Here is a 56767-nt window from a genome sequence, read left to right as displayed (position 1 = left end):
GCGACAGCATGGTCTTGCCGCAGCCGGATTCGCCGACGATGCCGAGCGTGCGCCCCGCATCGAGCGACAGATCGACATGGTCGACGGCACGCAAATTGCCGCGCGGCGTCGGCAGATCGACCGCGACGCCTTCGATGGTCAGCAGCGGAGTGCTCACAGCGCCCCCTGACGCGGGTCGGTCAGTGCCCGCAGGGTATCGCCGACCAGATTGAAGGCCAGCACGGTCAGGAACAGCGCCGCCGCGGGCAGAAAGGCCAGCCGCGGCGCGATGTCGAGGCTCTCGCGCCCCTCCCCGATCATGCTGCCCCAGCTCGCCATCGGCGGCGGCACGCCGAGACCGAGGAAGGACAGCGCGCCCTCGACCACGATGGTGACGGCAACTCCGAGCAGGAAGAAGGCCAGCAGCGGCAGGATCACGTTCGGCAACAGCTCGCGCAACAGGATGCGCGCATGGCTGGCACCGAGCGCCTCGGCTGCGATCACGAATTCCCGCCGCGCCAACGTCAGCGTCGCCGCCCGCGCCACCCGCATGAAGGCGGGAATGCCGAGCACGCCGAGGATCAAGGTGAGGTTGGCAATGGACTGGCCGAGATAGGCAACGACGGCGAGCGCGAAGATCAGCGGCGGAAAGGCGAGCAGCACGTCCATGCTGCCGACCACCAGCGTCTCGAACCGGCCGCGGAAATAGCCGGCGAGCAGGCCGAGCGCGCCGCCGAGCGTGAGGCCGATCATCGGCGCGATCAGCCCGACCGTCAGCGACACCCGCGCACCAAATATCAGCCGGGCGAACTCGTCGCGGCCGAGCCCGTCGGTGCCGAGCCAATGCTCGGTGGAGAACGCCGCGCGGCGCTCCAGCATGTCCATGTCTACAGGGTTCTGCAGCGGCAGCACTGGCGCGAGCATCGCGAGCAAAAGGATGATCGCGACCCAGGCGCTGGCGAGCCAGAACAGCAGGCCGAGCCTACGCTTGCGGCCGGCGGGCACAGGCGCCGCCTCCTCCTGCATCGAGAGCTCAAGCGTGGCCATGGCGGATCCTGGGGTCGAGCACGGCGTAGAGCATGTCGACGATGAAATTCACGATGACGAAGCCGCAGGCAACCAGCAGCACAACGCCCTGGAGGATGACGAGGTCGCGGGTGTAGATCGCCCCGACCAGGAGCCGGCCGATGCCGGGCAGCGCGAAGATCGACTCCACGATCAGCGTGCCGCCGAGCAGACGGCCGATATTGATGCCTGTGACCGTCACCAGCGTCAGCGACGACGGCTTGAGCGCATGCACGAACAGGATGCGCGCGGGCTTGAGACCCTTGGCCTTGGCGAGCGCGATATAGTCCTCCTGCAAGGTCGCGATCATGTCGGAGCGCAGCACCCGCATGATCCCGGGCCATTCCGCCAGCGCCAGCGTCAGCGCCGGCAGCACGAAGAAGCGCAGATTGTTGAGCGGCTCCTCGGTGAACGGCACATAGCCGGTCGCCGGCAGCCAGTGCAGTTCGACCGCAAACAGGTAGATCAAGAGGATCGCCACCAGAAAGGACGGCATCGACAGCATGGCAAAAGCACTGCCGGTCATGACGCGGTCGAACGCACCGCCGGCACGCGCCGCGCAGGCGATCGCAACCGGGACGCCGATCATCAGCCCGATGAACTCGGCCATCAGCATCAATTCGAGCGAGACCGGAATGCGCTCGGCGACCGCCTGCAACACCGTCTGCCCGGTGCGAAACGAGCGGCCAAGATCGCCTTGCAGGACGTGGCCGAGCCAGCTCAGATAACGCCACCACAGCGGCTGATCGAGCCCCATGTCACGGCGCAGCGCCGCGACATTCTCCGGCGTCGCCTGATCGCCGAGGATCACGAGGGCGAGATCGCCCGGCAGCAGCGAGGCGATCAGGAATGTCAGCAGCGAGACGGCAAGCAGAACCGGGAGGATGGCAAGCAGCCGCCGAACGACGAAGTTCAGCATCGCGGCGTCATTCCAGCCAGGTCCTCGAGACGTCGATCACGCCGTTGTAGATCTTCGGAAAGCCCTTCAGCCTGGCGCTCGACAGCGCGTAATAGGTGTTCTGAAAGGTCCAGAACCAGATGGCTTCCTTGTTGATCAGGCGGCTTATGGCGCAGTAATCCTCGATGCGCTGGCTGAGATCGGCCGTGACGCGCGCGTGGTCCAGCAGCTTGTCGAGCTCGGGATTCGAGAAGCCGGCGAGCGCCAGCGGGCTGCCGGTGCGGAAATTCGCGTACATCTGCGGGTCGGGATCGGCGAGATCGACGATGCGCCACGGCGTCATCTGGAACTGGCGGGTGAAGGCGCGCGACGGAATGGTGGCCTGGTCGACCTGCTCGATCTCCATGTTGGCCCCGACACGCTTCCAGAATTGCTGGAGCACCTGGCCGACCACGCGGCCGCGCGGCGTCGCGGTCACCAGCATCTTGAATTCGACCGGCTTGCCGTAGTCCTTGATCAGCGCCTTCGCCTTCTCGACGTCGAACGGCAGCGCGCCGTCGTCCTTGCATTTGACCCAGGAGCCGTCGCCATAGGGATTGCTGGCGGGCCGGCTCAGGCCGTTGCTGATCGCCTGTGACATTTTCGGCCGATCGATCGCCATCACCAGCGCCTGTCGCACGCGGACGTCGTCGAACGGTGCGACCTTGGTGTTGAAGGCGTAGACCGCAGCGCCCGACCCCTTATAGGTGTGAACGGTGAGCTTGGGGTCCTTCTGCGCCTTCAGGATGTTGTCGGCGTCGGCCTCGTCATCCCAGATGATGTCGGCCTCGCCCGACTGCAGCGAGGCGAAGCGCGACTGGGCGTCGGGCAGCGGCTTCAGGATGATGCGGTCGAGATAAGGCTTGCCCTTGTCCCAGTAATTGGGATTCTTCTCCAGAACCATGCGGTCGCCGGCGGTCCAGGATTTCAGGATGTAGGGCCCGGTGCCGACGGGGTTGCGGTTGTAGTCGTCGCCCCTGGTCTTCCAGGCCGTCGGCGAGTGTATCGCGTTGTTCTGGCTCTGGATGGTGATCACCGCGGGCAGGTTCACCGAGGGATCGGTGAGCTTGTACACGATCGTGGTGTCGTCCGGCGCGAGCACTTCCTTGACGTTGGTGATGTAGAAGGCGCAGCGACACTTGTTGGCCGGATCCTTCTGGCGGTCGAAATTCTCCTTGAAGGCCTGCGCATTGAACGGCGTGCCGTCGTGGAATTTCACGCCCTCGCGCAGCTTGAAAGTCCAAGTCATGTAGTCGTCGGAGTGAGACCAGGACACCGCCAGCTTGGGCGCGGCTTCGCCCTTGTCGTCGAGCGTGGTCAGCGTGTCGAAGATGGCGGCGGCCGCGGTGAAGGTCGATGTGTCGTAGACCCCGACCTTGAGCGGATCGAAGCCCGGAATGTCCAGCTCCTGACCGACGGTGATGCTGCCGCCAGACTTCTGCGCCTGTGCGGGCCCGGCCAGCGGAAGAAGGGCAAATGCCGCAACAAGGAAAATCGGCGCGTGTTTACGCGCCGCAGCAGCTGTCTTCGTCATGGTTCCTCCCGGGATCCCTCGTCCGATGTTTCGGATCGCTGAATGACTGGGAGCGAGATTGGCGACAAAAGCGCGCCACGGCAAGAGGAACGCGCGACAGATCACACGCCGCACGTGCGGCACAATGGTGTTCAGCCTGTCGCGGCAGTTTTGCCTGTCGGAATTGACGCATCCTCGGCGAGGCCGATCTCGTCGCGCAGCGCGTCCGTATGCTCGCCGAGCACGGCCATCGTCTTGGCCGGCGTGATATCGGCGCCCGACATCCGGAACGGCAGGTTGAGCACCTGAAAGGAGCCGCCCTCGTCCTGCACGGATGAGAGCGCCTGCCGATGCGCGAGCTGCGGATCGGCCAGCGCCTCGGACACTGTGCGATAGGCAGAGGCTGGCACGCCGGCCGCGCCGAGCGCGACAAGACAGGCATCGGTCGTGAGCTGCCGCGACCAGGTTTCGACGCCGTCCATGACCTCCGCCCAATTGTCGCGGCGCGCGGCATAGGCGGCAAAGCGCGGATCGGAGATCCATTCGGGGCGGCCGATCACCTGCATCAGGGCCTGGAACGTCTTCTCGCTGGCGACCGTGATCATGACGTAGCCGCTTGCCGTCTCGGTCGGCCCGAACATCGGGCGCGGCGGCGGCTTCACGGCGAATTGCGCGCCCTGCAATTCGGTCAGCGTCAGTGACAGCATCGATTCCAGCATGGAGACGTCGATGTGCTGGCCAAGACCGGTCACGCTGCGCTGATAGAGCGCGGACGCGATCGCGCCGAAGCCATAGGTGCCGGTGAGGACGTCGGCGTGATAGATGCCGCAATAATCGGGGCGGCTACGGCCAGGCTGGTAGGCCAGATGCGCCATGTCGTAGCCGGAGGCGGCATGGATCACCGGGGCATAGGCCGGCAGCTCGGCCGAGGGGCCGGTCTGGCCGTAACCCGAGATCGAGCAATAGATCAGTCTCGGGTTGAGCTGACGCATGCTGTCGTAGTCGAGGCGCAACCGGCGCATCACGCCGGGGCGGAAATTCTCCACCAGGATGTCGGCGGTCGCGGCCAGCCGACGCACCGCCTCCTTGCCGTCTTCGGACTTGAGGTCGAGCACCACGCTCTTCTTGCCGACATTGAGCTGCCCAAACGCGGTGCTGCACCCCTTGCGCAACGGTGGCCGGGTCCGCATCGTCTCGCCGCCGTCGCTCTCGATCTTGATGACCTCGGCGCCCATGTCGGCAAGCATCCGCGCGCAGTGAGGACCGGCGATGGTTGTCGAAAAATCCAGGACCCGCAGCCCAGCGAAGGCTTTTGTCGTCGTCCCCTCATGCTTATCTGCTAGCTGCATGCCTGCTCAGGTCCTTGGGGCTCTTAGGAACTCTCGAAGTTCTCTGTCGTTGATGCGGCGACCCTAAAGGGCGGCGGCCGAGTAGGAAAGTGTTTACCGAACCGACGCACCGCGTGGGTGAGCTTTAAGAAATTCCAGGACAACTGGACCCGTTCTTGCATAGCCACAAACGGGATCGACAGAGGGCAGCTGTTCTTGAGGGTCTTGTTCGTTACCACTGAGATGGACGACTTCGTCCGCGTCGGCGGACTCGGCGCGGTTTCCGCGGCCCTGCCCCGCGCCCTACGTCCCTTTGCCGATATCCGGATCATGCTGCCCGGCTATCGCGACATCATCGAGCAACTCACGCATATTCAGATCGTCGGCCGCTGCCCGGCCTTCGCGGAGATGCCGGCCTGCTCGCTCGGACGGGCCGCGACCAAGGACGGCCTACCGGTCTACGTGCTGTTGTGCTCACAACTCTACGACCGGCCCGGCAATCCCTATGGCGACGAGGCCGGGCGCGACTGGCCTGACAATGACATCCGCTTCGCGCGCTTTGCCTCGGCGGCCGCTGAGCTCGCCATGGGCAAGCTGGACAAGAATTGGGCAGCGGACCTGGTTCATGCCAACGACTGGCAGGCTTCGCTCGTGCCGGCCTACCTCGCCTGGCGCGGCGCTAAAGTCCCGTCGATCCTGACCATCCATAACCTCGCCTATCAGGGCCTCTTCCCGAAGGACTCGCTGCGGCGAATTGGCATACCCGAGAGCTCATTTCACATCGACGGCGTCGAGTTCTACGACAAGCTCTCCTTCCTCAAGGCCGGCCTCGTCTACGCCTCGCACCTCACCACCGTCAGCGGCACCTATGCGCGCGAGATCACCACGGCCGAATTCGGCTGCGGCCTGGAGGGCCTGCTCCGCCTGCGCTCGGACGCGTCGGAGCTCACCGGCATCCTCAACGGCATCGACGAGAGCTGGGATCCCCGCTCCTGCGCCCAGCTTGCCCAGCAGTTCGGCGCCGGCGATTGGGTCGGCAAGAGGGCCAATGCGGATTACGTGCGTAAGCAGTTCGGCTTGGCGGTGTCGCGAGGCCCGATGTTCGGCATCGTCGCGCGCCTCGTGCACCAGAAGGGCATCGACCTCGTGCTGTCGGCGGCCGACGAGATCGTCGATGCCGGCGGGCAGATCGTGGTCACCGGCTCCGGCGAGCCGGCGCTGGAGCAGGCCTTGATCGACGCGCATCGCCGCCGCCCCGACGCCATCGGCGTGGTGATCGGCTTCAACGACGCCCAGGCGCGCCGCATCTTCGCCGGCAGCGACTTCACCCTGATGCCCTCGCGCTTCGAGCCGTGCGGCCTGAGCCAGATGTATGCCCAGCGTTTCGGCTCGCTGCCGATCGGCCACCAGACCGGCGGCCTTGCCGAAACCATCACCGACGGCGAGACCGGCTTCCTGTTCTCGAGGCCCTCGCGCGAGTCATTCCTCGGCGGCGTCCGCCGGGCTTTCTCGGCTTTCATGGCCCACGATCAGCTCGACACCATGCGCCGCAGCGCCATGGGACGCTCGTTTTCCTGGAACATCTCAGCGGGCAGCTACAACGCGCTGTACCGCAAGCTTGCAGCGGTGTGAGCCGCGACGGCAGGGCAACCTCATTCCGCAGCCTCCGGCATTTCGTCCATGTGCTCGTGCAGCACGACACCCGATAGCGGGTCGAAATCGCCGATCCAGGGCTTTCGCGCGATCACGGACTTCGTGTGAGCATAACCGGCGTGCCAGCGCCGCGTGATCCCCGACGGGCTGAAGTCGATATCCTTGGTATGAGTCTCGCGATCGAGCTGCGGCGCCAGCAGCCGCACCACGTGCATGCGGGTCGGACAGCCATAGCTGGTCAGCTCCCTCACCGCGGCATCGCCGCGCTCGCTCTCGGGCAATCGTGCAGCGAGCTGGTTGATGACATGGCGCAACCGATGGGTCTGCTGCTGGCGCGCGATCTGGCTCGCGATCCGGCTGGAATACATCACGTCCTTGTGCCTGTTGAGCACCTCCGCCATCGTGGTCGGCTCGGCGCCGACGGGATTCCACAGGTGGACGGAGAAGATCAGCGAATCCCTGCGCGGATTGTCGTCGAACACCGCTTCTGTCGGCGTGTTCGAGAGGATGCCGCCGTCCCAATAGAGCTCGCCGTCAATACGCACCGCCGGAAAAGCCGGCGGCAATGCGCCGGAGGCCATGACATGTTTCACCGTCAGCACGCCGTCGCGGCTGTCGAAATAGCGCATTTGGCTGGTCCCGACATGAGCCGCACCGACAGTCAGCCGCGGCGCGCAGCGATTGGCCAGATCGAAATCGACCAGCTCGCTCAGCGTCTTCTCCAGAGGAGCAGTCGAATAGAAGCCGGCGTGGTCGGCGCCCAGCGGATAGGAATCCCCGGCGTGCGCCAGCGGATTGGGACGGAAAAAACCGGGAATGCCGTGCGTCACGGCCGACCAATAGGCCAGCTTCTCGTTGAAGCCGGGAAAAGCGGCGCGCCAGTCCCAGACCGGCTTCTGCTCCATCCGCTGCCAGAACTCTCTCAAGCGCGCGAGGCGATTCTCCGGCGCGTTGCCCGCAATGAGGCTTGCATTGATCGCGCCGATCGAGGTGCCAATGATCCAGTCCGGCTCGATGCCGGCTTCGTGCAGCGCCTGGTAAACGCCGGCCTGGTACGAGCCGAGCGCGCCGCCCCCCTGGAGCACGAGGACGACCTGACCCGGCAGGTCCGAGGCCTTGCTTCGCGTGTTGTCCTGCGTACCGCTCATGGTTTGCTCCTGATCAGCCTGCAATACCCGGATGTTCGCAGTGGGCGACGACTTGTTGTTGCGCCGTCCCATGTTAATGCGCGGTCCAGCCGCCGTCGACCGGCAGCGCAACCCCGGTGATCGAAGCGGCAGCATCCGTCGACAGGAACACCGTCAGCGCGCCCAGCTCCTCGACCGTGGCAAAGCGCTTGTTCGGCTGCTGCGCGAGCAGCACGTCGCGGATCACCTGATCGCGGGAAATGCCGTGCGCCTTGGCCTGCCCGTCGATCTGCGCTTCGACCAGCGGCGTGGAGACGTAGCCGGGACAGACCGCATTGCAGGTGATGCCTTCCTCCGCGGTCTCCAGCGCCGTGACTTTCGTCAGGCCGACGATGCCGTGCTTGGCGGCGACATAGGCCGCCTTGAACGGCGAGCCGACCAGGCCGTGCGCGGAGGCGATGTTGATGATCCGGCCAAAACGGTTCTGGCGCATCGCGGGTAGCGCGAGCCGCGTCGTGTGGAATGCCGAAGTCAAATTGATGGCGAGAATCTGCTCCCATTTCTCGACCGGAAACTGCTCGAGCGGCGCGACATGCTGGATGCCGGCATTGTTGATGAGGATGTCGAGCCGGCCGGCCTGGGCGATGGTCGCCGCGATCATCTCGGCAATCGACTTTGGCCTCGTCATGTCGGCCGGAGAGTAGCTCGCCTTGACGCTGAACTCGGCGGCGATCTGCTCCCGCGTCCGGCCGATCTCGGCGGCGACGCCAAGACCGTTCAACACAACGTCGGCGCCGGCCGCCGCCAGCGCACGTGCAATGCCGAGGCCGATACCGCTGGTCGAGCCCGTGACCAGCGCCACCTTGCCGGCCAACGCGCGTGCGGGCTGAGATGTCTGCAGCTTCAGCGGCATGTTCATGACCTGGTCCTCGTTGGCGATGGCTGGACTTCCAACTTTCGCAGACGCTGGAGGATCGGCGGCCCAAACGGAAATACCGGCTGGCTTCCGAATCCATAGGCGCGCGCTATTGCGGGTGGGATGTCATTCGCCGGTTCGATCCGATAGGATCGCCCTATCTTGCCGGGAGCCGATCCATGGAAATGCACCAGGTCCGCTATTTCCTCGCGGTGGCGCAGCTGCTCAATTTCACGCGCGCGGCCGAGGAGTGCAACGTCACACAGCCCTCGCTGACGCGCGCGATCAAGCAGCTCGAGGCCGAGCTTGGCGGCGACCTGTTTCGCCGCGAGCGGCCGGCGGCGCAACTCACCGAGCTCGGCCAGCGCATGCATCCGCTCCTGAAGCAGTGTTTCGACGCCGCCGCCGGCGCGCGCTCGCTCGCCTCCTCGTTCAAAAGCGGTGAGGTCGGCGCGCTCCGCATCGCGCTGACGCATTCGATCGATCTCGCACTGCTCATTCCCCATCTCAACGAGATCAGGCGGCAGTTCAACCGGCTCGAATTGCGCTTCCTGCGCGGGACCAGCCGCGAGGTCGGCGATTTCCTCAAGAAGGGCGAAGCCGAGCTCGGCATCGCCGCCGAGATCGACGAGGCCTGGGACCGGCTCGACGCCTGGCCACTGTTCACCGAGAGCTTCGATCTTGTCGTTGGCGACGGACACCGGCTGGCCGGCCGCAGCACGATCGAACTGGAGGATTTGCGCTCGGAGCAATTGCTGAACCGGACTTATTGCGAGCACGGGCGCCGCATCTCCGTAAGCCTGCGCGAGCACGGCATCGAGCATGGCCACGAGATCTCGAGCGAGCGCGACCTGATCGAGTTGGTCGAAGCCGACATCGGCGTTGCCATGGTGCCGCATACCTCGCCCCTGCCGCAGACATTGACGCGCGCCGCCGTCGCCGGGCTGGACGCCCGCCGCACCGTCAGCCTTTATGGGGTGGCCGGCCGCCAGCGCACTGCGGTGGCCAACGCCGTGATGCGCATGCTGCGCGGCGCCGACTGGCGCGAGATTGCGGGGTAGCGGGGATGCCGATCGGCTCTTCCCCTCTCCTCTTGCGGGAGACGGCAGAAAGCGCGAGCGCTCAGTTCTCTCTGCCCGCACTCTCCAGCGCCGCGAGCAGATCATCGATCTCCATGCGCTTGCGGAAATCGGGATCGACGAAGCGAGCTGTCACGATGCCGTCGCGACCGACCACGAATACGGCCGGGATCGGCAGCACCCAGCCGTCATTGCCGTGGAATCTCGCCATGTCCTGATAGGACAACAGGCTCTGGATCTCGGCGCCGAGCCAGATCGCAAGATTGAGCGAAAGCGCATAGCCGTTGTCGAGGTCAGTCAAGATCGGAAACGGCGCGCCGGACTCGGCCTTGAGTAGCCCGGTATATTCCTGCGTCTCCGGCATCACCGCGACGACCTGTGCCCCCATGGCCTTGATGCGATCGAGCGCCTGGACCACGGCGCGGACGTTCAGCCGGCAATAGGGACACCAATGGCCGCGGAAGAACATCACGGCGAGCGGACCACGCTCCAGCAGCGACGGCAGCGTGACGAGACGTCCGGCCTCGTCCGGTAGCATGAATGGCGGCATCGCATCGCCCGGGCGCGGCGCGGACTCGCCACCGCCGTTGCCGCCCAATCTCGCCACAAGGCGATCGACGGCCTCACCGTAGGCCGGAAAGACCGCACGGCTGGCGTCGGCATAGGCGCGGAGCTGTTCGTTCAGCGTGCCGTCCATGTCACGGCAGCGCTGGAAGGCAAGCCTGAGCTGTTCGGCGTCGGCGGGCGAGAGGGCTGTCATCTTCTGCTCCGGCATTTCCTGGGGAATATTAGTTTCCGGGTTCGGCCGCCCGCAAGGGGCGGCCGCGATGCCAGGACCCGTTCAGTTCACGTAGAAATTGCCGGTCGGATCGAGCCGTCCCGAGGTGTAGTACAGCGATCCGTTGTCCATGAAGAAGACGGTGTTGTCGGGCACCTTCTTGGCGCTCTTCATCATGGCTTCGTGATTCTTCTCGGCAGGGGCCATGGCCATCGCTGACATCTTGCCGGGGCCGCCATAGACATAGGCCATGCCGGCCTTGAAGTCCCAGGCGGCCTCCGAGAAGGCCGAGGTGGTGATGACCGCAAACGCGGCGGTGGCGATCAGGGTCTTGGATAATTTCGGCATGAGGGGCTCCTCCCGATTGACGCGAACGCCCGCCAATGGGGCGCCCCGCCATCGGACGCCGAATGCCGCGAAAGCGGAAATGCCGTTGCCCAATCGGATTGATAGCCGCCGCGCATCAACATAGCGCGATGCTATCGCATCGAGAGCAAGCCGGCATTTCAGGATGGCTGCGATCTCGATGAAGCTCCCGTCATCGCCGGCGACCAGTGGGGTTGCGGCCAACACAGGAGACTTTCCATGTCCAGGAGCCATGCCCTGTCGCGTCTGATCTGGCCGGGCCTTGCCCTCGCCGGTGCGCTCACGCTCTCGGCACAGCCGGTCGCCGCCGGCGAATGCCCGGCCGGCAAGATCAAGCCCAACGCCCAGCAGATGGTCGACTATAAGCCGGTCGGCGTTACCGACGTCACGCTCGGTGCGATCGACCTCGGCAAGCAGCCCGCACATATCGAGGGGCGCGAGCTACGCTTCCGCAAGCTGACCATCGAGCCCGGCGGTATCGTGCCCTGGCACAGCCACGACGACCGTCCCGCCTTGATCTTCGTGCAGCAGGGCGAGATCGTCGAATACGCCTCCAACTGCGTCGATCCGATCGTGCACAAGGCGGGCGACATCCGCTCCGAGGTCCATGGCACCTCGCATTGGTGGAAGAACCTCGGCAATGACACCGTCATTCTCTATGTCGGCGACGTCCGCAAGGATCCCAACGACCACCACATGTAACGAGCGCGACTAGCCCAAGCGCACGTTACTGGATGTGGCGCCCGGGACCCCATGCCGGGCGCCACATCCTCACAGGACAATTCCGCCATGAGCGATCTTTCTGCGCCGACAACAGGGGCCGCGACGACGATGGGGGCGCATTCCCAAGGCCTGGCGCTGCGCTCACTCGTGATCGGGCTCACCGCATTCCTGACCGTCGTCGATCTCTTCGCGACGCAGGCGATCCTGCCCGCGCTGACGCGGCACTACGGCGTCACGCCGGCGGCGATGGGCTTTGCCGTCAACGCCAGCACCTTCGGGATGGCCGCAGCCAGCCTCGTCGTCGGCTTTTTCAGCCCGCACATCAACCGGCGCTTCGGCATCCTGCTCAGCCTGGCGCTACTGGCGATTCCGACCAGCCTGCTCGCCTCGGCGCCAAATCTCACCGTCTTCACGGCCTTGCGGGTCGCGCAGGGCCTGTGCATGGCGTCCGCCTTCGCGCTCACCCTCGCCTATCTCGGCGAGCAGTGCAGCGCCATGGATGCAGGCGGCGCCTTTGCCGCCTACATCACCGGCAATGTCGCAAGCAACCTCGTGGGACGGCTGATCTCCGCTGCCGTGGCCGACGGACTCGGCCTCGCCTGGAATTTCTATCTGTTCGCGGCGCTCAATCTGACCGGTGCGGTGCTGGTCTATTTCACGATCCGACGCGCGCAGCCGATGCAGGCGATGATGCCGGCCGCATCGCCGCTTGCCGTCGCGATCGCGCATTGGCGCAATCCGCGGCTGCGCGCCGCCTTCGGCATCGGCTTTTGCATCCTGTTCGCCTTCATCGGCACCTTCACCTTCGTCAATTTCGTTCTGGTCCGGCCGCCGCTGTCGCTCGGCATGATGGATGTGGGCCTCGTCTATTTCGTCTTTCTGCCGTCGGTCATCACGACGCTTCTGGCCGGCCGGGTGGCATCGCGGCTTGGAACGCGTCCGACGATTTGGGGCGCGCTCGCAATTGCGGGGCTTGGCCTGCCCTTGATGCTGATGCCGCATCTGAGCGAAGTCCTCTCCGGCATGGTTCTCGTCGGCGTCGGCACATTCTTCGCGCAGGCCGCTGCGACGGGCTTCGTCGGACAGGCGGCTGCCGACAACCGCGGCATCGCCAGCGGGACCTATCTTGCGTGCTATTTCTGCGGAGGGCTGGTCGGCACGGCCGTGCTCGGGCGCCTGTTCGACGCATTCGGATGGCACGCGTGCGTACTCGGCGTGGGCGTGGCCCTTGCGGCTGCAGCCATGCTCACCTTCGCCCTGAGGCGCTAGCGCTTCGCCGGCGCCTCCTGCGGCGGCTCGTCGTCGGCGATCGCGCGCCAGGCAGCACCATCGAGATCGTCGTACTGGCCACTTTTGAGCGACCAGAGAAAGGCGACCAGACCGGCGCCTCCGAGCATCAGCGCCAGCGGGACCAGGATGACCAGGATCTCCATCACGCGATCTCCCGCGACTTGCTGCGCGCCCGCAGCGAATTCAGCATGACCAGGATCGAGGATCCGCTCATGGCCGCAGCCGCGATCAGGGGCGTCACGACGCCGCTGATCGCAACCGGCACCGCCAGCACATTGTAGCCGATCGCAAGCCAGAGGTTCTGCCGCATCAGATGCAGCGCCTTGCGCGAGGTGTCGATGGCGGCGACCACCGGAGCCAGTGGCCGGCCGAGGAAGACCAGGTCGGCGGTGGCCTGGCTCAGATGCGCGGCCGAGATCGGCGACATCGAGACATGGGCTGCCGCGAGCGACGGCGCATCGTTCATGCCGTCGCCGACCATAAGCACCTTGGCGCCGCGCTGCTTCAATTCCTCGATCCGTGCGATCTTGTCGGCCGGCGTGACGCCGGCACGCCATTCGGAGATTTCAAGCACATGGGCCGCCGCCTTCACGGCCGGCTCGCGATCGCCGGAGAGAATCTCGATGCCGATGTTACGCGCCTTCAGCGCCGCGATCACGGCCTTCGCATCCGGCCGCAGGCCCTGGCGGACCGAGAGGACGAACTTTTCGCTGCCCTTGCTGAAAGCAACGATGGAGGCTTCGGGATCGACCATGGTGCTGCCGATCAGCGCCTCTGCACCGCAGAAGGAGGGGCGGCCAAGGCGAAGCTCGACGCCGTCCACGCTCGCACGGACGCCTTGCCCGGCTTCTTCGGTCGCGCCGACAACAGGCGATCTGGCGCCGGCCGCCTGCGCGACGGCGGCCGCGACCGGATGATGGCTCGACAGCGCAAGCCGGCCGGCGAGTTCGAAGACATCGGCGGGAATGTCGGCGGCATTCATCACTTCGAGATCCGGCAGCGTCAGCGTGCCGGTCTTGTCGAAGATGACATGGTCCGCCTCGGCCAGCCGCTCGATTGCGTCGCCGGAATTCAGCAGCACCCCGGACTTGAACATCGTGCCGGAGGCGATGGTCTGCACGGTCGGAATGGCAAGCCCCAGCGCACAGGGACATGTGATGATCAGCACGGCTACGCCCGTCACGATCGCATCATGCCAGGACGCGCCGGCGACGACCCAGCCGAGGATGGTGATGAGCGCGGTCGCATGCACCACCGGCGCGTAGAGCCGCGAGGCGCGGTCGGCGAGCCGCATGTAGCGCGAGCGCGCCTGCAGCGCGTTGTCGAGCAGCCGCGTGATCTCGGCGAGCAGCGTCGCCTCGGACGCGGCCGAGACCCGCACCCGCAGCGTGCCCGAGATGTTCATCGAGCCCGCATAGACCGGCGTGCCCTGCTCGGCCGTGACATAGAGCGTCTCGCCCGTGATCAGGCTCTGGTCGATCTCGGAACGTCCCTCGATCACCGTGCCGTCGACCGCGCAGCGCTCGCCGGGCCGCAGCAGCACGATGTCGCCTGGATTGATCGCGGCCACCGGCACCTGCGAGATTTCATCAGGGCCGACGAACTTCGCGGCCGTCTCCGCCTTCAGCGCCGCGAGATTGCCGGCAACCGCCCGGGTCCGCCGCCGCATGTTCTGGTCGAGGACGCGGCCGACCAGCAGGAAAGTCAGCAGCATGATCGCCGCGTCGAAATAGGCGTGCTCGGCATGGTGGATGGTCTCGACCACGGACATGCCGAGCGCCAGGATCACGCCGATCGAGATCGGAACGTCCATGTTGGTCGTCTTTGCCGACAACGCGCGCCAGGCCGAGCGGAAGAACGGCTGACCGGCATAGGCTGCCGCCGGCAACGCGATCAACGCCGAGAGCCAGTGGAAGAAGTCGCGCTGCTCGGGCAGCATGTCCGAGACGTTGCCCGACCACACCGGGATCGACAGCATCATCACGTTCATGGTGGCGAACGCGGCGACGCCGAGGCAGCGCAGCAGGAAACGCGATTCGGCGACTTCCGCCACTTCCGCGCTCTCGGTCTCGAACGGATAGGCCTTGTAGCCAAGCTCTTCGAGGCGATCGATGAACTTTCCGGGGTCGAGCGTTCCCGCCTTCCATTCCAGCGCGACGCGACGGTCGGTGAGATTGACGCGGGCCAGGGTGACGTCGGGGATGGCCGAGAGGCCACGCTCGATCTTGGCCATGCAGCCGGCGCAGTGAACGCCTTCGACCGCAAGATCGATGTGCTGGACGCCCTCGCCCGCGGTGCGGACATAGTGCGAGAAATCCCGCGTGACTTGCATGACGAAGTCCTTCAGTTCAGGATCACGCGGTTACGCGACAGGAACACGCGCTCGCCACGCGCCTCGCCCTCGATCACGAGATTCCATTGGCCGGGCGCGACCGCTGCGGCGTCGCCACGATAGATCCCAATTCCGGTTTCGGTGAACGCGACCGCGAGATCGGCTCGCTTGTCGGTCGGCCGCTCCAGGCGTCCGTCGAACTTCAGCCCCGAGATCGGCTGCCCGTTGGCGTCGCGCGCTTCGACCTGGACCATGGCGCCCCCGTCGTTGCGGCGTTCGATGTGGGCGTTGACCTTCCATTTGCGCGCGGCCTGGTCGTGTGCCGCCGAGATCTCGTGTTCGTAGGTCAGGCCCGCAGCATAGGGACTGTCGACGTCAGTCCCGGGCAGCGTCGCGATTGCAAGCTTCATCATCGTGACGTTGACGCCGATCACGAGGCCGAAGAAGGCGACCAGCATCACGAACACCTTGGTTCCGGTCAGTGGCTTTGACGACATGACGGTCTCCTGAACTTACGGCGCGACGAAATTGTCGGTGGCGGTCGCGGCGACACCCAGTCCGATGTCCATGACGTGGAAGCGGACGGGAATTGATTTGTCCGGATTGTTCTCGGCGGGCGCGGTGACGAGCAGCCGGAGTTCGCTGGTGGAGTCGCGCGGGATCACGATCATCGGCCGGTCTGGCGTCACCGAATCGGCCCCGACGACGTGCATCGTGAGATTGACCGGCCCCTCCGCGTCGATGGCGATGACGCGGTCGTAGCCGCTCTTGTTTAGCAGCCGCACCGTGTAGGCGTTGCGGATCGAACCGTCGCTGAGCTTGACCGCGACCGGATTGCGGTCGTGCAGCACGTTGACGTCGAGCAGGCTCCGGGTCGCGAGCGTGTAGATCATGAAACCGCCGACGGCTGCGATGATCGCGCTGTAGACAACGGTTCGAGCGCGCACGATCTTGTAGACTGGCGCCTTGCCGTCCTGGCGGCGCTGGATGTTGATGTCGTTGTCGTAGCCGATCAGCCGCTTCGGCCGACCGATCTTGGTCATGACGTTGTCGCAGGCGTCGATGCAGAGCCCGCACTGGATGCATTCGAGTTGTGGCCCGTTGCGGATGTCGATGCCGGTCGGGCAGACCGCGACGCATTGATAGCAGTCGACGCAGTCGCCGACCTGCTGACCGAGCGCTCGCAACTCGGCCGCCTTCTTGACCGAGGTGCGCTTCTCGCCGCGGTCGTAGCGATAGGTGACGTTCAGCGCCCATTCGTCGGTCAGGGCCGCCTGGATGCGCGGCCACGGGCACATATAGGTGCAGACCTGCTCGCGCATGAAGCCGGCGAGCACGTAGGTCGTCGCGGTGAGGATGCCGATCCAGATATAGGCGATCATGGGCGCCTGGAAGGTGACGAGCTCCTTCACCAGCGTCGGCGCATCGTTGAAATAGAGCACCCAGGCGCCGCCGGTCCACCACGCGATCAGCAGCCAGATCGAATGCTTGAGCACGATCTCGGAGATGCGCTCGAGCTTCATCGGGTCGGACGACTTGTCCTTCTTCATCCGCTCGCGCCGGTCACCCTCGATCAGACGCTCGACGGCGTAGAACACGTCGGTCCACACCGTCTGCGGACAGAGATAACCACACCAGATGCGGCCGCCGACCGAGTTCATCAGGAACAGCGCCACAGCCGCCACGATCAACAGGCCGGTAAAGTAGTAGACCTCCTGTGGCCACAGCTCGATGAAGAAGAAATAGAAGCGGCTGTTGGGTAGATCGATCAGCACCGCCTGGCTGGGGGCGCCAAGGCCGCGGTTCCAGCGCACGAAGGGGAGGAAGTAGTAAACCCCGAGGCAGATCGCCATCAGGCCCCATTTGATCCGTCGGAATGTGCCGGAGACGCTCTGGGGATAGACTTTCTTGTGGGCAGCGTAGAGCGGTCCGTCGCCATCCGACGTGAGGTCTTTGGGGTTCACGGTCTTGTTCATCGCTTCAGTCGCCTTGGAAGGTGCGATTAAACCTAGACCCGATGCCGCTGGGTCAGTTGATCCAGCGCAAACGGGGGCGAATTTGTTCGCCCCCGTTCGGCCGCCGATCGGCACGTCTTCGACTATTTTCCGCCGCCCAGCGAGTGGACGTAGACGGCCATCGCCTTGATGGTGGCGGGATCGAGCCGCCCTTCCCAGGCCGGCATCACGCCGGCGCGGCCCTGGCTGATGGTCTCGACCAGGCTCGCCTCGTCGGAGCCGTAGAGCCAGATCTTGTCGGTCAGGTTCGGCGCGCCCATCTCCTGGTTGCCCTTGCCGCCGTCGCCGTGGCAGGCGACGCAATTCTCCGCAAAGATCTTCTCGCCCTTGGCGGCATCGAAGCCGTTGCGGGTCGACAGGCCCGACAGCGACCGCACGTAATTGGCGACCGTGACGATCTCGTCGCCCTTCAGCACGCCGTCCTTGCCGAAGGCGAGCATCTGGCCCTCATGCGTCTTGGCATGACCGGAGCGCGCGCCGAACTGGATGGTCTGCATGATCTGGTCGAGCGTGCCGCCCCACAGCCAGTCGTCGTCGTTCAGGTTCGGATAACCCTTGGCGCCGGCACCGCCGGAGCCGTGGCACGGCGCGCAATTGTCGCCGAACACGGTCTTGCCCTTGGCGCGGGCGAGCGCCAGCAAGGCCGGGTCCTTCTCGATATCGGCGAGCGAGGCCGCGCCCAGCGCCACCATCTTGCCACCTCGGATCTTCTCGAGGTTGGCGAGTTCGACGGCAACGTCGGCGCGCGAGGAGTAGCCGAACATGCCCGTGGTGTTGCTGGCGATCAGCGGCCAGGCCGGATAGACGATCCAGTAGGCGATCGCCCAGACGATGGTGAGATAGAAGGTGATCACCCACCAGCGTGGCAGCGGTGTGTTGAGCTCCTTGATGCCGTCCCACTCGTGCCCGGTCGTGGACTTGCCGGAGACGGAATCGATGTCGCTATGATGGTCGGTCATGTCTCTCACTCCTCCCGCAACGGCAGGTGCGCTGCTTCGTCGAAGGCAGCCTTGTTACGGGGCCAAAATGCGTAGGCGATGATCGCGAGAAAGATCGCGACGAACACCGGCGTCCAGATCGTGGTCACGAGACCGGACGCGAGATTGTCGAGTGTCAGGATGGCTTTCATCGTTCATGCCTTCTCAGCGAAGATTGGCTTTCTCGTTGTAGATCTTGAAGTCGACCAGCGTGCCGAGCATCTGCAGGTACGCGATCAGCGCGTCCATCTCGGTAGGCGAACCGACCTTGCCGTCGAAATTGCGTACGACGGCCTTGGCATAGCGCTTGTTGAAGGCGTCGCTGCCGGCGTTGTCCGGATCGGCCTGGGCCTTCATGTCGGCGCCGGCGCTGGCGATCTGGTCGTCCGTGTAGGGTACGCCAACCGTCCTCAGCGTCCGCATGTGGTCGGCGATCGTGTCCGGATCGACCTCGCTCTGGCTGAGGAATGGATAACCCGGCATCACCGACTGCGGCACGATCGCGCGCGGGTTGGTCAGATGGGTGACGTGCCAGTCGTCGGAATATTTGGCGCCGACGCGGGCGAGGTCGGGACCGGTACGCTTGGAGCCCCACTGGAACGGGTGGTCGAACATGCTCTCGGCGGCGAGCGAGAAGTGGCCGTAACGCTCGACCTCGTCGCGCAGCGGACGGATCATCTGCGAGTGGCAGAGATAGCAGCCCTCGCGGACGTAGACGTTGCGCCCGGCGAGCTCCAGCGGCGTGTAGGGCCTGACCCCGTCGACCTTCTCGATCGTGCTCTTGAGGTAGAACAGCGGGGTGATCTCGACGAGACCGCCGACCGCGATCACCAGCAGGATGCCGACGACCAGGATGATGGAGTTCTTTTCGAAGACTTGGTGGCGTGTCCAGAACGACATGGTTTGCTCCTCATTCCGCCGGCTGAAGAGCGACGGGCATCTGGACTTCCGCCTCGCCGACGCGAACCGTCATCCAGAGATTATAGGCCATGATCAGCGCGCCGATCAGGAACAGCGCCCCGCCGGCAGCACGGATGATGTAGAAGGGATGCATCGCCTCGACGGTCTCGATGAAGGAATATTCGAGGAAGCCGAGCGAAGTGTAGGCGCGCCACATCAGGCCCTGCAGGATGCCGGACACCCACATCGCCGAGATGTAGAGGACGATGCCGAGGGTCGCGATCCAGAAGTGCCAGTTGACCAGCTTCAGGCTGTAGAGCTCCTTGCGATTCCAGGCCCACGGCACCAGGCAGTAGAGCGCGCCGAAGGAGACGAAGCCGACCCAGCCGAGCGCGCCGGAATGCACGTGGCCGATGGTCCAGTCGGTGTAGTGACTGAGCGAGTTGACCACCTTGATCGACATCATCGGGCCTTCGAAGGTCGACATGCCGTAGAAGGCGACGGAGACCACGAGCATGCGCAGCACGGGGTCGGTGCGCAGCTTGTCCCAGGCACCAGACAGCGTCATCAGGCCGTTGATCATGCCGCCCCAGGAGGGCATCCACAGCATGATCGAGAAGGTCATGCCCAGCGTCTGCGTCCAATCCGGCAGCGCCGTGTAGTGCAGATGGTGCGGACCGGCCCAGATGTAGAGGAAGATCAGCGCCCAGAAGTGGATGATCGACAGCCGGTAGGAATAGATTGGCCGCCCGGCGCGCTTCGGGATGAAGTAGTACATGATGGCGAGGAAGCCGGCGGTCAGGAAGAAGCCGACGGCGTTGTGGCCGTACCACCACTGGAACATGGCGTCCTGGATGCCGCCCCAGGCGACGTAGGACTTCGAGCCGAACACCGAGACGGGAAGCGCCGGATTGTTGCCGAGATGCAGGACCGCGATCGTCACGATGAAGGCGAGATAGAACCAGTTCGCGACGAAGATGTGCGGCTCCTTGCGCTTGATGATGGTGGCAAGGAAGACGAGCAGGTAGGCGACCCAGACGATGGTCAGCCAGAGGTCGGCATACCATTCCGGCTCGGCATATTCCTTCGACTGGGTGACGCCGAGCAGATAGCCGGTGCCGGCGATCAGAATGAAGAAGTTGTAGCCCACCACGACGAACCAGGGCGCGAGATAACCGGCGAGGCGTACGTGGCAGGACTTCTGCACCACGTAGAACGAGGTCGCGATCAGCACGTTGCCGCCGAAAGCGAAGATCACGGCGGAGGTGTGCAGCGGCCGCAGGCGGCCGAAGCTGGTCCAGGGCAGATCGAAGTTCAGCGCCGGCCAAGCCAGCTGCGAGGCGATGAGGAGGCCGACGAGAAAGCCGGCAATGCCCCAGAACACCGCCATGAAGGAGGAGAACTTGATCGGGCCCATATTGTAGTTCGGGCGTCCGTTGATCTCCTGCGGCGGCAGCGCCGCCGGACGGTCGAGGTAGCGGTTGACGATGACGAACACCGCAGCCAGGCTCGCCGCCGCGCTGAGCGCGGCATGGAAGGCGAAGGGCGCATCGAGCGCTTTGGCCGAAGCGATCACGCAGAGGAAGGCGGTGACTGCGAACACGACAGCCAAGCCGCTTTCACCGATGGTCATGGATTTGGAGATGGAGGGCTGGCTCATGCGGATTCTCTCTGAAAGAACACAGCGCCAGAAACCACATTCACCCTCGCGGGGAATTGATTGAAATCAAGACAAGTGGATTTCTGTTAATGTTGGCCGGCTCAGATATGGCCGCGATGTCAATCCCTTGCGCCGCGCATCGCGCGTGGCAGGGCTCGCCTCCGGGAGATCACGGAGGCGGGAAATTGCAGGAACCGGAGCGATGCGTCAGTCGCGCGCCGTCGCCTTGAGCGCCGCGATGACATCCTCGCGGGCGATGATTCCGACCAGCTTCTGCGCGCCGTCGAGCACGATGATGCTCCTGATGCGGTGCTCCACCATGATCTGGAGCACGCGCGTCAGCCGCGTGTCGGGGCTGACATAGATGAACTCGGGCGTCATGACGTCGCCGATCTTGCGGCTCATCAGGTCGTGATAGCGGGGCAGCATCTGGCTCGGCGAGAAGGCGAAGCACTTCAGGATGTCGAATTTGGTGACGATGCCGACCACCTGCCCGTCGTCCACGACCGGATAGGAGTTGAAATCGTCGGCCTCGAACATCTCGCTGAGTTCGAGCAGGTTACGGTCCCGCTGCACCGCCTTGACGTTGCGCGTCATGTAGCCGTCGACGGTCTGTTCAAGAAATCTGTACACGGCGCGTCCTCCTCGATTCGATTCCGGCCGGCCGTCAGTGCGACAGCAGCACGCTGCGGGCGGTCTGCGTGACCAGATATTGAGTGACGCCTCCCAGGATCAGCTCACGAAACCTCGAATGGCCATAGGCGCCCGCTACGATCAGGCCGGCATCGACGTCGCCGGCGACCTTCTCCAATTGCACAGCGGCGGCTTCGTTCCTGGCGCCTTCGCAGATGCGCGCGGTCGCGGTGACGCCATGGCGGGCGAGCCAGGCGGCAACGTCGGTAATGCCGGCCATCACGACCGAACGGTCGTCGTCGCGCTCCGGAATTGTGGCGATGGTGACGTCTCTCGCCTTGCGCAGCATCGGCAGCGCATCGGCCACCGCGCGCCGCGCCTCCGGCGTGTCCTTCCACGCCACCAGCACGCTGCGCAGGTCGAGCCAGTTGACCCGGTCGGGCACGACGAGAAGGGGGCGGCCAGCCTGCATCACCAGATCCTTGGCGCTGGCGAGCGCGAACGCGTCGGAGAAGGCCGGGCTCTGCCCGCCGCTCACGACGATGTCGGCGCAACGCGCCTGCGCCAGGGCGAATCGCGCCGGAAAGTCTATGGCGCTGCGCCACTCCGCATGTCCGCCGCGATTCTTCGTGGCGGCGCGGAATTGCGCCTCAAGGCCGGCCAGCCGCCGCTTGACCGAAGCTTCGCCCTCGTCGATCAGTGCTTGCGCCTCGACGCCGTCGGTGAAATAGAGCGGCGGCGCGAACTGCGCCGCCGCGACCCCGACGATGGCCGCCTCGAATCGTTCGGCGAGCTCGCCCGCGACCTGAAGACGCGCCTCGTTGGACTGATCGAGCGCCAGGCTGACCATCACCGTCGCGTATGTCATCGGAATTCTCCAGTGCAAAGACTTTTGTAGAACTTACGCCTGCTTCCGCACATGGGGATGAGATAGATCAAGGAGGCCGCAGGCATCCGACTTGCCGTCAATCGGCAGCGACAGAACTTGCCTCCAGCCCGGCCTTAGGCGACATTAGGCGAGTGGTAACCGCGTCCGGAGCGGCCGCATCAGGATTGGAGCATCATTTGTCGCCGAGCCGCGTAACGCACTCGCAGGACGACGGTCGGGGCGAACGTTTTCGCGTTCGGATCGAAGGGTTTGGCGTCGGCACCTGGGATCTCGACCTCGCGACACGGGAATTGGACTGGTCCGATACCGCCAGGGGGCTGCTCAGCGTCGAGCGGGATCAGCCGGCGAGCTACGATCTGTTCCTGTCGCGCCTTCAACCCACGGACAGAGAGCGGATCGAGGACGCAATCAAGCGCGTTTCCGAGAGTGGCGGCAGCTTTGACGTGTCGTTCAGGGTCGCGAATGCCTCCGGCAGCGGGCAGTGGATCCGCGCCCGGGCCGGACTCATTCGGGACGAATCCGGCGCCGCTCGTCATCTCAGCGGCATCCTTCTCGATATCGACGCAGAAAAGCAGGTCGAAGAGGCGCTGCGCACGCGCGAGACCCACCTCCGCTCCATCCTCCATACCATTCCCGACGCCATGATCGTCATCGACGGCCACGGCATCATGCAACTCTTCAGCACGGCCGCGGAGCGCCTGTTCGGCTGGTTGGAGCACGAGGCGATCGGCCAGAACGTCAGCATCCTGATGCCGGAGCCCGATCGCACCCGCCACGACAGCTACCTCGCCCGTTACCGCACCACGAACGATCCGCACATCATCGGCATTGGCCGCATCGTGACGGGCAAGCGCCGCGACGGCACGACTTTTCCCATGCATCTGTCGATCGGCGAGATGGAATCCGCCGGCGAGCCCTATTTCACGGGCTTCGTCCGCGACCTCACCGAACACCAGCAGACCCAGGCCCGGCTCCAGGAATTGCAATCCGAGCTCGTCCACGTCTCGCGGCTGACCGCGATGGGCGAAATGGCCTCCGCGCTCGCCCATGAGCTCAACCAGCCGCTGGCAGCGATCAGCAATTACATGAAGGGATCGCGGCGCCTCCTTGCCGGCAGCAGCGACCCCAACACCCCGAAGGTCGAAAGCGCACTGGATCGCGCGGCGGAGCAGGCCTTGCGCGCCGGCCAGATCATCCGGCGCCTGCGCGACTTCGTCTCCCGCGGCGAGTCGGAGAAGCGGGTCGAGAGCCTGTCCAAGCTGATCGAGGAGGCCGGCGCGCTCGGGCTCGCCGGCGCGCGCGAGCAGAACGTGCAGCTCCGCTTCAGCCTCGATCCCGACGCCGATCTCGTCCTTGCCGATCGCGTACAGATCCAGCAGGTGCTGGTCAATCTGTTCCGCAACGCGCTGGAGGCGATGGCGCATTCGCCGCGGCGCGAGCTCGTCGTCGCCAACACCTGTGTCGCCGACGACATGATCGAGGTGGAAGTCTCGGATACCGGCTCCGGCTTCCGGGACGACGTCCTTCCGAACCTGTTCCAGACCTTCTTCACCACCAAAGACACCGGCATGGGCGTGGGGCTGTCCATCAGCCGCTCGATCATCGAGGCTCATGGCGGCCGCATGTGGGCCGAGAGCAACGCAGTGGGCGGCGCGACATTCCGCTTCACCTTGCCAGCAACCGACGAGAGCTGATCCATGACGACCAAGGGACATGTCTACGTCATCGACGACGACGCGGCGATGCGCGACTCGCTCAACTTCCTGCTGGATTCCGCCGGCTTCGGCGTCACGCTGTTCGACGACGCGCTCGCCTTTTTCGATGCCCTGCCCGGCCTCGGCTTCGGCTGCGTTGTCTCGGACGTGCGCATGCCCGGCATGGATGGAATCGAGCTGCTGAAGCGCTTGAAGGCGCAGCAAAGCCCGTTTCCCATCCTGATCATGACGGGTCATGGCGACGTTCCGCTCGCGGTCGAGGCGATGAAGCTCGGGGCCGTCGATTTCCTCGAAAAGCCGTTCGAGGACGACCGCCTCGTCGCCATGATCGAAGCCGCGATCAGGGAGGCCGAGCCGGCCGCCAAGAACGAGGCCGTCGCCCAGGACATCGCTGCACGCGTCGCCTCCTTGAGCCCGCGTGAACGTCAGGTGATGGAGGGGCTGATCGCGGGCCTGTCCAACAAGCTGATCGCCCGCGAATACGACATCAGCCCGCGCACCATCGAAGTCTACCGGGCCAACGTCATGACCAAGATGCAGGCGAGCAGCCTTTCGGAGCTGGTCCGGCTGGCGATGCGCGCCGGGATGCTCAACGATTGAGGCAGGTCAAGGCCCTTTTTCGGCGCCGTGCTAACCAGACAGCATGATCGAGGTCAGCTCACATCGCGCCCAGGCGTCGTCCTCCCCACAACCCACCGTGTTTGTGGTCGACGATGATGCCGCCGTCCTGGGATCGCTGCGGTTCCTGCTGGAGACCGACGGCTTTGCCGTGCGGACCTTCAGGAGCGGCACCGCGCTGCTCAACGCGAGCGCTACGCCCGGCGCGGACTGCTATGTGATCGACTACAAGATGCCCGACATCAATGGCATCGAGCTGGCCGGCCAATTACGCAAATCCGACCGGGACGCGCCTGTGATCCTGATCACCGGCTATCCCGACGAGAACATCTCGACCCGGGCTGCGACGGCGGGCATCAAAGACGTGGTTTTGAAGCCGCTTCTCGAGGAAAATCTGGTCAAGTGCATCCGCCACGCCATCCAGGACCGCCCCCGCGCGTGACCTACGGGATTCTACGTAGGTAGACCCCCTTAAGATATCGCTCGAAATTTTCGAAGCCCCCGATACCGCGTACCAAAGCGCCATCACAACGGAGATGGCGCAGATGCTCACCCAGACCCTCAACACCCAGGCGATCAACACCCAGATCGTTGGCAAGATCGCCCCCGCCCATCCCGTCATCGACCAGTTCGGCGCCGTCACCGGCCATGTCGGCCTCGTCGCCACCGAGTTCTCCTACCGCAAGGACGAGGAGATCTATGGCGAGGACGAGCCCGCCGAATATGTCTACCAGGTCGTGTCAGGCGCAGTGAGCAGCTACAAGCTCCTGTCCGACGGCCGCCGCCAGATCGGCGCCTTCCATCTTCCCGGCGACGTGTTCGGCCTCGAATCCGGTCCCGCTCACCGCCTTGCTGCCGAAGCCATCATCGACACCACGGTGCGCCTCGTGAAGCGCGCCAGCCTCGAGAAGGCCGCGGGCATCGACGTGCAGGTTGCCCGCAAGCTCTGGGCGATGACGGCCGGCGAGCTGCGCCATGCCGAGGATCACATGCTGCTCTTGGGCCGCAAGACGGCGATGGAGCGCGTTGCGACCTTCCTGCTCGAAATGGACCGCCGCCTTGCCGTTGCCGGCATGATGGCGCTGCCGATGTGCCGCCGCGACATCGGCGACTATCTCGGCCTCACGCTCGAAACCGTGTCGCGCGCGCTGTCGCAGCTTCACGCCCAGGGCATTCTGGGCTTCTCCGGCGCCCGCCAGATCGTGCTGCGCAACCGCCAGCGCCTGCAGCATCTCGACGCCTGATCTTCGCCGATCTTCCCACTCCCTACACACCTGGCCGGCCGAACGCGTTTCGGCCGGCCATTTTGTTTGGGCCGCGAATCATGCCCTGCGCCGCGTCTCCGGCATCACGAAAAGAATCAGCAAGAGTCCGGTCGCGGCCACACCGGAAAGCCCGATGAACGCCGTGGCATTGCCGAACTTGTCGCTGACATAGCCGCCAAGCGCGGTGCTCAGCGCTGCACCGATGCCGGTCGCGGTGCCGACGATGCCCTGCGCAAGGTTGAAGTGCCCGCTGCCGAAGGCGACGTCGGCGACGATCAGCGGAATCATCACCGCGAACACTGCCGCGGTGATGCCATCGAACACCTGCACCGCGACCAGCAGATACGGATCGCGCACGGTCGCAAACAGCAGGCCGCGAATCATCAGCGCGCCGAATCCGATCAGAAGCAACGGCCGGCGGCCCCATGCCTGCGCCTTGCGCCCGACCGTCGGCGACAGCAGCGCCACGATCGCTTGCGGAACGACAATGCAAAAGGCGACGAGCACTGTCGCCCATTGGGCGGACCGCGCCGTCACCGCGCTCGCCATCAGGGGCATCATCGCGGCATTGGCGAGCTGCAACAGCAACACGCTCAGGGCGAACACGATGAGAGGCCGTTGCCGGATCAGGTGCCAGATATTGGTGTCACCATGATCGGCCGCTTCGCGCGGCATCTCACCGTGACAGCGGGCAATGTCGACCTCCTGCTCGCGGATGCGGGAGAGAGCGATCAGGGTCGGAATCGCGAGCAGGAAAGTGACCAGGAACACGGCGCGGCTCGACAGCAGATAGCCGACGGTGCCCATCACCGCCGCGGCAACGCCGCTCCCGAGCGAGGCAAAGCGCGCGTTGCGCCCGAGCCGCTCGCCGATCGCGAACGGCCCGACCAGGCCAAGGCTGATCGCCGCAATCGCCGGCCCCAGCACGCAGCTCGCCGCCGCATGCAAGGTGGCCGCAGCCACCACGACCAGGAAGATCGGCATCGCGGCATAAGCGAGTGCACAGCAGCCGATGGCCGCAATGGCAAGGCCTGCGACCAGCCGCTCCGATTTCGCGGCATCGATGATCGCCCCACCCGGCATCTGCCCGATCAACGCTACGATACCGCCGATCGACAGCACCAGGCCGATCTCGACCTGGGTCCATTTCTGGGTCGTCAGATAGACCGCGATGAAGGGACCGAATCCGGTCTGGACGTCGGCGAGGAAGAAGATGAACCAGTCGAGGCCGCGCAGGCTCTGGCGCGACGGCGCAGGAATGCGCGCGGCCGGCGGCGCGGCGACGCTGTCCTGCTCGGAGCGGCCGTCGCGATCGGCATGTTTCGGCTTCCTCGACAACAGCACAGGCGGTCAGCCCTCCCCGCACCTCACTGGATCGCTTGCAGCGGTTGAAGGCTGCCGGATGCGCCGAGCACGACGATCGGCGCATCCTCCTTGTATTCCGGCGCGGCCGCGACCTGCGCCTTGGTCAATTCCAGCGTGATGCTGTCCTTCTTGTTGGCAATCTTGCCGAAGCGCAATGCGTTCCAGTCCACCACGATCTTGCGGCTGCCGACGCCGAGAAACCCGCCGAAATCAATCGCCGCGGCGCGGACGTGACCACTGCGATCGACGATGACGTCAACGATCCGGCCCATGTCCTCGCCGGCCGCGCTGCGCACGTCGCGGCCGAGCACCCCGTGAGCTTCGCTGGCGCCGATGATGGTCACCGACGGCGGCGGCGCAGCATCCTTCGGCGTGACCGGGACGGCCGAGCTCGGCGACGGTGCCGCCGGCGCTTTCGCCTCGCTCTGCCCTGCGGGCGGTTCGTCTGCGGCGCGCGACGTCGCCACCGCCACGCCCGCGACGATGGCTATGCCAAGGATCAACGCTCCGATCGCACGCATGACACTCTCCCTGCGCGCCCCTAGCGCGCCAGCACGATCGAGACCTGGATCCGGCCGCGCGTGCGCAAGACTTCAAGCGCCACGTCGTCGCCGTGGCGGCTGACACGAAGATCGACGCTGGATTCGCCGAGGCGCAAATCGCGCAGGATCACCTCGTTGAGGAACGCCGGCAGATGCGGGTTGCGCAGGCGAATCTCGCTGCGCGCCACGTCGAACTCGATGCCGAGCGCCGCCTCCAGCAGCGTGAACGGCGTCGCGCTGGCCCAGGCCTGCGGCGCGCAGGCGACCGGATAGAGCGTCGGACCGCGCCGCTTCTCGCGCCGGAAACCGCAGAACAATTCGGGCAACCGGCGCAGGTCCATATAGGTGGCGGCGTCGAACAGCCCCTTGAAGACATGCGCGACCGAATGCTTCAGACCGTAGCGCGCGAGCCCGAGCGCGATCAGCGCATTGTCGTGCGGCCAGATCGACCCGTCATGATAGGACATCGGGTTGTATCGTACTTCGCCTTGCGCGACGGTACGGATGCCCCAGCCCGAGAAGAAATGTGGCCCCATCAGATCGGCGGCGACGAGGCGGGCACGGTCCTCGCGGATCATGCCGCTGAACAGCACCTGGCCGGCGTTCGAGGTCCGCACCTTGCACGGCCGCTTCTTGCCGTCGAGGGCGAGCGCGTAGGTGCCGAGCTCCTCGCACCAGAACGCCTTCTCGAAGCGCTCGGCCAGCGTCCTGGCTTCGGCCTCGAGCTTGCGCACGCGGTCCGGCTTGCCGAGCCGCAGCGCGCAACGCGCGGCGAGCTGCTTGGCGGCGTAAACATACCCCTGGACTTCCGCGAGCGCGATATTGCCCTCGGCAAGCTGGCCGTCGGCATGGAAGATCGCGTCGTAGGAATCCTTCCAGCCCTGGTTGGCCAGCCCCTTCTCGGTCGCGCGCTGGTATTCGACGAAACCGTCCTGGTCTGGGTCGCCGGGACCGTCGATCCAGGCCAGCGCCGCCTCGATCGCCGGCCACAGTTCGATCAGGGTCTTCTCGTCGCCGGTCCGTTCGAAATAGCTTCCGGCGAGCAGCACGAACAGCGCGGTCGAATCGACGCTGCCGTAATATTGCGCGAACGGCACCTCGCGCAGCGCCGCCATCTCGCCGCCGCGCATCTCATGCAGGATCTTGCCGGGCGCGGCATCCGCGAGCGGATCCACCGCCTTGGCCTGGAAATGCGCGAGCCGGCGCAAGACGCCCTTGGCGACGCGCGGATCGATCCACAGCATCTGCAGCGCGGTGATCAGGCCGTCGCGGCCGAACGTCGTCGAATACCAGGGGATGCCGGCATAGGGATAACGCCCCTGCGGCGTCTCCGTCATCAGCATGTTGAGGTCGGCCATGGCCTGGCACAGCACCTCGTTGAAGATGTTGTTCGAGGTCTCGACGCTCGCCGCCCCCATCGTCGACTGCCGCATCTCGCGGCGATGAGCGAGCAGGCCGCGGAAGAAGCGTGCGGGCTTCTCGGCGATCGGACGGTTGCAGGACACGGCCACGAACAGCGACTTGGATTCATGCGGGCCCAGCTCGAGCTGCCAGGTCGCAGCATTCACCGACAGCCGCGTCGGGCGGGGATCGAAATGCAAACCCGTGGTGCGCTCGGTGTCGTCGAGGCCACGATATTCGAACAGCACGTCGGTCGAACCGAGCAGTTTGCCCGTGCCGGTGCCGCGGTGCGGGCGGCGCTCGCCGCGGACCTCGAACAGATCGGCAAAGTCGTTGTCGAACAGCAGCGTCAACTCGAAACTGGCGCGCGCATCGCCATGGTTCTGCACCCCGATGCGCTGATAGGCCGTGCCGCGCCACAGGAAGATCGTGCGCACGATGTGCAGCAAGTCCTTCTGGAGGACGAGGCGTTCCTGACGGTAGATGTCTGGATTGGTGAGGTCGACAGTCAGCGCCGAATTGTCGTCGCGCAGGTTGGAGCCCAGCAGCAGCGGCTGGAGATCGTCGAGCACCAGCTCCAGCCGCGCCAGATAGCGGGTGTCGTAGTGAAACAGGCCGTCCGGCCCGCCGGCCGAGGCGCCGATGTCGCCATGGCTGTCGAGCACGATGAACATGTCGTCGTGCTTGAGGGATCGCCGCGGCCGTGCCGACGGCCCGGTCATCGGGATATAGAAAGGCTGCTCCGCGACCTGCTCCGAGGTTCGCGTGACGGAGGCAAGGTGGGTTACGGCTTCGGCCGACATGAGCTGATCCCCTGCGCTTGTTTCAAGACGCAACCGACTCGACAACGCGACTCTTGGTTTACGCTGCGGCCTGTGCGAGCCGGCTCATTTCCTGCGTGACCAATTCACGATAGGGCCCATGGCCTTGCATCAGACGCTCGGGCGAGCCGTCTTCGATGATCTTGCCATTCCTCAGCACCACCACGCGGTCGAAATTGCGCAGCGTTGCCAGCCGGTGCGCGATCGCGATCACGGTGCGGCCGCGCATCAGGCGCGACAGCGCCTCGCGGATGGCCTCCTCGGATTCGCTGTCGAGCGCGGCCGTCGCCTCGTCCAGCAGCAGGATCGGCGCATCCTTCAGGAAGGCGCGCGCGATCGCGATGCGCTGGCGCTGGCCGCCGGACACCTTGACCCCGCGGTCGCCGACCATGGTGTCGAGCCCCTCCGGCAAGCTATCGATGAAATCGCAGCGCGCCGCGATCGCGGCCCGCAGCACCTCGTCGTCGGTTGCGTTTGGCCGGCCATAGCGGATGTTCTCGCGGATGGAGCGGTGAAACAGGGAAATGTCCTGCGGCACGACCGAGATCGCCTCGCGCAGGCTGAGTTGCGTGACCTTCGAAATGTCCTGGCCGTCGATCGTGATGTTGCCCTCGTCGGTATCGTAGAAGCGCTGCAGCAGCGTGAACAGCGTGGACTTGCCGCCGCCGGATTGCCCGACCAGGCCGACGCGCTGGCCGGGCTGAAGCCGCAGGCTGAAACGCTCGAAGATCTTGTCGCTGCCGGGATAGCCGAAGCTGACGTTGTTGAACGCGATCGCCGCGCCGCTCTTCACCAGCGGCTCGGCGTCGGGATGATCGCGCAGCTCGTGAGGCACCAGCAGCGTGGCAATCGCCTCCGTCAGCCGCGCGACGTGCTGGGTGACGTCCACCAGCGCCACTGCGAGATCGCGGGTGGCGCTGAGAATGGAGATGCCGAGTGTACAGACCAGCACGACGTCGCCGGTGGTCGCCTCGCCCTTCTGCCACAGGGTGACGGCCCAGGCCATCAGCGCGACCGTCAAAACCACGGTCACGGCGGCATGCAGCAGCCGCAACTTCTCGAGATAGCGCAGGCTGCGGCTTCGCGCGGTCAGCTCCCGGTTCACCGTCGCGTCGAACCGCTCGTGCTCGTGGCCGATGCCGCAGAAGGCCCGCACCAAGGGCATGTTGCTAATGACGTCGATCATCTCGCCGTCGACCACGGCGGCCTTGTCGGCGAAGTCGTCATGCAGCGGCTTGCCCGCGGCGGCAAGGCGAAACATCGCGAGTACCATGCCACCGGCGATCACGAGCAAGCCAAGCGCCATGTAAGGACTGACGGTTCCAATCAAGGCGATTGCCGCAACTGTGGCAATGCAGGGCGGCAACACATTCCAGACAAACATGTTCTCGACCGTGAACACGGCATTGGATGTGGCCGTAATGCGGCTGGTCAGCATGCCCGGCATCCGGTCTGAAAAATAGCTCGGCGCATGACCGGTCAGATGACGAAATATGTCACGACGCAAATCCCCCGTGACCCGAACGAAGGTAAAGCTCGCTGTCCAGCTCGCGATCCGCCACAGGAAATTGTCGGCGGTGATCAGCGACATGAGCAGAATGAATGCCAGCCATACGCCTCCGCCTTGCGAAGGCCCCGCAGACAAGGCGTCGACCAGAGATTTGACCCCATATTGAGTGCCTACGGAGCAGGCAACCGCTGCAACAACCGCGATCACGATCACCAGATGCGATGCCATTCGCATCCGAAGATAGCGCAAGACAAAGGCAAATGGCCTGCGCGCGTACCCAGAAAGATGATCCATAGGCTATCGCCCCGTACTGTTGATTTAAGTTTTTTGTCTCAGCCGACTGAACATCGACTGCTTCGCCGCGGTTCCCGGGCAGTCTCATCACGACACGCGGATGCGGACGATGTGAGAAGAGGTGATGGCATCGTCGCGACCACGCTGCAGTGTGTCGAAGAAGTAACGGTCGGAAGAAGGAACTTCGCAAATGCGAGAACGTTCCCACCTTGGCATGCCGGTGCCGAAACATGGCGGGGGCTTCTACGATCATGATCGCACAGAGGAGATGGTGAGATGCGCATTGCGCAGGTAGCTCCGTTGACGGAGGCTGTTCCACCCAAGCTGTATGGCGGCACCGAGCGGGTGGTGCACTGGTTGACGGAAGAGCTGGTGGCCCTCGGGCACGACGTGACGCTGTTCGCCAGCGGAGACTCCCAGACATCAGCCAAGCTGGATGCGCTGTGGCCGAGAGCGCTACGCCTCGATGGTTCCGTGCGCGATCCCAACGCGCTGCACATGGTGCTGCTGGAGCATGTACGGCAGAAATGTGACGACGAGGAGTTCGACTTCCTCCACTTCCATCTCGACTATTATCCGTGGTCGTTGTTCCATCGGCAGCCGACGCCGTTCCTGACCACGCTGCACGGCCGGCTCGATCTTCCGGAGCATCAGCCGGTCTTCAACACCTTCTCCAAGATGCCCGTCGTCTCGATCTCCAATGCGCAGCGGCGGCCGGTGCCGCAGGCGAACTGGGTGCAGACGATTTACCACGGCCTGCCGGAGAATTTGCTGACGCCAAAGCCGGCGAAGCAGGAATATCTCGCCGTGCTCGGCCGCATCGCGCCCGAGAAGGGCGTCGACCGCGCCATCAAGATCGCGACCCATTGCGGCATTCCGCTCAAGATCGCGGCCAAGGTCGATCGCGCCGACCAAGACTACTATGACGAGTTGATCCGGCCGATGATCGAGAACAATCCGCTGGTGGATTTCATCGGCGAGATCGGCGATCACGAGAAGTCGGAATTCCTCAGCGGCGCGCTCGGCCTTCTGCTGCCGATCGACTGGCCGGAGCCGTTCGGCCTCGTGATGATCGAAGCCATGGCCTGCGGCACGCCGGTCGTTGCCTTCAACCGCGGCTCGGTGCCCGAGATCATCGACGAGGGGCTGACCGGCTTCATCGTCGAGGACCTTCTCAGCGCGGCCGGCGTCGTCGGCCGCCTCGCGCAACTCGACCGCGCCGCCATCCGCAAGCAGTTCGAGACGCGCTTTACCGCGCGGCGTATGGCGCTGGACTATCTCGCGGCCTACCGCCGCCTCGCCGAGCAGAAGGCGCCGCGGATCAAGCTGGTGAGCAGCGCGGAGTAGAGCGAAGCATCTGCAACTCTCGTGTCCCGGCTCTGCAGCACACCGCTGAAGTCGCGCTGCGCTGCGTCCGGGGCCCGAGCTCCTACTTCACCACCGCCCGCTTCGGCTCCACGATCTCGAACATCCGTGGAAACTCGTCCATCAGGCCCATCAGCTCGGCGAGCTTCATCGGGTTGCCCGCGAGCTTGACCTTCCCCGCCGCGACCGCCTCCGGAAAGCTCGTCAGCTTGGCGATCACCTCGTCGAGCGTGGAGCGCGCCAGCGTGAAGCTGGCATCGGCGCCCTCCGCCTGCACGCCTTCGGCGTAGGTGAGCGCGCAGTTCTCCAGATTGAGCACGAAGGTCTCGCCGGTGTCGGAGAAATTCCAGTTCAGCACGATGTGCTTTCCTTCCGCCTTGGGACCGTTGAGGCGGATGCCGAGCACGTCCCAGAGCTGCCCGGTGCGCAGCGCAGCCAGCGTTTCGCGCGGCATCGGCGGGCGCGCCGGCACCTTCGGCATGCCCAAGCGCAATTCCTGCGCGCCGAACAGATAGGCGTTGCGCCAGGTCGCGCTTTCGGCGGCGTAGCCGAGCTGCTCCAGCGTGTCGGCGAGCAGAGCGCGCGCCGCCGCATGATCAGGCTCGGCGAAGACGAGATGGCCGAGCGCCTGCGCGACGAAGCGGAATTCACCCTTGTCGAAATCCGCACGCGCCCGCGCCAGCATGGCGTCGGCGCCGCCCATGTATTCGACATATTTCCTTCCGGACTCCACCGGCGGCAGCGGATCGAGATTGGCCGGGTTGGCGTCGTACCAGCCGAGATATTTCTGATAGATCGCCTTCACGTTGTGCCGGATGTGGCCGTAATAGCCGCGGCCGTGCCAGGCGCCTTCCAGGCTCTTCGGCAACTGGATCGTCTCGGCGATCTCGGCGGCGGTGAGACCGTGGTTCATCAGGCGGATGGTCTGGTCGTGCGCGAATTTGTAGAGATCGCGCTGCTGCCGGATCATCGTGCCGATGCGCTCACGTCCCCACACCGGCCAGTGATGCTGGCCGCACATCGCCTCCGCCTTGCCGTCCCAGAGCTGCAAGGCCTCGCCCAGATATTTCGACCAGGCCAGCGCGTCGCGCACGTCGGCGCCGCGGAACGGCAGCAGATTGTGGAAATTGTGGGTGCAGTTCTCGGCGAGGTTCAGCACCTTGTAGCGGGGGATGAAGAAGTGCATCTCCGCCGGCGCTTCGCTGTTCGGCGCCATCTGGAATTCGAATTCGACGCCGTCGATGACGCGCCTGTCGCCGGTCGCCATGATCAGGTCGGTCGGGCGCAGCAACGCGACCGAACCCGCCGCCATCGACTTGCCGAGCCCGCAATCGACCTGCCCCCGCGCGCTCTTGGCGAGCAGCGGGCCGAACTGATACTGGGCACGGCGCAGCATCGCGGGGCCTGCGATGATGTTCTCGGACACCGCGTGCTCCATGAACAGGTTCGGCGCGATGATCGGCACGCTGGCAGTGGCCAGCGCATCCTCCTCCAGCACGCCGCGCGCCCCACCCCAATGGTCGGTGTGGGTGTGCGTGAAGATGACGGCCGCGACCGGCTTCAGGCCGCGATGCCTGAAATAGAGATCGAGCGCGGCCCGCGCGCCCTCGATCGAGGTCAGGGTGTCGACGACGATGACGCCGCTGTCGCCCTCGATCAGCGTCATGTTCGCGATGTCGAGCCCGCGCACCTGGTAGACACCGGGCACGACCTCGAACAGGCCGTGCTGCATGTTGAGCCGCGACTGCCGCCACAGGCTCGGATTGACCGTCGGCGGCGCCTTCTCAGTGGACAGGAAGCCGTAAGGCTCGAGGCTCCAGACAGTCCGCCCCTGCGGGTTCGTGATCGCAGCGTTTTCGATCGTGCCGAGGAAGCCGCGCGCGGCGTCATCGAAATCCCGCGTGTCGGAAAACGGCAGCGCGTTCAGCATTGCCGTTTGCTGCGCGATGACGGACGCGCTCGCGTCCTTCGGCTCGTTGCTGGCGTTGATCATGTTCTTCCCTCCCGGCCGGTTGCGCGGCATCTAACCGCATCTCGCGGTCGATTGCCATCACCGGTGGAGGCGAAAGGACATTGGATGTCTCTTCTTCCCTTTCCCTGTGGGAGAAGGTGGCACCGTCTATGCCGCGTGCGCGGCCAGTCCTTCGGTGACCGCCGTTGCAACAGCCGCTTCCGCCACCCGCAATTCCCGCGCCAGCACATAGCCGCCGCGATTTTGCTTGGCCCGGTACAGCGCCTTGTCGGAGCGCGACAGCAGCGCTTCCGCGGTGCGCCCGTCGTCCGGCGCGACGGCAACACCGACGCTGACGCCGAGCTCGATCACCTGTCCGGCGACGTCGTACGGCGCGCTGATCGACTGCACGATGCGCTCCGCCATCGCCTCCGCATCAGCCGCCGCGCGCTGGACCAGGACGAATTCATCGCCGCCCATGCGGATCAACAGGTCGTCTTGCGTGACGAGCGCCTTGAGCCGCCCGGCGACCTGCTTCAGCAGCGCGTCACCGGCGGGATGGCCGAACCGGTCATTGGCCTCCTTGAAGCGGTCGAGATCGAGCGTATGGACCGCAACCATCCCGGCCGACAGCATCAGGGGCAGGTCCGCCGCCAGCACCGAGCGGTTGGATAGGCCGGTCATCGAATCCGAGCGCGCGAGCTGCTCGAATTTCCGCTTCAGCGTGATCTGGCTGATCGAGGCGTTGAAGCTCAACCGAACCATCTCGAAACTCGCGACCACGTACATCAGAATGAGGAGCCCGAGGCCGACGTGGCGCAGATCCGGCTGCATGAAAGTGACGATCGCGGTGGGCCCGGCGATCGCGACCAGATCGAGCAGCGCCGCGACGGGACGCAGCGCCAGCCGCGCCACCACGCCGGCGCCGAAGCCGAATCCGATCCCGATCGCCATCACGGAGCAGAGCGCATCACCCAGCATGATGCTGCGCGCGGCGAACACGCCAAGCACCAATGCCGTCGCAACGGTGCCGGCAATGTAACGCCGCTCCCAGGTCGCGGCCTCGGCCCGATCGAGTTGCGGTGAACGCGCGAAACGGCGACGGAAAGCGAGAATTTCGAACAGACGGACGATCGCCACCATGACACCGGCGACCGTCAGGATCGCCATCACCATGTCCCCGGTCTCGTAGGTCGTGATGGCGCCGACCATTGCGAGGCAGGCGGCCGCGAGAATGTTCGGCATCGTGGTGCCGTGAAGGCCCCCGATGACTTCCAGATAGACGGCATCGGAAATCGACGCCCGTCCGGATTCCATCCTGTCGAAGAACATGCCAGCTCCCATCTTCTGGCATGTTCCTACCTCACATCCGTAAAAAGGGCTGCGTCGCATCACGCTGGCATTTTAGCGCGCGGGTTAACCGCGCGTTAGCCATGCGTGATCCTCGCCCACATTACATCCCGAGCAGTCTCGGCAGCCACAACGACAGGCCCGGCCAGTAGGTCACGACCACCAGGAATCCCAGCATCGTCAGCAGCCATGGCCACACGGCGACCGTGAGCTCGGTAATGCCCATCTTGGCGATGCCCGATGCGACGTAGAGATTGAGACCGACAGGCGGATGGCAGAGGCCGACCTCCATGTTGACCGTCATCAGGATGCCGAAATGAATGGGATCGATGCCGAGCTTGACCGCGACCGGAAACAGGATCGGGGCCATGATCAGGATGATCGAAGACGGCTCCATCACGTTGCCCGCCACCAGCAGCAGGAGATTGACGAGCAGCAGGAAGCCGATCCACCCCAGGCCCTGGTCGATCATCCATTGCGCCAGCGCTTGCGGCACGTTCTCGTAGGTCATCAGGAACGAGAACAGCACGGCGTTGGTGATGATGTAGAGCAGCATCGCCGAAAGGTTCGCCGACGACAGCAGCACCCGCGGCACGTCCCGCAGCTTCAGATCCTTATAGATGAACACCGCGACGATGAAGGCGTAAACCGCGCTGACGGCGGCGGCCTCGGTCGGCGTGAACAGGCCGCTGTAGATGCCGCCGATCACGATCACGATCAGCAGGATGCCCCAGATCGACTTGCGGAACGCATCGAAGCGCTGCATGAACGTCGCCTTCGGCATCCGCGGATAGTCGTTGCGCCAGGCGCGATAGAAGGTCGTGGCTCCAAGCAGGAACGCGAGCACGAGTCCCGGTATGATGCCCGCGATGAACAGCTTGCCCACCGAGCTGTTGGTGGAGACGGCGTAGAGAACCATCGGGATCGACGGCGGAATGAGGATTCCGAGCGAGCCCGACGTCGTGATCACGCCGGCGCCGAACCGCTTCGGGAAGCCCTGCGCGACCATCGCCGGCAGGATCACCGAGCCGATCGCCACCACGGTTGCCGGCGAAGAGCCGGAGATCGCGGCGAACAGCGCGCAGGCGACCACTCCCGACAGCGCCAGACCGCCGTACCAATGGCCGACCAGCGAGGTTGCGAAATTGATCATCCGCCGCGCCACGCCGCCATGGGTCAGGAAGTTGCCGGCGAGGATGAAGAACGGGATCGCCATGATCTCGAAATTCTCGATGCCGGTGAACAGCTTCAGCGCCACCGATTCCGTTCGCACGTCGGTCAGCGTGAACATGAAGCTGAGCACGGTGAGACCAAGCGCGATCGAGATCGGCATGCCCGTCAGCATCAAGGAGAGCAGCAGCCCGAACACGATGGCGACGCGCAGGCCCTGCGGCAGCGTGATGACGTGAGCCGAATGAGCGAAGCACAAGGCGACGATCAGGACCGGCAGCAGCATCAGGATCCAGCCGAGCGGGCTGCGCTCGTCCCGGACGACCTGGGTGGGCGTCACCGGGGCCGGATGCACCGGGTCCACCTCGACCCCTTCGACGCCGGCCATGTCGTGATGCGGCAGTTCGCCGGTGTGGTAGAACGACCAGGCGACCTGCAGGAAGCGGAAGCACATCAGGCCGGAGCCGAGCGGGATGGTGAGATACACCATCCACATCGGCGCCTCGAGATCGTTGGACTGCTGGCCGGTCTGCCACATCTGGCCGACGAAAGCGGCGCCGAAATAGGCGACGATGGCGGTGAAGAGCGCGCCACACAACAAACCGAAGGTGATGACACGTCGGCGCGACCCGCCGGGCAGGATATTGACCAGCACGTCGACGCCGACATGGATGCCGGTCCGCACGCCATAGGCGGCGCCGAACTTCGCCATCCAGATAAACATGTAGATGCAGAGTTCCTGCGCCCAGGACAGGTCGACCGCGGCGAGCCAGACGAACGCAGCTCGCATGGGGACGGCGAGGAAGGTCAGGTTGCGAGCTTCCGCCCATTTGGCGATGTCGATCGACAGCCCGGCGCCGTAGCGGTGCAGCACGGCGACGAAGATGAGCGAGGTCGCAGCCGCGATCATCGTCGCGATCAGCCATTCCTCGAGATGATCGAGCACACGATTCAGCACACGCAGCAACTTCGTCCCCCCAGCATTGGCTCGTCCATCCAAGAGCGAAACGGCCGGGAGTGCATCACCCCCGACCGTTGCCATTGTTCTTGTTGGGACGCGGCCGTCAGTTCATCTTGACGTCGAGTTCCTTGGCGACGAGATCGAGCACCTCCTGCCCGACCCGGCCCTTTGCCCATTTATAAGTCGGCTGCATCGCTTCCTGCCAGGCCTTTCGATCGGCGTCGGTGAGGTAATGCAGAGTCGTCTTGCCCGTCTTCTTGATCTCGGCCAGTGCGTCCTCGTTCTCCTGGCGCGCGATCGAGTTGGTGTAGTCGGTCGCATCCGCCATCGCCTTGTCAAGCTGGGTGCGGATATCGGGCGGCAGCCCCGACCAGAATTTCGAATTGACGATGACGGCATATTGCAGATGCGCGTGATAGGACACGGTGATGTCCTTCTGCACCTCGTAGAATTTCTGCGTCAGGTAGTTGGACGCAGTGTTCTCGCAGCCGTCCACCACGCCGGTCTGTAGCGCCTGGTAGACTTCGGAGAACGCCATGATCTGCGGGATCGTCCCGAGCAGGCGGAAATACTGGTCCGCGACCTTCGATCCGGAGATGCGGACCTTCAAGCCCTGGAAATCGGTCGGCTTCACCAGCGGGCGATTCGAAGAGACCATGTGGAAGCCATTGTCCCAATAAGCGAGCCCCGTTATCCCCTTGGCCTCGAGCTTCTGGAACAGCCACTTTCCAACCGTGCCCTTCATCGCGTTGGAATAGGTCTGGTCGTCCTTGAACAGCCAGGGCAGGTCGAGCGCCTCGAACTCCTTGATGCCGAGCGGCGCGAATTTCGCGGTCGAGGGCGCAAGCATCTGCACCGAGCCGAGCTGCAGCGCCTCGATCTCTTCCTTGTCCTTGTAGAGCGTGGAGTTCGGGTAGATCTCGACCTTGACCTTGCCGTCGGTGTATTTCTCGGCGAGCTCCTTGAACTTCAGCGCGCCCTTCCCTTTCGGGGTGTCGTTGGCGACGACGTGGCTGAATTTGATGACGATCGGAGTTTGCGCCTGCCCAACGGCAGGGGCCAGAACCAGCGCGGCGGCGGCGACCGCGAGAAGCAGTTTGCGCATGAAGACCTCCCCAACAACCTCGAAAATCGGGTTCTTTTTGTTTTACAGATCAGTAGTGGCAGCAATCCGCAAGCCGAACAACTAGACCTAAGCCCAATTTGCCGCAGCCAAACTATCTTGACGAAAGCTGTCTACGCAACCCGCCATCCGCGCCCGTTCAACCGAACGAGCGCTTATGCCGCATTGCGGCAAGGCATCAGTTCTTGCGCTGGGCGACCATGAACAGGCGACGGAACGGAAACAGGGTCTGCCCCGCCGCATTCTTCGGATAGGCCTTCGCAACCCGCGCGCCATAGGCGGCTTCGAATGCGATCTTCTCCTCGCCTGCGAGCACGTCGAGATAGCGCGTCAGCCAGGTCCCCTTGGTCCATTCCTTGACGGGGTTCTCGCCTTCGAGCACCTGCAAATATTCGGTCTCCCAGATGTCGATGTTATCAGACATCGGCGCAATCAGATCGTGGTAGAAGGCCGGCCCTTCGACCGGGGGCGGCGTGACGAGATGCTCGACCTTGGACCGCCACGGACCATCGAGAGCGGTCTCGCCGATCAGCACATGGGAGGGCGCCAGAAAGTTGCGCGGCATCTGCACCGCAAGCATGCCGCCAGGCCTCACCTTCTCCATGACCGACGGAAACAATGCCGCATGATTGGGCAACCAGTGCAGTGCGGCATTGGAATAGATCAAGTCGTACTGTCTGGCGGGATGCCAATCGCCGAGATCCTCGTGCGACCATTCCACGTCGGGGGCGGCCTTGCGGCCGGCGGCAACCATCTCGGCCGAGCCCTCGACGCCGGTTACGTTTGCCTCCGGCCAGCGTTCCTTGATCAGTTTCGTCACGTTGCCAGCACCGGCGCCGAGGTCGGCAATCTCGCGCGGGCCAAAATCCGGAATCCGCATCAAGAGGTCCACGGCAGGCCGCAACCGGTGGCCGGAGAATTTCAGATATTGCTGCGGATCCCAGACCATCGCTCAACGCCTTTTTCTTTTTCGTGTTTCCTTCAACGCCGCTCTTGGTTACCACTGCTCGTCCCGCTCAGGCAATTCGCAAGGTCCGCGGGACGGGCAGGAAACGAACACGAACAAGCAAGAACCAGACAAGAGAGCGTGTGACCATGGACCTCGGGCTCAAATCGAAAACCGCTGTCGTCACCGGCGCGAGCATCGGCATCGGCCGCGCCATCGCCAAGGGCCTCGCTGCCGAGGGCGTGCGGGTCGTCGGCGTGGCGCGGCGCACCGATCTTCTCGCCGAACTGGTGAAGGAGGTAGGCTCCGGGCTGATCACGCCGTTCGAGCAGGACGTGATGGCCAAGGACGCGGCGGAGAGGATCGCAGCCTTTGCATTGAAGGAGCTCGGCCATGTCGACATCCTCATCAACAATGCCGGCGGCAGCCGCCCGCTGCCGGTCGATGCGCCCGACAGCAAATGGGACGAGGCGATCGCGTTGAACTTCACCAGCTACCGCCGCATCGCGCATGCGCTGCTGCCGCAGATGATCGAGCGCAAATGGGGCCGCATCGTCAACATCACCGGCAAGTCCGAGCCCGAAGGCCTCAACGCAGCCTTCGCCGCGAAAGCAGCGGTCCACGCCTGGGCCAAGGGCCTGTCGCGCGAGATCGGCGAGCACGGCATCACCATCAACTGCATCCCGCCCGGCCGCATCATGAGCGAGCAGATCCGCCGCAACTACGCGCCCGATTATCGCGAGCGCTTTGCGGAAGAGGAAATCCCCGTGGGCTATTGGGGCGAGCCGGAAGATCTGGCGGCACTCGCGGTGTTCCTGGCCTCGCCGGTGGCGCGCTACATCACGGGCACGGTGATCCCGGTGGACGGGGGGCTGAGGCGGTATCAGTTTTAGAGGCAGCCGTCGGATGGGTCGACAGCATCCAGAGAGGTCTCGATGATCGAGAGGTACTCAGACCACGCAGCAAACGAGCGGACTTTTCTCGCCTGGGTCAGGACGGGCATCGCGATCATCGCGTTTGGCTTTGTCGTCGAGAAATTCAACCTCTTCGTCCGAACGATTGCCGAAGCCAGCAGGACGGACACCGGGTCTCGATTGCAACTCGATCGCTTCACGGGCCCGTTCAGTCACTATGACGGCTTGGTGCTGATCCTGATCGGGATCGCCATCATCATGATTTCGCTTATTCGCTTCATCAGGATCGGTCGAATGATCGACGACGCCCAATCTCACTCCGCCGCGGGCATCAAGGCAGAACTGGTGCTTGCCGTCGTGCTGGGCCTGGTCGTGACAGCGATGACGGTCTATTTTGCGCTCTGACTTCGTCGTTGATCACGGGCCCCGTAGGATGGGTAGAGCGCAGCGAACCCCATCGACCGCTTTCAAGATCGAACATGATGGGTTTCCCAGTGCTCTACCGATCTACCCATCCTACAACGCCATGTTCATCAGCCGTTTTCGCCGATCAATCGTGCAACTGTGGCAGTCGCATCACACTATCCGTTCTGAGACCCGTGCCGTTACGCTCGCAGCAAGACTGCCACTCCTGCAAAAAACATGCACTCCAGATCACCGGCGTAGCGGGGCCATGCTGTCGAGACGAAATCGGTCGGCAGGTCGTCGATGCTCAGCCAATGGATCGAGCTATGCCTAGTCGTGGAGCCGTGTTTGCCAGTCTGAAGGCACGGCCCCAGCCGGCCCGGGCACCGGCTGATCCGAAGGATGGGATTGAGGGCCCTGAAGCTTGGGACCGACGAAAGCCTCTCCTGTCCGATAGTCGTAAAACCATCGCTCGCCCGGCTCGAAGCTCGTGATGATCGGGTGACCTGTCGCCGCGTTGTGTTTCGACGCATGCTGGTTGGGCGACGCATCGCAGCAGCCGATGTGGCCGCATTGGGCACATCTGCGGAGATGAAACCACCACCCGCCTGCCGCTGAACAGTCCGCGCAACCCGTTCCGCTCGGCTTGGCTGCGAGGTTGATGCCATCGCTCTCAGACATCATGGGTCAATCCACTGGACGTGCCGGCGGTCACCGCAGATGCATTCACGCCGCGATCTCCGCCATGATCGTATTTTGCCAGTGTTTTGCCCGACGGGTCAACGGCACGGTCGCCCGGAGCCCAGTCCCGGCACCGCGCTAAAATCACCTGATCGATCAAAGGACGTTCTACTTTGCATGGGGTTGTTTTCGAGATTTCGGTACGAACCCTTCACTCCGCCTGCAGGATCTCCGCAATCGCGGCGTACGCCGCGATGATGCCGAGCTCGCCGCCGACATCAGTTTTGAGCCTCGCAAGCGTTGGCGAAGCCGCCAGTGAAAGTGCTTCAAAAATAACCATCAGGAACCCGGCTTGGCGCCGCTCCTTGGCGCTTAGTCTTTGAGCGTGTCCAAAAACAATTCGCAATAACCTATCCAAATGGATAGCATCACTCCAATTGCCTTGTGCCACTTTGTCTTTTTTCATTGGTTGATTGGGGATAGGTCGTCCGTGAATGGGAATGACGCTGACGAGCGCTTCCTGGATATTCTTTTTCGTGGCGTTACGAACGCGGAAGAGTTCGGAAACGCCGTCCGCCTGATCCAGGAAAGTTTTGCGTGCCGCGCTGCCACATTGGTCACCGTGGATGCGCAGGATCCAACCGCCAGTTTCGTGTGGACCTCCGGCATTTTGGAGCAGCACATCGAGCGGTATCAGAGGGACTATGCGCAGATCGATCCGGCTCCGGCGCTCTACCTCCGCCAGCCGGTCGGAAAAGCTCTCAGCACTGACCGCATGTTCACGCGCGAGGAGCGCGACAGGGACCGCTTCTACAACGAGTATTTTCTGCCGCTCGGCCTGATCGAGACGCTCGGCGGCCCGCTCTACGTCGAGCAGGGTTCGTTCGGGATGATCGCGCTGATCCGCGGCGAAGATCGGCCGCCATTCGATGACGACGATGCCGCACGGCTCGAACGCTTGATGCCGCACATCGCGCGCGCCTTGCTGCTGCGCCGATCGTTCTTCCGGATCGACGCCCGCAGTCTCGGGCTGCAGGCATCGCTCGACCGCATGCAGGCCGGCTTCATTCTGCTCGACAATGAAGGTGTGACGCTGTTCGCCAATACCGCAATGCGCACCATCGCGCAGCGCGGCGACGGATTCGCGCTTGATCGCAATGGGCGTCCTCTGCCCGTCAAAATCGAGGCGCGCCAGCGCTTCGATGCGTTGGTGGACGACGTCGCGAAAGGCGGCGTCGGCGGAATTCTCACGGTGCCACGCAGCAGCGGGCGAGACTACGTCGTTCTGGTCGCGCCGGCGCCGCAGCCGTCCACCCAATCGCATTGGGAGAAACGCGGCACGATCGGTGCGACCGTGGTCGTGCACGATCCCGAGTTCGAATCGGCGAACACGGCGGACATCCTGTCCAAAGGACTGGGATTGCCGAATGGCGCAGCACGCCTGGTCGCATCACTTGCCGCCGACGACGACTTGAAGAGCTTTGCCAAGGCCGAAGGCGTCACCATCCACACCGCGCGGTTTCACTTGCGAACCGCGCTGGCGCGAACCGGCGCCAAGACCCAGGCCGAACTGGTGCGGCTGGCAGTGCGTCTGCTTCGTGATTTTGCGCTCGCAGATTCCCCGGTCCGGTCCGGACGGCAGGACGCTATCGCTGGGCAGGCCCAGCTGCAGACCAAGCCGAAGCGCCCCGGCGCCGCATCAACGGGGAAGGCATCTCCCCAGACGCGGTGACGCCAAACGCTCCGCGGCTGCGCTCAGGACAGGCGCAGCTCCGGCCAACGCCGCCCGCCCCACCCCATCACGAGCCTTCAGTACTTCGCAACCACCGCGCCGGGCGCGAAGCGGTAGTTGAGACCGATCTTGGCCTGGCTCGTGGTCGGGTGATCCGAGATCACCGTGCCGTCGCTCGCCACGTTGGTCTTGCGGCCGAAGTCGATGTAATCGTACTCGGCGCGGGCCGACCAGTTCTTGCCGAGATCGAACTCGGCGCCGTAACCGATGGTCCAGCCCGTCCGGCTCGACGAGGCGCCGAAGCTGTTGACCGCAACGCCCGCGACATTGTTGCAGGGCGGGTTGGCGCCGGGCGCGTTGGTGATGCAGCCCGCGTTGAGCCGCGACTCGGTGAAAGCCGCGCCGGCCTTCACGTAGTAGAGCGTCCGCTCATAGGCGTAGCCAAGCCGCGCCGTCGCCGTGGCGACCCAGTCGCTCCTGGTCGAGCAGGTGAACGAAGCAGGGCTGAACGCGCCGGGGATCAGGAGATGCGTGACGGGATCGATGCCGGTGCCGGCACCGCAGGTTCGCGCACCCTTGATGGCGGCCGCGCCGATCTCGCCCTCGACGCCGAACACCCATTGATTGACCTGATAATTGTAGCCCGCCTGCCCGCCGCCGATCGGCCCGAACGCCCAGACCTTGGCGCCGTCGTTGGCCGCACCGGGGAAGCGGACATCGGTGGTGCCGTAGTCGGCCCCGAAGAAACCGCCAATATAAAACCCGGTCCAACTCACCGGGCCCAGCACCGCGCCCCGCGCCTTGACCGGCGCCTTCACCGGCAGCACGGCCGCAATCGCCTCGGGCGTGAACTGGTAGCGAATACCGGCATTGCCGGTCCAGCCGTCGATGTTGCTGCCGTTACGATAATCGACCCGGGCAAAACCCAGCCAGCCGGTATTGGCAACCTGGCCGGCGATGCCGAGCGAGTACTGGCCATAGGTACCAACCCGCGATGTGGAGGTTGTCTGCACATAGGTCGCCGGATTGAAAGGTGGTCCACCGCCGAGCGGCGTCTGCACCGCGTTGTACGATACATAGCGTGACGTCACGGGATCGGCGAACTCATGGAACACGCTGACGGAAGCAAACGGCTGCCAGATCATGTTGCCGGAATTGATCGTGGTGCCGCCACGCAGGCTCAGCCGGCCCATCGTGCTGGTGATGTCATCGACGGAGTTAATGCCGGCGATCCCGGGGTTGATCGTTCCGCCCGACGTGAAATTGTCGACCCGGGTCTTCGACCAGATCAACCCGCCCGACGGTTCGATGAACCAGTTGTTGGCCAGTGCGAAATTGTAGCCGGCAGACGCTGCCACGGATATGCCCCGCGCGCTCGTCGGCTGATTGAAGAAGCCGAGCGCCGGATCATTCAATCGCATGTTGTAGAATTCCTGCCGCACCATGACGTCCGCGAAAAAACGGTCGCGGGTTGCGACGACGTAGCCGCCCACGAACGGCACCTCGATACGGGTGCCGAAGCCGGAAAGATTGTCCTTGGAATCGGAGGATACGTAGCCGCCCGTCGCGCCCACATGCACGTTCCATCCATTCCAGTTCAGCCGCGCGAGGTCCTGGCCGACCTGGACTCCATAGAAATTGTTGGTCTGGTTGTTGTTGCAATTCGTCGTGGCTGTGGTGTTTGCCGGCGCGTTGGCAGGAACTGTGAACGTTCCGTTGGATGACGAGGTGCTCTTCAGATTGGCCTCGCCGCCGACGGCGCGCGCCCAGGCGCCTCCGCCGGGCTGATTGGGAGCCGCATTGGATGGTGCCGAGACGAATGCGCTGCCCTGCTGCGTTAGGAAGATGGTGTTGATGTTGCCGATCGCGCCAGCCAGCGAGCTTGCGACCGCGCTCGACGGAGCAGCCAGAGTATTCAGGTTGAGGACGGGCCCAACGGTGTTCGACGTACAGTTCGGCGTCGTGGGAGCCGGGGGAGGCAATACCTGAGCGGTCGCTTCGCCGGACGCGAACGCCAGCACCAAGGCTGCGGTAGCGGTTAAGACGGCGCGGGACAGCAGGCTCGATTTCATAGCGACGGCAATTGTCATCCGTTTCCCCAACCGACTGAACCGACAAAGCAACGACTTGAATGGCTACGGGAGTCGAATTTCCCCCACACTACCCATTTGGATAGGACCGCCAGTAAGAAATGCGTTGTGACTTGCGCGCCACATGCGACACTCCTGCGGCCGACTGTTACCTGCATCACACTGCGATATCTGTCGCGTCATCTTCGACGCTTAATGTAATTGATCAAGAAACGCCGCGGCGATATTGCTCGGAACAAACTGGCGAGGCTCGAGCCGGCTCGTCCACAATGAGTGGCGCTCGAAACTTTGGTGCGCGGGCCGTCGAACCGCGCCGGGAACAGCGATGATCAAACGCGTGATGCACATGGTCGCTGCGATCGGGGGAGCCGCCATCATGATGGTGCTCGCCTGCAACGCAGCGCGCGCGGAACGGCGCGTTGCTCTGGTCGTCGGCAATGGCAGCTATCAGAGCGTGCCGAAGCTTTCCAATCCGGCGCGCGATGCCGCCTCCGTCGCGAAAATGTTTCACGATGCCGGCTTCGAAACGGTCGAAGTGCAGGTCAACGTCGGCAACCTCGAATTCAAGCGTGCCATTCGGAAGTTCGAAACCGTAGCCGACCAGTCCGACATCGCGATCGTCTACTATGCCGGTCACGGGCTCGAGATCGGCGGCGTGAACTACCTCATCCCGGTTGACGCACGGCTCGCCTCCGATCGCGACGCAGAGGACGAGGCGATTCCGCTGGAGCGTCTGGTGTCGTCGGCCGACGGTGCGCGGCGGCTGCGCCTGATCATCCTGGATGCGTGCCGCGACAATCCTTTCGTGACGACCATGCGGCGCGAGCGCAAAGCTGCCAGCCGCGGCGTCAACGCCGGCCTCGGCCGGGTCGAGCCGACCGCGACCGACACCTTGATCGCCTACGCCGCAAAGGCCGGTTCGACCGCCGACGATGGCGACGGCGAGCACAGTCCGTTCACGACGGCGGTGCTGAAGAACCTCACAATACCGGGCCTTGATGTCCGGCTGGCGTTCGGTCGCGTCAGGGACGAGGTGCTGAAGATCACTGGCCACCGGCAGGAGCCGTTCGTCTATGGCTCGCTAGGCGGCGGCAGCATCTCGTTGGTGCCGGCGCCCGTTACGCCGCAGGACACGCCTGTCAACGAAGTGAAGGCCGATTTCGAACTGGTGCAGAAGATCGGCACAAAGCGGGCTTGGGAGGTGTTTCTCGCCAGTCATCCTACCGGCTTTCATGCCGATCTTGCGCGCGGAGAGATCGAGAGGCTTAATCATCCGGTACCGGCAGCGCCTCCCGGTATGGTGCTGACGGCGTTACCACAACCGCCCTCCCCCGGCCGCGAGACGCCGACCAGGGAGGCGCTCGAATGGGACAAGTTGAAGGACTCTACGGACATTGGAGCGCTTGGGCGCTTCGTCAAACGTTTCCCCGACTCGCCCTTGGCCGTCACCGCGCAGCAACGCATTGACGTTCTTCAGAAGGCGGAACGCGAACGTGCGGAGCAGGCTCGCGCCGTTCAGGAAGCCGCTCGCAAGGCGGCCGAAGAGGCACTACGCCAAGCCGAACAGCGCAAGGCAGAGGCCCTCGCCGTCCGGAAGCGTGAAGAAGAGGAACGACGCGCACGAGAGGCCGAGGCCGCGGCGAAAGCGAGGGCAGCCGCAGCCGAAGCGGAGGCCTCTCGCAAGCGGGCCGAGGACGAACGGCGCGTCAAGGCCCTCGATGAGCAGCAGAAGGCCAAGACGGCGGAAGCCGAACGCAAGGAGGCGGCGGCCAGGCTGAAGGCCGAGCAGGCTGAGCGCGACAAAGCCGTAGCCGATGCAGCCGCGGCGCGCGCCATCGCAGAGAAGCAAGCCAGACAAGCAGATGAAGCGCGCAAGGCGGCTGAAGAGGCCGCAACTCGCGAAGCGACCTGCAAGACCGAGCAGGCAAAGCTCGACGACATCACCTCCCGGGGCAGTGAAGGAACGGGTCTCGACCAGTTGACGGTGTTCAGCCGGGCCCTGACTTGCGAACGTCTTTCCGGTCTGGTTGCCACGACGCTGGACAAGTTCAAGGCGGAGGCCACCAGGCGTGCCGCAAGCGCGCCGAACTCGCCGGAACTGGTCAGAGCCGCGCAGGCCGAATTGTTACGTCTCGGATGCCTCTCAACCAAGATCGACGGGGTCCTCACTCCCGCAACCGGCGACGCGATCCGGCGTTATCTGACGATCCAAGGTCAACCCTCGGAGACCATCAGTGTGACCGGCGAATTTGTCGGCGAACTCGCCAAGCGAGCGACGCGGGTTTGTCCGCTTCAGTGCAAAAGCGGAGAGGCGCTGGAGAATGATGTCTGCGTCGCCGCCGACAAGGTGAAGCCAGCCGAGGAGGCCAATACAGGCGCCCGCACGAGGCCAAACAAGCGTCAGGCCGATCGCGAGGATCGCCGGGCCAAACCCGCGGCCACGGCTACACCGCGTGCGCGACAGCAGGCGACGGCACGCCCAAGCATCGTCAGCGGAGGGGGCGGAAGCCATGCCATCATTGGCGTCGGATTCTAGGTCGCGATTTGCGACATGTCATATCCACTTTTGTGCGGCAGATATGCGTCCTCGCGAGGTTCCTTAGGAAATGGATCAGAAATCCAGCGCACGACTTGGTTCCGCGCTGACGCGCTGTTTGATGCCGGAACGGTCAACCGGCCACTGCGTTGTCTCCTATATATAAGGAGAAGATCATGAGCGTTGAAGGCAAGATCAAGGAAAGCGCCGGTTACGTCAAGGAAGAGATGAACGAGCACGGCAAGGATCCCGAGAGCCAGCGCAAGGCTCAAGAGGGACGCGATCTTCGCAATGAGGGTCGCATGGAAGACGGCAAGGCCCCGAAGACCACGAAGCCGGGCACCGGCCACTAATCCGATCTGATTCAAACCGCCTCCGGCTGTGTCGGAGGCGGTTTTATTTTGGAAGCAAAGAGCGCACCGAACGCGGGCCGCCCCTGACCGAGGAAAGTTCATGTCCAAGAAGCCGCTGGCCGAGATCGCAAAGGACATGGCTGGCATCGACATCGCCATTCTTTCGACCCACACCGAGAACGGCGAGATCGCCAATCGTCCGATGAGCAACAACGGCGATGTCGCCTATGATGGCACGTCGTATTACTTTGCCTATGAACAGACCCGTACCGTATCGGACATCCAGCGAAATCCGAAAGTCGCGCTCGGATTTTCGTCGGAAGCGGGTCTCTTCTCGAAAGGGATCTACGTAGCCGTGGAGGGCACCGCCGAGCTAATCCGGGACAAGGCCGTCCTTCGACAGCATTGGACCAGCGACCTCGACAAGTGGTTCGACGACGGCATCGACACGCCGGGCATCGTCCTGATCAAGGTGAAAGCCAACCGGGTCACGTATTGGAAGGGCCGTGAAGAGGGCGAGGTTGCGCTCTGATCGGCACGGTCGATCGTGCGGCGATTCTTTCAGTGGTTCTTCCGGAATCGCGAAACCGGTGTCATCATCATCGCGCAGTGGCCGAATCTGATCCTTTGGATCGTGATCGTCGCGGCCGCTCTGCTCTGGCTATTTCCGTTCGCAGGTCAAACCAACTTCGCCTTGAAGATCGTCATGAGAGGCGGTCTGATCATCTGGGGCTTCGACGAAATACTCCGCGGTGTCAACCCTTGGCGGCGCTGTCTCGGCGCCGCCGTCGTCGTGTATCAGATCATGGTCCTTCAGCCTTGACGGGCTTAGCCGCTGCCGGTGTTTTGCCCGACGAGTCAAATTGATCGCAGCGGCAAATGCCATCGTCTCTCGGCCCGAAATTGCCTTATCGATCAATGGCCTTCTACTGTGCATGGGGTTGTTTTTCGAAATTTTGCATTGGGCCTCGAGAAAAAATGTTCCGGCACCGCTCACCCCGCCTGCAGGATCTCGGCAATCGCCGCGCCGGCTGCGATGGTACCGAGCTTGCCGCCGACATCGCGCGTCGCCCTGCCCTCGCCAAGCGCCTTCGCCACCGCCGCCTCGATCGCGCGCGCGGCCTCCTCATAGCGGACGGCGCCGCTCCTCTCGCCGTGCCAGGCGAGCAGCAGGGCCGTCGACAGGATCAGCGAGACCGGATTGGCCACGTCCCGGCCGGCGATGTCGGGCGCCGAGCCGTGCGCGGCCTGCGCCATGGCGTAGCAGTCACCGACATTGAGCGAACCGCCGAGGCCGAGGCTGCCGGACAGCTCCGCCGTGAGATCGGACAGGATGTCGCCGAACATGTTGGTGGAGACGATGACGTCGAAGCGATTCGGGTTGCGGACCACATGCGCCATCATGGCATCGATCAGGATGTCGTCGACGCCAAGGCCCGGATAGGCCTTCGCGGCCTCGCGGCAGATGTCGAGGAACATGCCGTCCCCGATCTTGAGCACATTGGCCTTGTGCACGATGGTGAGACGCTTGCGCCGCTTCATCGCCAGACGGCAGGCAGCATGCGCGATGCGTTCGCAGCAGAGGCGCGTGATCCTTCGCAGCGAGATCACGACGTCTGGCGTGACCAGCATCTCGCCGTTGCCCTGCTCCATGTTGCGGTCGGCATAGAAGCCTTCGGTGTTCTCGCGGACCACGACGAGGTCGAAATCACCGATGCGACCCGGCCTGCCCGGATAGGTGCGCGCGGGCCTGACATTGGCGTAGAGGTCGAGGTTCTTGCGGAAGTGCCGGGACGGGTTGATCTCGCCATGCGCCTCGTCCTTGAAGTCGAAGGTCGCGGTCGGGCCCAGGATCAGGCCGTCGGCGGCGCGGACGATGTCGAGCAGTTCGGGGCGCACGGTCGTGCCTGACAGCTTCAGGCTCGCGTGCCCGACCGCGTGCTCCTCCAGGCGCAAATTGAGCTGGAAGCGCTCGGACGCCGCGCGCAGCACACCCGATGTCGCAGTCGTGATCTCGGGCCCGATGCCGTCACCGGGCAGAACGACGATTTGCATGGCGATCCCCTGACATTTGCAGCAGCGGCGCGATCATACGCCAGCGTGAGCCGGCATCGCCTCAGCTTCGCGCATACACCGCATGCAGGCATATGCCTGTGGAAGCGAAGCCAGCCGTAGTACATGCCAAATTCCGCTATCGCCACGCCGCCAGGGCAACGCGCGAACGCAATGACACCAAGGCAATGACAATCACGTTACCTGCCGCCGCGCGCGAGCCCGACCACACCACCTCTGACGGCCTCCCGGCCGAGCAGCGGCGCTGGGCGATCGCCGCGATCTTCACCGCGCTGGCGATGGCCTCGCTCGACACCGCGATCGCCAACATCGCCCTGCCCGCCATTGCCGCCGATCTGCATGTCTCGCCGGAGCAGTCGGTCTGGGTGGTCAACGTCTACCAGATCGCGCTGGTGGCGACGCTGCTGCCGCTGGGCGCGCTCGGCGAGATCGTCGGGCACCAGCGCATCTATCTCGGCGGCCTGATCCTGTTCACCGTCGCCTCGCTGCTCTGCGCGGTGGCCTGGTCGCTCGACAGCCTGCTGGTCGCGCGCACGCTGCAGGGGCTGGGGGCCAGCGGCATCATGAGCGTCAACACGGCGCTGGTGCGCTTCGTCTATCCCGGACGGATGCAGGGCCGCGGCTTCGGCCACAACGCGCTCGTGGTCGCAACGGCCTTCACCGTCGGACCGTCGGTCGCCTCCGCCATCCTGGCGGTCGGCCCGTGGCCGTGGCTGTTCGCCGTCAACATCCCGTTCGGCCTCGTCGCGATCGGCATCGGCTTTGCAATGCTGCCGAAGACGCCACGCGCCGATCACGGGTTCGACTTTCTCGGCGCGATGCTTGCGTCGGCCTGCCTCGGCCTGTTCATCACCGGCATCGGCAGCGCCGCGCATAATCTGTCGCCGGTGGTCGTGGGCATCGAGTTGGTCACGGCCCTCGTGCTCGGCTTCATCTTGACGCGCCGGCACGCCGCTCACCCGGCGCCGATGCTGCCGATTGACCTGTTCAGCCGGCCGATGTTCGCGTTGTCGGCAGCGACCGCGGTGTGCTCCTTCGCCGTGCAGGGCCTCGCCTTCGTCTCGCTGCCGTTCTATTTCGAGGACGTGCTCGGCCGCTCGCAGGTCGAGACCGGCTTCTTCATGACGCCGTGGCCGTTGGTGGTCGGCATCATGGCGCCGATCGCGGGGCGCCTGTCCGACCGCTACGCGGTCGGCGTGCTCGGCGGCATCGGCCTGGTGCTGCTCGGCATCGGCATGGCGCTGCTCGCGACGCTTCCGGCCAACCCCGCCATCGCCGACATCATCTGGCGGATGGTGATCTGCGGCATGGGTTTCGGCTTCTTCCAGGCGCCGAACATGAAGGCGGTGATGTCGAGCGCGCCGCCGCATCGCAGCGGCAGCGCGTCGGGAATCGTCGCCACCGCGCGCCTGATCGGGCAGACCACCGGCGCGGCGCTCGCCGCGGCCTGTTTCACGCTCGCCGGCCACGACGGCGCAACCGTCGCGCTGGCGCTCGGCGCGGGCTTTGCCGCGCTTGGCAGCGTGATGAGCTTTTTGCGGTTGGCGGTGAAGTAGGCCCATCGGCGCGCTTCAGCGCGAGTCGACCTTTACGGCGCCGTCTGCGCGATGGGACGGCTCACCACTGCCGCGGCGTCGAGCGGCTCACATGTGATGGTCCGTTGAAACCTTGGCGGTCCCTTCCAGCCCGCGGTCTCGCTCACGGGCACAAACGTGCTCCCTTGCGGTGCCAGGATGATCGGCTCCGATTTCAGGCAGAGATCGGGAAATGCAATGCCGTGACCCGCCCCTTGGGTGAACCGCCCGACCAGCATTTGGGAGGCCCGCATCCTCGTCGCCGGCGAGGCCCGCATCGTGCGGTCGGGGTCGAACACGCGGTAGCATGGCCAATCGGTGCGGCCCGCTTCGAACTCGTAAACGATGCGGCACGCCCCTCCCGCCGATTTAACGAACGGCGTATTCGAAGGCGCCGCAGCATCGCGTTCGAAAACCAGGGTCTCCAGCTTCAACGCTTCCGTGGTCGCTGTGGGCTTGCCCGGTTCGATCGCGATTTCCCCACGCGAGAACACCAGCTTGGTCCTGGGTCGTGCGTCCCTGGTCTCCAGCACCAGCATGGGCCTCTCCGCCCACGAGCGGTCCAGCTCCACGTCACCGTTGCCCATCGTCAGCCGCACATTGCCGACGGAGGGGTTGTCCCTGGCAAAATCGATCGTGCGAAGGTGCACGCTCGACTTCGACGCCTCGAGGCTCAGGAATCGCAAATCGTCCACCTTGCGCGTGATCGGCATCATCGGATCGAAGCGATCGTCGATGTTGAACCGGACGATCTTCTTCAGCTTGGCCGAGAGAGGGCCTTTGGCGGCGAGCGGCGGTGCAACGTCGATCACAAGCAGGGCCCCTTCCGGCGAGAAGGTGTTGCCGAAGGCGCGCTGCCAGATGGCGGTCAGCGGCGAATCCGTGCGCTGTGCGATGTCTCGCGCGAAATAGATCTGCTGTCCGGGGCGAACAAACGGAAAGCTCTGAAAGGCACCGAGCCCGGAGCCGTCACGGACCTCAGTTTCGGGGAAGGTGACGCATTTGGACCGGTCGTCATCGGTCCCCTCGACCTTCCTGGACGCGGAGCGCGAACAGAAGCTCAGATGGTGCTCCTTCGTCTTCTGCGGGCTGATCGAAGTCGCATAGATGATGTCGGGACTTCCGGGGACTTCCATCGGAAGCGGAGAGCTCGCGAACATGTCGATCTCCACGCGGGTGAGCGACGGGCCGGCGTCGATCGAGCACAGATCCCGGGTCGGCAAGGTGTTGGTGAGGAGACGCGCAGCATCGGCGCCGACGATGCAGGATACGCTGTTCTCCGGGTTGTTCCGGCTCATCCAGATCAGATGATCCCTGCCCGCTCCATCGACCAGGAGATGCGGTGCCGCATGCCGCCGGCGCGGCGGCAACCAGACCGGCATGGTTTCGGTCAGCATGGGTACGCGCCTGAGCAGCACATCCGGCAACCGCATCACCCCGACTGAGCTCAGTTCGGCGCTGACCGCATTCGGATCGGTGGTCCATTCGAGGACGGGAACATTCGCGCAGGTGATGCAGGTCACGGCGAGATTGGAGCGAAGGTTCTCGAACATGAGAATGACCTGATCAGGATCATTGGCGTATTTGGCAGGCAGAATCGACTTGAATGGATGACTGACCACACGGCTGACCAGAAATCCGTTCGACCGCGACGGGTCGGAATCGAATTCGAAATAGGTCGATCGGTCCCAGCCGCGAAAGGCGTCGTATCCTCCGAGGCTCACGCCGGCCAGAACCATCTTGGAGTCGGTCTGACAGCGCGCCGCGCTGCTCTCCTGGCTGCCGTTTCGTATGTAGAGACAGAGTCGAAAAGCCGCGTTCTGCAGAATGCGATCGCAATCGTTCTGGTTATAGCCATAGGTCGCAAGGCCATGGCGATAGCACAGGTCGTGAAAGACGCAGGCCTGCCTGAATCGCTGCAGGACGAGATGGCGCTTCTGGTCGGAATCCCGGCCGCCGTCGAAGAATATGTTGGCCCAGGGCGGCAGGCTGCAGTTCAGGCCCTCGCCACTGCCACCGATGGTGCTGACGACGTCCGGCCCGGATTGAAAGGCCGTGATGGTGGCGGGCATCTCACCGTCAGTGATGTCGTCGACGTTTCGGTAGATGGAATCGGCGATGAAGGAGGGCAGATATGCGAAGACCAGCACCGCCACGACGATCAGCGCAACCGACCAGAGGATCACTTTCCTGAACATGGCTTACCCCCGCTAAAGCTTTTCCGGCAATGACGTCGGTCGCAATGGCAGACGAGCACCGAGCCTCGCGGACCATTCAAAAGCCCGCGCGGAACGTTCAGACGCCGAAAATCGCAGCAGTGTCGTCCTGATGACGATCAGCTTGAGGTTGTCCTGCTGTCAAGCCGGGATCTCACACATGACAGCCGATTTGATACCCGGACGGCCCGCCGGGCAGCGCATCAAAGCGTCGTGGGCGGGTCCATCGCGTTACGGATGTCAGGCCAGATGTCGAGCCTCGGTCGCGCCCGCTGCCACGGCTGGACTCGGCATTTGCTCGTCCAGCGCCGCCAGGCGCTCATCGATGGCGGCGATGACCTTGCGGGAGAACGGTCCGAGATGGGCATAGGCGGCGATCATCTGGACCGCAATGCGCGCCGATGACGTGTCGCGCTTGGCGCAGTTCATGAACGTCTGCCACAGCGGCCCGCGCGCTTCGGGAAGCGCGGAGACGACACGATGCACGGTCTCCATCGCACCGAGCTTGGCGCGGATATCCCCTTCCGCGAGTTCGTGGCGCTGCCGCGAACGGTCGAGCAGCGTCATCAAGCGGTCGACGCGTCCTGCATAGGCGGCCGGGCTGTAGACATGCTCCAGCACGCGCTTGTAGTCCGTCAGGATGTCGCGCAGCGGGCGCACCGGATCGAAATTGATCCCGGCCGTGCACTGATCGGCGCCGATGGTCGGCGCCACATCGTGGCCGACGTGGAGTCGGCCTTCGCGCTCCAGGCGGCGCGTCAGTTGTGTGTTCGGCAAGGCATAGAGCAATCCGACCATGCTGACGGGAATCGCCGCCTCCTCGATGAAATCGATCATGGCGTCCGCCATGGAGACCTTCTCGTTGTCGAAGCCGACGATGAAGCCCGCGGTGACGAGCATGCCCGCGGCGTAGATCTTGTGGATGCTCTCGGCGATGTTGCGCCGCGTGTTCTGCTTCTTCCGCATCGCGACCAGCGTCGCCGGATCCGGACTTTCGATGCCGACGAAGACGGCGAAGAAATTGGCTGCGCCCATCAGGTCCAGCAGCTCGGGATCGTCTGCCAGATTGACCGAGGCTTCGGTCGACAATTCGAAGGGATAGCCGTGCGCGCGCTGCCACTCGGCGAGTTGAGGCAGGAACAGCCTGAGCGACTTCTTGTTGCCGATGAAATTGTCGTCGACGAAATCGAGATGGCCGCGGTAGCCCATGGTGTAGAGTCGGTCGAGTTCCGACAGCATCTGCGCGTTGGTCTTGGTCCTCGGGACGCGGCCATAGAGCTCGATGATGTCGCAGAACTCGCAGGTGAACGGACATCCGCGGGAATACTGCACGCCGAGATACATATAGTCCTCGAACTTGAGCAGATCGAAGCGCGGGACCGGCGTCTTGGTCACGTCCGCCTGGAATTTCGGTGCGGTAAAGGTTCCGGACCGCGCGCCGCCTTCCCAGGCCGCGACGAAATCGTCGATGACGCTCTCGGCTTCGCCGAGCACCCTGAAGTCGGCCCGTTCATAGATGTGCGGGCTCGAGGTCGGATCCGGTCCCCCCACGACCACCGGCTTGCCTGCGGCACGGCAAATCTCGATCAGGCGCAGCGTGTCGGCCTGCTGCGGCATCATCCCGCCGGTGAAGACG

The 56767-nt window shown here is 64.4% G+C and carries 51 protein-coding genes and 1 pseudogene (2 of these 52 running past the window's edge); 17 read left to right on the top strand and 35 right to left on the bottom strand.

Going from position 1 to position 56767, the window contains the following annotated elements:
* The 5 genes from CIT39_RS10550 to CIT39_RS10530 all read right to left on the bottom strand — a co-directional run.
* Nucleotides 1–157, bottom strand: the 5' portion of a protein-coding gene (locus CIT39_RS10550) for an ABC transporter ATP-binding protein (protein ID WP_094975416.1). It extends 836 nt beyond the left edge of the window; the window shows 157 of its 993 coding nt (coding positions 1–157); it begins with the start codon at nucleotides 155–157; the stop codon falls past the left edge of the window.
* Nucleotides 154–1026, bottom strand: a complete 873-nt coding sequence (locus tag CIT39_RS10545) for an ABC transporter permease (RefSeq protein ID WP_094975417.1) — start codon at nucleotides 1024–1026, stop codon at nucleotides 154–156. Before CIT39_RS10545 ends, CIT39_RS10550 begins: the two co-directional genes overlap by 4 nt.
* Nucleotides 1013–1963 (bottom strand): ABC transporter permease, encoded by a 951-nt coding sequence (locus CIT39_RS10540; protein ID WP_094975418.1) that lies wholly within the window; start codon nucleotides 1961–1963, stop codon nucleotides 1013–1015. The genes CIT39_RS10545 and CIT39_RS10540 overlap by 14 nt, the downstream gene beginning before the upstream one ends.
* Nucleotides 1964–1970: 7 nt before the next feature.
* Nucleotides 1971–3515 (bottom strand): ABC transporter substrate-binding protein, encoded by a 1545-nt coding sequence (locus CIT39_RS10535; protein ID WP_094975419.1) that lies wholly within the window; start codon nucleotides 3513–3515, stop codon nucleotides 1971–1973.
* Nucleotides 3516–3646: 131 nt separating this feature from the next.
* Nucleotides 3647–4843 carry a CaiB/BaiF CoA transferase family protein gene (locus CIT39_RS10530; RefSeq protein WP_094975420.1) on the bottom strand — a complete coding sequence of 399 codons (1197 nt, stop codon included), beginning with the start codon at nucleotides 4841–4843 and terminating at the stop codon, nucleotides 3647–3649.
* A gap of 195 nt (nucleotides 4844–5038) precedes the next feature.
* Between CIT39_RS10530 and glgA the strand changes: the two genes are divergently transcribed.
* Nucleotides 5039–6454, top strand: coding sequence for a glycogen synthase GlgA (gene glgA, locus CIT39_RS10525; RefSeq protein ID WP_094975421.1), 1416 nt, complete (start codon nucleotides 5039–5041; stop codon nucleotides 6452–6454).
* A gap of 20 nt (nucleotides 6455–6474) precedes the next feature.
* Here glgA and CIT39_RS10520 read toward each other — a convergent pair whose 3' ends face one another.
* Both CIT39_RS10520 and CIT39_RS10515 read right to left on the bottom strand, forming a co-directional pair.
* The gene (locus CIT39_RS10520) at nucleotides 6475–7623 is read right to left on the bottom strand and encodes a patatin-like phospholipase family protein (RefSeq protein ID WP_094975835.1); all 1149 of its coding nucleotides are present in this window, start codon (nucleotides 7621–7623) and stop codon (nucleotides 6475–6477) included.
* 73 nt (nucleotides 7624–7696) lie between these two features.
* On the bottom strand, nucleotides 7697–8521 hold the full coding sequence (locus CIT39_RS10515) for a 3-hydroxybutyrate dehydrogenase (protein WP_094975422.1): 825 nt from the start codon (nucleotides 8519–8521) through the stop codon (nucleotides 7697–7699).
* 176 nt (nucleotides 8522–8697) lie between these two features.
* Here CIT39_RS10515 and CIT39_RS10510 point away from each other — a divergent pair, with 176 nt between their 5' ends.
* Complete coding sequence (locus CIT39_RS10510) at nucleotides 8698–9579, top strand: LysR family transcriptional regulator (protein WP_094975423.1); 882 nt, start codon at nucleotides 8698–8700, stop codon at nucleotides 9577–9579.
* 61 nt (nucleotides 9580–9640) lie between these two features.
* Here CIT39_RS10510 and CIT39_RS10505 read toward each other — a convergent pair whose 3' ends face one another.
* Together CIT39_RS10505 and CIT39_RS10500 are read right to left on the bottom strand one after the other, a co-directional pair.
* A complete protein-coding gene (locus tag CIT39_RS10505; RefSeq protein ID WP_094975836.1) occupies nucleotides 9641–10357 on the bottom strand; it encodes a peroxiredoxin-like family protein in 717 nt (238 codons plus the stop codon).
* 81 nt (nucleotides 10358–10438) lie between these two features.
* Nucleotides 10439–10723, bottom strand: coding sequence for a hypothetical protein (locus CIT39_RS10500; protein ID WP_162308438.1), 285 nt, complete (start codon nucleotides 10721–10723; stop codon nucleotides 10439–10441).
* Between the two features lie 237 nt (nucleotides 10724–10960).
* Here CIT39_RS10500 and CIT39_RS10495 point away from each other — a divergent pair, with 237 nt between their 5' ends.
* Complete coding sequence (locus CIT39_RS10495; RefSeq protein ID WP_094975424.1) at nucleotides 10961–11443, top strand: cupin domain-containing protein; 483 nt, start codon at nucleotides 10961–10963, stop codon at nucleotides 11441–11443.
* 87 nt (nucleotides 11444–11530) lie between these two features.
* On the top strand, nucleotides 11531–12733 hold the full coding sequence (locus CIT39_RS10490; protein WP_094975425.1) for an MFS transporter: 1203 nt from the start codon (nucleotides 11531–11533) through the stop codon (nucleotides 12731–12733).
* On the opposite strand, the gene ccoS is transcribed toward CIT39_RS10490, so the two are convergent.
* From ccoS to CIT39_RS10440, 10 genes are all read right to left on the bottom strand, one after another.
* Nucleotides 12730–12897 carry a cbb3-type cytochrome oxidase assembly protein CcoS gene (ccoS, locus tag CIT39_RS10485; RefSeq protein ID WP_063196351.1) on the bottom strand — a complete coding sequence of 56 codons (168 nt, stop codon included), beginning with the start codon at nucleotides 12895–12897 and terminating at the stop codon, nucleotides 12730–12732. The genes CIT39_RS10490 and ccoS overlap by 4 nt on opposite strands.
* Nucleotides 12897–15086 carry a cation-translocating P-type ATPase gene (locus tag CIT39_RS10480; RefSeq protein WP_094975426.1) on the bottom strand — a complete coding sequence of 730 codons (2190 nt, stop codon included), beginning with the start codon at nucleotides 15084–15086 and terminating at the stop codon, nucleotides 12897–12899. The genes ccoS and CIT39_RS10480 overlap by 1 nt, the downstream gene beginning before the upstream one ends.
* 11 nt (nucleotides 15087–15097) lie before the next feature.
* On the bottom strand, nucleotides 15098–15583 hold the full coding sequence (locus CIT39_RS10475) for a FixH family protein (protein WP_094975427.1): 486 nt from the start codon (nucleotides 15581–15583) through the stop codon (nucleotides 15098–15100).
* 15 nt (nucleotides 15584–15598) lie between these two features.
* Nucleotides 15599–17062, bottom strand: a complete 1464-nt coding sequence (gene ccoG / locus CIT39_RS10470) for a cytochrome c oxidase accessory protein CcoG (RefSeq protein ID WP_094975428.1) — start codon at nucleotides 17060–17062, stop codon at nucleotides 15599–15601.
* Between the two features lie 122 nt (nucleotides 17063–17184).
* A complete protein-coding gene (gene ccoP / locus CIT39_RS10465; protein WP_094975429.1) occupies nucleotides 17185–18060 on the bottom strand; it encodes a cytochrome-c oxidase, cbb3-type subunit III in 876 nt (291 codons plus the stop codon).
* A gap of 5 nt (nucleotides 18061–18065) precedes the next feature.
* Nucleotides 18066–18230 (bottom strand): CcoQ/FixQ family Cbb3-type cytochrome c oxidase assembly chaperone, encoded by a 165-nt coding sequence (locus CIT39_RS10460; RefSeq protein ID WP_015687703.1) that lies wholly within the window; start codon nucleotides 18228–18230, stop codon nucleotides 18066–18068.
* Nucleotides 18231–18243: 13 nt separating this feature from the next.
* Nucleotides 18244–18978, bottom strand: a complete 735-nt coding sequence (gene ccoO, locus CIT39_RS10455; RefSeq protein WP_094975430.1) for a cytochrome-c oxidase, cbb3-type subunit II — start codon at nucleotides 18976–18978, stop codon at nucleotides 18244–18246.
* A gap of 10 nt (nucleotides 18979–18988) precedes the next feature.
* Nucleotides 18989–20638, bottom strand: coding sequence for a cytochrome-c oxidase, cbb3-type subunit I (ccoN, locus tag CIT39_RS10450; protein ID WP_094975431.1), 1650 nt, complete (start codon nucleotides 20636–20638; stop codon nucleotides 18989–18991).
* A gap of 207 nt (nucleotides 20639–20845) precedes the next feature.
* Nucleotides 20846–21271 carry a CBS domain-containing protein gene (locus CIT39_RS10445; protein ID WP_094975432.1) on the bottom strand — a complete coding sequence of 142 codons (426 nt, stop codon included), beginning with the start codon at nucleotides 21269–21271 and terminating at the stop codon, nucleotides 20846–20848.
* A 34-nt stretch (nucleotides 21272–21305) separates the two neighbouring features.
* Nucleotides 21306–22139 carry a universal stress protein gene (locus CIT39_RS10440; RefSeq protein WP_094975433.1) on the bottom strand — a complete coding sequence of 278 codons (834 nt, stop codon included), beginning with the start codon at nucleotides 22137–22139 and terminating at the stop codon, nucleotides 21306–21308.
* A 197-nt stretch (nucleotides 22140–22336) separates the two neighbouring features.
* Here CIT39_RS10440 and fixL point away from each other — a divergent pair, with 197 nt between their 5' ends.
* From fixL to CIT39_RS10420, 4 genes are all read left to right on the top strand, one after another.
* Complete coding sequence (gene fixL / locus CIT39_RS10435; RefSeq protein ID WP_094975434.1) at nucleotides 22337–23854, top strand: sensor protein FixL; 1518 nt, start codon at nucleotides 22337–22339, stop codon at nucleotides 23852–23854.
* A gap of 3 nt (nucleotides 23855–23857) precedes the next feature.
* Nucleotides 23858–24475 (top strand): response regulator FixJ, encoded by a 618-nt coding sequence (fixJ, locus tag CIT39_RS10430; protein WP_094975435.1) that lies wholly within the window; start codon nucleotides 23858–23860, stop codon nucleotides 24473–24475.
* A 43-nt stretch (nucleotides 24476–24518) separates the two neighbouring features.
* On the top strand, nucleotides 24519–24935 hold the full coding sequence (locus CIT39_RS10425) for a response regulator transcription factor (protein ID WP_094975436.1): 417 nt from the start codon (nucleotides 24519–24521) through the stop codon (nucleotides 24933–24935).
* 103 nt (nucleotides 24936–25038) lie between these two features.
* Nucleotides 25039–25737, top strand: coding sequence for a helix-turn-helix domain-containing protein (locus tag CIT39_RS10420; protein WP_162308437.1), 699 nt, complete (start codon nucleotides 25039–25041; stop codon nucleotides 25735–25737).
* Between the two features lie 78 nt (nucleotides 25738–25815).
* Here the strand turns inward: CIT39_RS10420 and CIT39_RS10415 are convergent, their stop codons facing one another.
* Genes CIT39_RS10415 through CIT39_RS10400 form a run of 4 tightly spaced genes read right to left on the bottom strand, consistent with a single transcriptional unit; the run spans nucleotide 25816 to nucleotide 31691 of the window.
* Entirely contained in the window at nucleotides 25816–27102 is a 1287-nt protein-coding gene (locus tag CIT39_RS10415) for an MFS transporter (protein ID WP_094975438.1), read from the bottom strand.
* A 23-nt stretch (nucleotides 27103–27125) separates the two neighbouring features.
* Nucleotides 27126–27644 carry a PRC-barrel domain-containing protein gene (locus CIT39_RS10410; RefSeq protein WP_162308436.1) on the bottom strand — a complete coding sequence of 173 codons (519 nt, stop codon included), beginning with the start codon at nucleotides 27642–27644 and terminating at the stop codon, nucleotides 27126–27128.
* 20 nt (nucleotides 27645–27664) lie between these two features.
* Nucleotides 27665–29869, bottom strand: coding sequence for an amylo-alpha-1,6-glucosidase (locus CIT39_RS10405; protein ID WP_094975439.1), 2205 nt, complete (start codon nucleotides 29867–29869; stop codon nucleotides 27665–27667).
* Between the two features lie 58 nt (nucleotides 29870–29927).
* The gene (locus CIT39_RS10400; protein WP_094975440.1) at nucleotides 29928–31691 is read right to left on the bottom strand and encodes an ABC transporter ATP-binding protein; all 1764 of its coding nucleotides are present in this window, start codon (nucleotides 31689–31691) and stop codon (nucleotides 29928–29930) included.
* A gap of 276 nt (nucleotides 31692–31967) precedes the next feature.
* On the opposite strand from CIT39_RS10400, the gene CIT39_RS10395 reads away from it, so the two are divergent.
* Nucleotides 31968–33038, top strand: a complete 1071-nt coding sequence (locus tag CIT39_RS10395) for a glycosyltransferase family 4 protein (RefSeq protein WP_094975441.1) — start codon at nucleotides 31968–31970, stop codon at nucleotides 33036–33038.
* An 82-nt stretch (nucleotides 33039–33120) separates the two neighbouring features.
* Here the strand turns inward: CIT39_RS10395 and CIT39_RS10390 are convergent, their stop codons facing one another.
* From CIT39_RS10390 to CIT39_RS10365, 6 genes and pseudogenes are all read right to left on the bottom strand, one after another.
* Nucleotides 33121–35049: an alkyl/aryl-sulfatase gene (locus CIT39_RS10390; protein ID WP_094975839.1), complete on the bottom strand. Its 1929-nt coding sequence runs from the start codon at nucleotides 35047–35049 to the stop codon at nucleotides 33121–33123.
* A gap of 126 nt (nucleotides 35050–35175) precedes the next feature.
* On the bottom strand, nucleotides 35176–36339 hold the full coding sequence (locus CIT39_RS10385) for a GGDEF domain-containing protein (protein ID WP_094975840.1): 1164 nt from the start codon (nucleotides 36337–36339) through the stop codon (nucleotides 35176–35178).
* A 121-nt stretch (nucleotides 36340–36460) separates the two neighbouring features.
* Nucleotides 36461–37702, bottom strand: a complete 1242-nt coding sequence (locus tag CIT39_RS10380) for a TRAP transporter large permease (RefSeq protein ID WP_408612851.1) — start codon at nucleotides 37700–37702, stop codon at nucleotides 36461–36463.
* A gap of 309 nt (nucleotides 37703–38011) precedes the next feature.
* Nucleotides 38012–38317: pseudogene (locus CIT39_RS10375) on the bottom strand (TRAP transporter small permease); the annotation flags it as partial.
* A 274-nt stretch (nucleotides 38318–38591) separates the two neighbouring features.
* A complete protein-coding gene (locus CIT39_RS10370; RefSeq protein WP_094975443.1) occupies nucleotides 38592–39593 on the bottom strand; it encodes a DctP family TRAP transporter solute-binding subunit in 1002 nt (333 codons plus the stop codon).
* Between the two features lie 196 nt (nucleotides 39594–39789).
* Nucleotides 39790–40560 carry a methyltransferase domain-containing protein gene (locus tag CIT39_RS10365; protein WP_094975444.1) on the bottom strand — a complete coding sequence of 257 codons (771 nt, stop codon included), beginning with the start codon at nucleotides 40558–40560 and terminating at the stop codon, nucleotides 39790–39792.
* A gap of 146 nt (nucleotides 40561–40706) precedes the next feature.
* On the opposite strand from CIT39_RS10365, the gene CIT39_RS10360 reads away from it, so the two are divergent.
* On the top strand, nucleotides 40707–41450 hold the full coding sequence (locus CIT39_RS10360; protein WP_094975445.1) for an SDR family NAD(P)-dependent oxidoreductase: 744 nt from the start codon (nucleotides 40707–40709) through the stop codon (nucleotides 41448–41450).
* 42 nt (nucleotides 41451–41492) lie between these two features.
* Complete coding sequence (locus CIT39_RS10355) at nucleotides 41493–41876, top strand: YidH family protein (RefSeq protein WP_094975446.1); 384 nt, start codon at nucleotides 41493–41495, stop codon at nucleotides 41874–41876.
* A gap of 330 nt (nucleotides 41877–42206) precedes the next feature.
* Here CIT39_RS10355 and CIT39_RS10350 read toward each other — a convergent pair whose 3' ends face one another.
* Nucleotides 42207–42557: a UBP-type zinc finger domain-containing protein gene (locus tag CIT39_RS10350; RefSeq protein ID WP_094975841.1), complete on the bottom strand. Its 351-nt coding sequence runs from the start codon at nucleotides 42555–42557 to the stop codon at nucleotides 42207–42209.
* A 211-nt stretch (nucleotides 42558–42768) separates the two neighbouring features.
* The gene (locus CIT39_RS10345; RefSeq protein WP_148667309.1) at nucleotides 42769–42963 is read right to left on the bottom strand and encodes a hypothetical protein; all 195 of its coding nucleotides are present in this window, start codon (nucleotides 42961–42963) and stop codon (nucleotides 42769–42771) included.
* A gap of 12 nt (nucleotides 42964–42975) precedes the next feature.
* Between CIT39_RS10345 and CIT39_RS10340 the strand changes: the two genes are divergently transcribed.
* Nucleotides 42976–44289, top strand: coding sequence for a GAF domain-containing protein (locus tag CIT39_RS10340; RefSeq protein WP_181955147.1), 1314 nt, complete (start codon nucleotides 42976–42978; stop codon nucleotides 44287–44289).
* Between the two features lie 77 nt (nucleotides 44290–44366).
* On the opposite strand, the gene CIT39_RS10335 is transcribed toward CIT39_RS10340, so the two are convergent.
* Nucleotides 44367–46379, bottom strand: coding sequence for an autotransporter domain-containing protein (locus tag CIT39_RS10335; RefSeq protein ID WP_094975448.1), 2013 nt, complete (start codon nucleotides 46377–46379; stop codon nucleotides 44367–44369).
* Between the two features lie 325 nt (nucleotides 46380–46704).
* Between CIT39_RS10335 and CIT39_RS10330 the strand changes: the two genes are divergently transcribed.
* The 4 genes from CIT39_RS10330 to CIT39_RS10315 all read left to right on the top strand — a co-directional run bounded on the left by CIT39_RS10330 (nucleotide 46705) and on the right by CIT39_RS10315 (nucleotide 50091).
* Nucleotides 46705–48915 carry a caspase family protein gene (locus CIT39_RS10330; RefSeq protein ID WP_094975449.1) on the top strand — a complete coding sequence of 737 codons (2211 nt, stop codon included), beginning with the start codon at nucleotides 46705–46707 and terminating at the stop codon, nucleotides 48913–48915.
* 176 nt (nucleotides 48916–49091) lie between these two features.
* Nucleotides 49092–49268, top strand: a complete 177-nt coding sequence (locus CIT39_RS10325) for a hypothetical protein (protein WP_162848632.1) — start codon at nucleotides 49092–49094, stop codon at nucleotides 49266–49268.
* 100 nt (nucleotides 49269–49368) lie between these two features.
* Complete coding sequence (locus CIT39_RS10320; RefSeq protein ID WP_094975450.1) at nucleotides 49369–49800, top strand: pyridoxamine 5'-phosphate oxidase family protein; 432 nt, start codon at nucleotides 49369–49371, stop codon at nucleotides 49798–49800.
* Between the two features lie 15 nt (nucleotides 49801–49815).
* Complete coding sequence (locus CIT39_RS10315) at nucleotides 49816–50091, top strand: hypothetical protein (RefSeq protein ID WP_094975451.1); 276 nt, start codon at nucleotides 49816–49818, stop codon at nucleotides 50089–50091.
* A gap of 170 nt (nucleotides 50092–50261) precedes the next feature.
* Here the strand turns inward: CIT39_RS10315 and CIT39_RS10310 are convergent, their stop codons facing one another.
* Entirely contained in the window at nucleotides 50262–51323 is a 1062-nt protein-coding gene (locus CIT39_RS10310; RefSeq protein ID WP_094975452.1) for an isocitrate/isopropylmalate dehydrogenase family protein, read from the bottom strand.
* A 185-nt stretch (nucleotides 51324–51508) separates the two neighbouring features.
* Between CIT39_RS10310 and CIT39_RS10305 the strand changes: the two genes are divergently transcribed.
* Complete coding sequence (locus tag CIT39_RS10305; RefSeq protein WP_094975842.1) at nucleotides 51509–52897, top strand: MFS transporter; 1389 nt, start codon at nucleotides 51509–51511, stop codon at nucleotides 52895–52897.
* A 32-nt stretch (nucleotides 52898–52929) separates the two neighbouring features.
* Here the strand turns inward: CIT39_RS10305 and CIT39_RS10300 are convergent, their stop codons facing one another.
* A complete protein-coding gene (locus tag CIT39_RS10300) occupies nucleotides 52930–55113 on the bottom strand; it encodes a hypothetical protein (protein ID WP_094975453.1) in 2184 nt (727 codons plus the stop codon).
* Nucleotides 55114–55371: 258 nt separating this feature from the next.
* Nucleotides 55372–56767: the 3' portion of a B12-binding domain-containing radical SAM protein gene (locus CIT39_RS10295; protein ID WP_094975454.1), read on the bottom strand. Its footprint extends 194 nt past the window's final position; 1396 of the gene's 1590 nt are visible here — the last part of the coding sequence; its start codon lies off the right edge, out of view; it ends in the stop codon at nucleotides 55372–55374.

It is taken from the genome of Bradyrhizobium symbiodeficiens (assembly GCF_002266465.3).
In the GTDB taxonomy this organism is placed as follows: domain Bacteria; phylum Pseudomonadota; class Alphaproteobacteria; order Rhizobiales; family Xanthobacteraceae; genus Bradyrhizobium; species Bradyrhizobium symbiodeficiens.
The sequence above is the reverse complement of the archived record's forward strand: the minus strand, read 5'-3'. Positions and strand labels throughout refer to the sequence as shown.

What these genes read in the sequence shown, in the direction of transcription:
- fixJ (WP_094975435.1), top strand. Translation starts at nt 23,858, where the DNA reads ATGACGACCAAGGGACATGTCTACGTCATCGACGACGACGCGGCGATG.
- CIT39_RS10310 (WP_094975452.1), bottom strand. Translation starts at nt 51,323, where the DNA reads ATGCAAATCGTCGTTCTGCCCGGTGACGGCATCGGGCCCGAGATCACG.
- CIT39_RS10530 (WP_094975420.1), bottom strand. Translation starts at nt 4,843, where the DNA reads ATGCAGCTAGCAGATAAGCATGAGGGGACGACGACAAAAGCCTTCGCT.
- CIT39_RS10545 (WP_094975417.1), bottom strand. Translation starts at nt 1,026, where the DNA reads ATGGCCACGCTTGAGCTCTCGATGCAGGAGGAGGCGGCGCCTGTGCCC.
- CIT39_RS10480 (WP_094975426.1), bottom strand. Translation starts at nt 15,086, where the DNA reads ATGCAAGTCACGCGGGATTTCTCGCACTATGTCCGCACCGCGGGCGAG.
- CIT39_RS10320 (WP_094975450.1), top strand. Translation starts at nt 49,369, where the DNA reads ATGTCCAAGAAGCCGCTGGCCGAGATCGCAAAGGACATGGCTGGCATC.
- CIT39_RS10335 (WP_094975448.1), bottom strand. Translation starts at nt 46,379, where the DNA reads ATGACAATTGCCGTCGCTATGAAATCGAGCCTGCTGTCCCGCGCCGTC.
- CIT39_RS10385 (WP_094975840.1), bottom strand. Translation starts at nt 36,339, where the DNA reads ATGTTCTTCGACAGGATGGAATCCGGACGGGCGTCGATTTCCGATGCC.
- CIT39_RS10325 (WP_162848632.1), top strand. Translation starts at nt 49,092, where the DNA reads ATGAGCGTTGAAGGCAAGATCAAGGAAAGCGCCGGTTACGTCAAGGAA.
- CIT39_RS10400 (WP_094975440.1), bottom strand. Translation starts at nt 31,691, where the DNA reads ATGGATCATCTTTCTGGGTACGCGCGCAGGCCATTTGCCTTTGTCTTG.
- CIT39_RS10510 (WP_094975423.1), top strand. Translation starts at nt 8,698, where the DNA reads ATGGAAATGCACCAGGTCCGCTATTTCCTCGCGGTGGCGCAGCTGCTC.
- CIT39_RS10425 (WP_094975436.1), top strand. Translation starts at nt 24,519, where the DNA reads ATGATCGAGGTCAGCTCACATCGCGCCCAGGCGTCGTCCTCCCCACAA.
- CIT39_RS10490 (WP_094975425.1), top strand. Translation starts at nt 11,531, where the DNA reads ATGAGCGATCTTTCTGCGCCGACAACAGGGGCCGCGACGACGATGGGG.
- CIT39_RS10300 (WP_094975453.1), bottom strand. Translation starts at nt 55,113, where the DNA reads ATGTTCAGGAAAGTGATCCTCTGGTCGGTTGCGCTGATCGTCGTGGCG.
- CIT39_RS10395 (WP_094975441.1), top strand. Translation starts at nt 31,968, where the DNA reads ATGCGCATTGCGCAGGTAGCTCCGTTGACGGAGGCTGTTCCACCCAAG.
- CIT39_RS10380 (WP_408612851.1), bottom strand. Translation starts at nt 37,702, where the DNA reads ATGCTGACGGGCATGCCGATCTCGATCGCGCTTGGTCTCACCGTGCTC.
- CIT39_RS10535 (WP_094975419.1), bottom strand. Translation starts at nt 3,515, where the DNA reads ATGACGAAGACAGCTGCTGCGGCGCGTAAACACGCGCCGATTTTCCTT.
- CIT39_RS10360 (WP_094975445.1), top strand. Translation starts at nt 40,707, where the DNA reads ATGGACCTCGGGCTCAAATCGAAAACCGCTGTCGTCACCGGCGCGAGC.
- CIT39_RS10420 (WP_162308437.1), top strand. Translation starts at nt 25,039, where the DNA reads ATGCTCACCCAGACCCTCAACACCCAGGCGATCAACACCCAGATCGTT.
- CIT39_RS10495 (WP_094975424.1), top strand. Translation starts at nt 10,961, where the DNA reads ATGTCCAGGAGCCATGCCCTGTCGCGTCTGATCTGGCCGGGCCTTGCC.
- CIT39_RS10340 (WP_181955147.1), top strand. Translation starts at nt 42,976, where the DNA reads ATGGATAGCATCACTCCAATTGCCTTGTGCCACTTTGTCTTTTTTCAT.
- ccoP (WP_094975429.1), bottom strand. Translation starts at nt 18,060, where the DNA reads ATGACCGACCATCATAGCGACATCGATTCCGTCTCCGGCAAGTCCACG.
- CIT39_RS10500 (WP_162308438.1), bottom strand. Translation starts at nt 10,723, where the DNA reads ATGCCGAAATTATCCAAGACCCTGATCGCCACCGCCGCGTTTGCGGTC.
- CIT39_RS10370 (WP_094975443.1), bottom strand. Translation starts at nt 39,593, where the DNA reads ATGCGCAAACTGCTTCTCGCGGTCGCCGCCGCCGCGCTGGTTCTGGCC.
- CIT39_RS10440 (WP_094975433.1), bottom strand. Translation starts at nt 22,139, where the DNA reads ATGACATACGCGACGGTGATGGTCAGCCTGGCGCTCGATCAGTCCAAC.
- CIT39_RS10330 (WP_094975449.1), top strand. Translation starts at nt 46,705, where the DNA reads ATGATCAAACGCGTGATGCACATGGTCGCTGCGATCGGGGGAGCCGCC.
- CIT39_RS10515 (WP_094975422.1), bottom strand. Translation starts at nt 8,521, where the DNA reads ATGAACATGCCGCTGAAGCTGCAGACATCTCAGCCCGCACGCGCGTTG.
- CIT39_RS10350 (WP_094975841.1), bottom strand. Translation starts at nt 42,557, where the DNA reads ATGTCTGAGAGCGATGGCATCAACCTCGCAGCCAAGCCGAGCGGAACG.
- CIT39_RS10355 (WP_094975446.1), top strand. Translation starts at nt 41,493, where the DNA reads ATGATCGAGAGGTACTCAGACCACGCAGCAAACGAGCGGACTTTTCTC.
- CIT39_RS10305 (WP_094975842.1), top strand. Translation starts at nt 51,509, where the DNA reads ATGACAATCACGTTACCTGCCGCCGCGCGCGAGCCCGACCACACCACC.
- CIT39_RS10520 (WP_094975835.1), bottom strand. Translation starts at nt 7,623, where the DNA reads ATGAGCGGTACGCAGGACAACACGCGAAGCAAGGCCTCGGACCTGCCG.
- CIT39_RS10405 (WP_094975439.1), bottom strand. Translation starts at nt 29,869, where the DNA reads ATGTCGGCCGAAGCCGTAACCCACCTTGCCTCCGTCACGCGAACCTCG.
- CIT39_RS10475 (WP_094975427.1), bottom strand. Translation starts at nt 15,583, where the DNA reads ATGTCGTCAAAGCCACTGACCGGAACCAAGGTGTTCGTGATGCTGGTC.
- ccoN (WP_094975431.1), bottom strand. Translation starts at nt 20,638, where the DNA reads ATGAGCCAGCCCTCCATCTCCAAATCCATGACCATCGGTGAAAGCGGC.
- CIT39_RS10460 (WP_015687703.1), bottom strand. Translation starts at nt 18,230, where the DNA reads ATGAAAGCCATCCTGACACTCGACAATCTCGCGTCCGGTCTCGTGACC.
- CIT39_RS10410 (WP_162308436.1), bottom strand. Translation starts at nt 27,644, where the DNA reads ATGCGTGCGATCGGAGCGTTGATCCTTGGCATAGCCATCGTCGCGGGC.
- CIT39_RS10505 (WP_094975836.1), bottom strand. Translation starts at nt 10,357, where the DNA reads ATGACAGCCCTCTCGCCCGCCGACGCCGAACAGCTCAGGCTTGCCTTC.
- CIT39_RS10540 (WP_094975418.1), bottom strand. Translation starts at nt 1,963, where the DNA reads ATGCTGAACTTCGTCGTTCGGCGGCTGCTTGCCATCCTCCCGGTTCTG.
- CIT39_RS10365 (WP_094975444.1), bottom strand. Translation starts at nt 40,560, where the DNA reads ATGGTCTGGGATCCGCAGCAATATCTGAAATTCTCCGGCCACCGGTTG.
- ccoG (WP_094975428.1), bottom strand. Translation starts at nt 17,062, where the DNA reads ATGAACAAGACCGTGAACCCCAAAGACCTCACGTCGGATGGCGACGGA.
- ccoS (WP_063196351.1), bottom strand. Translation starts at nt 12,897, where the DNA reads ATGGAGATCCTGGTCATCCTGGTCCCGCTGGCGCTGATGCTCGGAGGC.
- ccoO (WP_094975430.1), bottom strand. Translation starts at nt 18,978, where the DNA reads ATGTCGTTCTGGACACGCCACCAAGTCTTCGAAAAGAACTCCATCATC.
- CIT39_RS10390 (WP_094975839.1), bottom strand. Translation starts at nt 35,049, where the DNA reads ATGATCAACGCCAGCAACGAGCCGAAGGACGCGAGCGCGTCCGTCATC.